The organism is Intestinimonas sp. UBA1698 (assembly GCF_002320075.1).
GTDB classification, from domain to species: domain Bacteria; phylum Bacillota; class Clostridia; order Oscillospirales; family Oscillospiraceae; genus Intestinimonas; species Intestinimonas massiliensis.
The window spans coordinates 60,820-116,464 of record NZ_DCJO01000013.1; the positions used below are offsets into that span (position 1 = coordinate 60,820).

The window sequence follows — 55,645 nt, forward strand, 5'->3', positions numbered from 1 at the left end:
TCTGTGGGGTCTGCCGGACACCGTTCAGGCGCTGCGGGAGCAGGGGAAGCTGAAGTAAAAAGACATGACACACCGGTAGGGCGGGGGCTTGCCCCCGCCATACCTATATATTCGCATAAGGAGCAATCAATATGAAACTTTGGGCAGGCCGGTTCCAGAAAGAGACCGATAGCTTAGTCAACGACTTCAATTCCTCCGTCTCTTTTGACGCGAGGATGTACCGGGAGGACATCGCCGGCTCCATCGCCCACGCCGCCATGCTGGGCAAGCAGGGCATCATCGAGGAGCATGAGGCGGAAAAGATCATCGACGGTCTGAAGGCCATCCTGGCCGACATCGACGCCGGCGGCGTGGAGTTCTCTGACGATAACGAGGACATCCACATGAACATTGAAGTCATGCTCACCAACCGTATCGGCGACACGGGCAAGCGCCTGCACACCGCCCGCAGCCGGAACGACCAGGTGGCCGTAGACTTCCGCCTCTATGTGAAAAAGCAGATCCCCGTCATCATCGGCATGATCCTGGACCTGGAGAAGGTGCTGCTCAAGAAGGCAGAGGCCAATCTGGAGACCGTGATGCCCGGCTATACCCACCTCCAGCGGGCCCAACCCACCACCTTTGCCCACTACATGATGGCCTACGCCAATATGCTCAAGCGGGACGTGACCCGATTTGAGGACTGCCTGGAGCGGATGGACGAGTGCCCCCTGGGGGCAGGCGCGCTGGCCACCTCCACCTATCCGGTGGACCGGTTCCAGACCGCCGGCGCCCTGGGCTTCCGGAAACCCGTGGACAACTCCATGGATGCGGTCTCCGACCGGGACTACGCCATCGAGTTCCTCTCCGCCTGCTCCCTGCTGATGATGCACCTGTCCCGGTTCTCCGAGGAGCTGATCCTCTGGTGCTCCTGGGAGTTCAAGTTCGTGGAGCTGGACGACGCCTACTCCACCGGCTCCTCCATCATGCCGCAGAAGAAAAACCCCGACGTAGCCGAGCTGGTCCGGGGCAAGACCGGGCGGGTCTACGGCTCTCTGATAACCCTGCTCACCGTGATGAAGGGTCTGCCTCTGGCCTACAACAAGGACATGCAGGAGGACAAGGAGTGCGTCTTTGACGCCATCGACACGGTGGAGATGTGCCTGCCGGTGTTCGCCGCCATGCTGGATACCCTCACCGTCCGGCCCAAGAACATGGCCCGGGCGGCGTCGGGCGGCTTCATCAACGCTACCGACTGCGCCGATTACCTGGTGCGCAAGGGCATGCCCTTCCGGGACGCCTATATGATCGTGGGCCGGCTGGTCAACATGTGCATCAAATCAGGGGATACCCTGGATACCCTGCCGCTGAAGGATTTCCAGTCGGTCTCCGGCGCCTTCGGCCCCGACGTGTACCAGGCCCTGGAGCTGAAAACCTGCGTGGGCGGCCGGAAGGTCTACGGCGGCCCGTCCCCTGAGTCGGTTAAAATGCAGATCGAGAACATTCAGAAGTTCGTGGACGCGCGGGCTTGAGCCCGCCGCCCAGCAGGACAAAGGAAGCGTGGTAGGATGAAACCGAAACTATACATTGACGGCCAGGAGGGCACCACCGGCCTGCAGATCTACGAGCGCCTGGGAGCCCGGGACGACATCGAGCTGCTGCGCATTGACCCGGACAAGCGCAAGGACACCGCCGAGCGCAAGCGTCTCCTGAACGCGGCCGATCTGGTGTTCCTGTGCCTGCCAGACGCCGCCGCCGTGGAGGCGGTGGCGCTCATCGAAAACGAGAACACCCGGGTGGTGGACGCCTCCACCGCCCACCGCACCGCCCCCGGCTGGGTCTACGGCTTCCCCGAGCTGCTGGCTGGCCAGCGGGAGCGGGTCCGGCACGCCAAACGGGTGGCCAACCCCGGCTGTCACGCCACCGGCTTTCTGTCTACCGCCGCCCCCCTGGTGGCCATGGGGGTCCTGCCCCCCGACTATCCGGTGGCCTGCTACTCTCTCACCGGCTACTCCGGCGGCGGCAGGAAGATGATTGCGGAATACGAGGCGGCGGACCGGGCTGCGTCCCTGGACGCCCCCAACATCTACGGCCTCAGCCTGAAGCACAAGCATCTGCCCGAGATGCAGAAGGTGGCGGGACTGAAGGTTCCCCCGGTCTTTTCCCCCATTCTGGGGGATATCTACCAGGGGATGGCCACCTCGGTGCTCCTGCACAACCGCCTGCTACGGGGAAACCCCACGGCGGAGGACCTCTGCGACATGCTCTCGGCCTACTACGAGGGGCAGAAACTGGTAAGCGTGGCCCCCTTCGGCGGTACGACGCCCCGGCTGTCGGCCAATGCCCTGGCCGGGTCCGACCGGCTGGAGATCACGGTGTGCGGCCACGAGGAGCAGACCATGCTGACCGCCCGCTTCGACAATCTGGGCAAGGGGGCCTCCGGCGCCGCCGTGCAGAACATGAATCTGATGCTGGGGTTTGACGAGACCGCCGGATTGGCGGTAGAATGAAAGAAACCATCCGGAAAAAGGAGTGCTGACCAATGAAAATGATTCCTGGCGGCGTGACCGCACCCAGGGGCTTTCAGGCCTCCGGCATCCACTGCGGGGTCAAGAAGGGCAAGGGCGACGGCAACCAGCCCCCCAAGAGCGGACGGCCCGAGGTGCTGGACCAGAAAAAGGACCTGGCCCTCATCGTCTCGGAAAAGGAGTGCGCCGCCGCCGCCATGTATACCCTCAACCGGGTGAAGGCGGCCCCCCTGTATGTGACCATGGACCACCTGGAAAACGGCGTGGCCCAGGGCATCATCGCCAATTCGGGCAACGCCAACGCCTGCTGCCCCATGAGCCATGAGAACGCCGAGGAGATGTGCGCTCTGGCCGCCGCCGCCACCGGGCTGAAGGCCGCCGACTTCGTGGTGGCATCCACCGGCGTGATCGGCCAAACCCTGAACATCGCCGCCATTGCCCAGGGCGTCCCCGCCGCCGCTGCCGCCCTGTCCCGCAGCGGCTCCGGCGACGCGGCCAACGCCATCATGACCACCGACACGGTGAAAAAGGAGCTGGCCGTCACCGTGGCCATCGGAGGACAGAAGGTGACCATCGGCGCCATCGCCAAGGGCTCCGGTATGATCCACCCCAACATGGGCACCATGCTGTGCTTCCTCACCACCGACTGCGCCATTACCCAGGAAATGCTCCAGGATGCCCTCCATGATATCGTGCCCCGCACCTTCAACCGGGTCACCGTGGACGGGGACACCTCCACCAACGATATGTGCGTCATCCTGGCCAATGGCATGGCGGAAAATCCCCTCATCGAGTGGAAGGACGACAACTACACCGTGTTTTCCAAGGCCCTTAGCGAGATCTGTACCGAGCTGGCCCGCAGCATCGCCGCCGACGGTGAAGGGGCCTCTCGTCTGGTGACCTGTACGGTAATGGATGCCCGCAGCGAGGAGAGCGCCGAGCGCCTGGCCAAGGCGGTGGTGGGCTCCTCCCTGGTGAAGGCCGCCATGTTCGGCGCCGACGCCAACTGGGGCCGGGTCCTGTGCGCCATGGGTTACTCCAAGGCCCCCTTCCGCCCTGAGTTCGTGGATGTCACCTTCCGCTCCGTGGTAGGCGAGGTGACCGTCTGCCGGCAAGGGGCGGGCCTGGATTTCGACGAAGATCAGGCCAAGAGCATCCTCAGTCAGGACGAGGTGGTCATCGAGGTGGACCTCCACGAGGGGGAGCACCAGGCCACCTGCTGGGGCTGCGACCTGACCTATGAATATGTGAAAATCAACGGTGATTACCGCACCTGATCCCACTGTCAGACAAAGGAGTCCTGTTACATGTCCAGTTCCCACGTGGAGCGCGCCCAGGTGCTGGCCGAGGCGCTGCCCTATATCCAGAAATACTACGGCAAGACCATCGTGGTCAAATACGGCGGCAACGCCATGATCTCGGAGGAGCTGCGCCGGGCCGTCATCAGCGACATTATCCTGCTCCACCTGGTGGGCATCCGGGTGGTGGTGGTCCACGGCGGCGGCCCCGAGATCACCGATATGCTCAAGCGCCTGGGCAAGCCGTCCGAATTCGTGGACGGCCTGCGCTACACGGACCAGGAGACCATGGATGTGGTGCAGCAGGTGCTGTGCGGCAAGGTGAACAAGGATCTGGTGGCCACCCTCAACCGCATGGGGGGCCGGGCCCTGGGCCTGTGCGGCATGGACGCCGGGCTGTTCCAGGCCAGGAAGCTGGATGAGAAATACGGTCTGGTGGGCGAGGTGGTCCAGGTAGACCCCGCCGTCGTCAACGACGCCCTGGCGGTGGGCTACATCCCCGTGGTCTCTACCGTGGCCCAGGGAGTGGACGGGGAGACCGCCTACAACATCAACGCCGACACCGCCGCCGCCAAGCTGGCGGTAGCCCTCCACGCTGAGAAGCTGATCCTGCTCACCGACGTGCGGGGCCTGCTCCGGGACCCCAAGGATGAGGACACCCTCATCCCCGAGGTGGGGCTGTCCCAGGTCCCCGGCCTGGTGAAGGACGGGGTGATCCAGGGGGGGATGATCCCCAAGGTGGACTGCTGCGTGGAGGCCGTGCGCTCCGGCGTGAAGAACACCATTATCCTGGACGGGCGCATCCCCCACTCCATTCTGATCGAGCTGCTGTCCGATTCCGGCATCGGCACCATGCTGCTGTGAGGTGAAACCATGGATTTTCAGGAACTCAAGGCTCTGGACGACCAGTATGTGATGCATACCTACGGCCGCTTCCCGGTGGATGTGGACCACGGGGAGAACGCCACCTTGTACGACGCCCTGGGCCGGAGCTACATCGACTTTTCCAGCGGCATCGGGGTCAACTCCATCGGCTGCGCCCATCCCAGGTGGACGGAGGCCATCATGGAGCAGGCCATGAAGCTGGGGCATATCTCCAATCTGTTCTACACCGAGCCCTGCGCCCGGCTGGCCAAGGTGCTGTGCCAGCGCGCGGGCATGTCCAACGTGTTTTTCGGCAACTCCGGCGCGGAGGGCAACGAGGGGCTCATCAAGCTGGCCCGGAAGTACAGCTTTGACAAGTACGGCAAGGGCCGGGGCACCGTTCTGACCCTAAAGCAGTCCTTCCACGGCCGGACGCTGAACACCTTGGCCGCCACCGGCCAGGAGGTGTTCCACAACTATTTCTTCCCCTTCCCCGACGGCTTCCGCTACGCCGCCCCCACCATGGATGGGGTGAGCGAGGTGGCGGGACATGACGTGTGCGCCGTCCTGCTGGAGCTGGTCCAGGGGGAGAGCGGCGTCTACCCGCTGGACCAGGGTTTTGTCCACGATCTGGCGGTGCTGTGCGCCGAGCGGGATTGGCTGCTGCTCATCGACGAGGTCCAGACCGGCATTGGCCGCACCGGCACCCTGTTCTGCTACCAGCAGTACGGCATCCTGCCCGACGCGGTGTCTTTTGCCAAGGGGATCGCCGGGGGCCTGCCCATGGGCGGCTTCCTGGCCAGCGACAAGTGCCGGGACGTGCTGGGGCCGGGCACCCACGGCTCCACCTTCGGGGGCAATCCGGTGTGCGCCGCGGCGGCCCTGGCGGTGCTGGACGTGCTGGACGAGGATACCATCTCCGCCGCTACCGAAAAGGGCCGGTATATCCGCAATGCTATCGCGTCCATGGCCCTGCCCTGTCTGGGGGCCACCCGCGGCCTGGGCCTGATGATCGGTGTGGAGGTCAAGGGGGACAAGACCAACAAGGAGCTGGCCGCCAAGCTCATCGAAAACGGCCTGCTGGTGCTCACCGCCGGCCCCGCCCTGCGCTTCCTGCCCCCGCTGACCATCACCCAGGCGGAGATGGACAAGGGACTGGAGATTTTGGAAAAGACCCTGAAAGAGGTGTGAGAAATGAAGAAGGATTTGCTCAAGCTGCTGGACCTGACCCGGGAGGACATCACCAAGATCCTCAACGTGGCCGACCAGATGAAGTACAACCAGAAGCATGGCCTGACCCACAACTATCTCCAGGGCAAGACTCTGGCCATGATCTTTGAAAAAAACTCCACCCGGACCCGGGTGTCCTTCGAGGTGGGGATGTACCAGCTCGGCGGCCACGCCCTGTTCCTCTCCGGCAAGGAGAGCCAGATCGGCCGGGGCGAGCCCATCGAGGACACCGCCCGGGTGCTCTCCCGCTACTGCGACGGCATCATGATCCGCACCTACGGCCAGGACGAGGTGGAGGAGCTGGCCAAGTATGCCTCCATCCCCGTCATCAACGGCCTGACCGACTTTGCACACCCCTGCCAGGTGCTGGCCGACCTGATGACCATCCGGGAAAAGATGACCCGGCTGGAGGGGCTGAAGCTGTGCTTTATCGGGGACGGCAATAACATGGCAAACTCTCTGATCGTGGGCGGCCTGAAGTGCGGTATGGACGTGTCCGTGGCCTGTCCTGCGGGCTATGATCCCGACCCCCGGGTGCTGGACTTTGCCAAGACCGTCACCGGCGCCGGGTTTGCCCTGTGCCGCGACCCGAAGCAGGCCGCCAAAGACGCCGACGTGATCATCACCGACGTATGGGCCTCCATGGGCCAGGAGGGGGAGAAGGCCAAGCGGGAGGCCGCCTTCGGCGGCGTCTATCAGGTCAACGAAGCGCTGATGGCCGTGGCCCACCCCGGCGCCATGGTGCAGCACTGTCTGCCCGCCCACCGGGGGGAGGAGATCACGGCGGAGGTGTTCGAGGCCCACGCCGGGGAGATCTTCGACGAGGCGGAGAACCGGCTCCACGCCCAGAAGGCGGTCATGTTCCTGCTGATGGGAGAGAAAAACTGACTTTCACAGACAAGAAAAAGAGCTGGAAGGCGATGCCTTCCAGCTCTTTTTGACGACAATTCAGCCGGCCAGATACTTTTTCACCAGCTCCTGAAGCAGCTCGTCCCGGTCCAGCTTGCGGATGAGGGAGCGTGCGTTGTTGTAGTTGGTGATATAGGTGGGGTCCTCGGAGAGGATGTAACCGACGATCTGGTTGATGGGGTTATAGCCCTTCTCCTGAAGCGAGTTGTAAACCGAGGTCAAAATGGCCTTGATTTCGTCGCCACGGTCCTGATTCAAGCTGAACTTTCTGGTGAAGTCCAATTGTTCCTGCATGTCGGAAACACCTCCCTGTGCCGTTTTCCCTATTGTAACTGAATTTGCCGGTGGTGTAAAGAGGCCGCACACAAAATTTATGAAGAATTAAGATGCCCATTTTGGGACGAAATATTCCTCCAGCCGTGCGGCAGCCTGCCTCAGCGCAGCGTCGCGCCCAGCTCGGTTTGCAGCAGCGCCAAGATGCTCTTGACGTCCTCGTCCGCCTCGGCGGCGGTGAGGCTGCGCTCGTCGGAACGGAGGGTCAGGTTGAAGGCCACGCTCTTTTTGTCCTCGGGGATGCCGGGGCCGGTGTAGATGTCGAACAGAGCCACGTCCTTCAGCAGGCCCTTGGCCCCCCGGCGGATGCAGTCGGCCAGCTCGCCCACGGGGACGTCCTTGCCGCAGACCACCGCGATATCCCGGGCCACCGCAGGGAACTTGGGCAGAGGCTGATAGACGGGCAGGGGGCCCATACTCCGGTAGAGAGCGCCGAAGGCGAGCTCGGCGGCGTAGAGCGGGCAGTCCACGCCATAGTTGGCGGCCACATGGGGGTGGATCTGCCCCAGCACGCCCAGCAGCGTGCTGCCGCTGTAAACCTTCGCGCAGCGGCCGGGGTGGTAGGAGGGGTTCTCCTTCTCGGCCGCGAAGCGGACGCTGGGAATGCGCAGCCCGGCCAGCACGGCCTCCACCGCCCCCTTCAGGGCAAAGAAGTCCATGTCGGCGCCGTAGGCGCCCAGCGAGAGGACCTTGGGCTCGTCGGCCATGCCGGAGCCGTCGTTTTTGGCGAAGTAGGTCCTGCCCAGCTCGTAGAGCTTGGCGGACTTGTTGCGGAAGTTGTAGTTCCGGGCCAGGATCTCCAGCATGGAGGGCAGGGTGGTGGTGCGCATGATGGAGGTGTCCTCTCCCAGGGGGTTCAGGATGCGCATGGAGGTGCGCAGGGGGGAATCGGCGGGCAGGTCGATCTTATCGTAATACGCGGGGCTGATGAAGGAATAGGTGATGATTTCATCGTACCCGGCCGTGCGGCACAGCAGCCCGGCGGTGCGCTCGGCCTGCTGCTCCGGGGTGTAGCCGCCCCGGACGGTGGCCCCCCGCATGAGGGTGTTGGGGATCTTGTTGTAGCCGTAGAACCGGGCCACCTCCTCCGCGATGTCGGAGTAGTGCTCCACGTCGCTGCGCCAGGAGGGGACCAGGATGGTGTCTCCCTCCAGGCCGAAGCCCAGGGACAGCAGGATGCGGCGCATCTCCGCCTCGGACACGTCGGTGCCCAGCAGGGCGTTGATCTTCTCCGGCTCCAGCTTTACGGTGACGGGGGCGGCGTCCCTGGCGATCACGTCCAGCACGCCGTCCACCACCTCGCCGGCTTCCAGCAGCTCCACCAGCTCACAGGCCCGCTGGACGGCCTTCATGGTGTTCATGGGGTCCAGACCTTTTTCATACCGGGAGGAGGCGTCGGTGCGCATCCCCAGGGCGGTGGCGGTGCGGCGGACGGAGGCGCCGTTGAAGTTGGCCGACTCAAACAGGACCATGGCGGTGTCGCCCACGATCTCGGAGTTGGCGCCGCCCATGACGCCGGCCACACATACCGGCCGGTGCTCGTCGCAGATGCACAGCATGGATGTGGTCAGGGCGTGGTCCTTGCCGTCCAGGGTCTGGATGGCCTCCCCCTCCCGGGCGGTGCGGACGACGATGTGCCCGCCTTCCACACAGGAGAAGTCAAAGGCGTGCATAGGCTGGCCATACTCCAGCATGACGTAGTTGGTGATGTCCACGATGTTGTTGATGGGCCGCACGCCGGAGTTGCGCAGCCGCTCCCGCATCCAGGCGGGGGAGGGCTTGATCTTTACATTTTTCACCATGCGGGCGGTGTACCGGGGACAGAGGTCCCCGTCCTCAATGTCAATATCCACCAGCTCGGCGATGGAGCCGCCGCAGCCCTTGATTTCGGGGGTATGGAGCTTCAGCTCCTTGCCGAAGGTGGCGGCAGCCTCCCGGGCCAGGCCGATGACGGACAGGCAGTCGGGACGGTTGGGGGTGATCTCGAACTCCACCACGTGGTCGTCGTAGCCGATGACGGCGGCCATGTCGTCGCCGGGCTGCACGCCCTGCTCGTGGAGGACCCAGATACCGTCCTCGATGCAGTGGGGGAATTCCTTCTGGTCGGCGTGGAGGTCGGCCAGGGTGCAGATGTGGCCCTTGGCGGTGTCATAGGCCACCCAATCGCCCGCGTGGATGTTCTGGCAGCCGGTTACGGCCTCCGCCTCACCGTCGCCGGTGTTGAGGCGGACGGTATAGGTAAAGCCGTCGCCCTCGATGGCGGCGACCTGGGCGGCAATGACCTTGCCGAACATCTTGTGTCCGGGGGCCGCGTCCGCCGGGATGGAGGGCTTGGCCGGGTCCAGGGGCTTGTAGTCGTTCAGCAGGGCGGCGGCCCGGATGACGGCGTAGGGATAGTCGTGGGCGGCGGTGAGGTTGAGCTCCTTCAGGGAGCAGAGCATCCCATTGGAGGGCACCCCCCGCAGCTTGCCCTTTTCGATCTTGACCCCGCCGGGGAGCAGGGATTTGTGCCGGGCCACGGGGACCAGGTCACCCACGTGGATGTTCCACGCGCCGGTGACGATCTGGACGGGCTCGTCCTGGCCCACATCCAACTGGCAGACCCACATGTGGTCGGAATCGGGATGGCGGTCCATCCGGAGGATGCGGCCCGCCACCACGTTTTTCAGCTCCTGGCTCAGGTCCGCCACGGACTCCACCTTGGAGCCGGAGAGCGTCATAGCCTCGGAAAAGTCGTGGTCGTTTGCATCAATCGCAACAAATTCGTTCAGCCATTTACGGGACAACTGCATGGTTCAACACTCTCCTTTCACTTAAAACTGGCTGAGGAACCGGACATCGTTTTCAAAGATCAGGCGCATGTCGCTGATCTTGAACTGGCCCAGGGCCAGCCGCTCCAGACCGAAGCCGAAGGCGAAGCCGGAGTACACGTCGGGGTCCACGTTGCAGTTGCGCAGCACCTTGGGGTGGACCATGCCGGCGCCCAGCACCTCGATCCAGCCCTCGCCCTTACAGGTGGGGCAGCCCTTGCCGCCGCACTTGTGGCACTGGATGTCCACCTCACAGGAGGGCTCGGTGAAGGGGAAGTGATGGGGACGGAAGCGGGTCTGGGTGTCGGGGCCGTAGATCTGCCGGATGACGGTGTTCAGGGTGCCCTTCAGGTCGGCCATGGTGATGCCCTTGTCCACCACCAGACCCTCGATCTGGTGGAACATAGGGGAGTGGGTGGCGTCCACCTCGTCCTTGCGGTACACCCGGCCGGGGGAGATGATGCGGATGGGCAGCTCGCGGGTCTCCATGGCCCGGATCTGCATGGGGGAGGTCTGGCTCCGCAGCAGGACGGAGGAGTCCTCAGTCAGATAGAAGGTGTCGGTCCAGTCCCGGGAGGGGTGATCCTCCGGGGCGTTGAGCTTGGTGAAGTTATACTCGGCCTGTTCGATCTCGGGGCCGTCCAGAATATCGAAGCCCATGCCGATGAAAATGTCCTTGATCTCGTCCAGAACGGTATACATGGGGTGCTTGTGGCCCACCTCGACGGGTTTGCCGGGGATGGTGACGTCCAGAGTCTCCGCCTCCAGCCGGGCGTGGAGGGCGGCGGCCTCCAGCACCTTCTGCTGCCGGGCCAGGGCCTCGGTGAGGGCCTCGCGCACCTCGTTGGCCAGTTGACCCATGACGGGGCGCTCCTCGGCCGAGAGCCTGCCCATCTGCTTGAGCAGAGCGGTGAGCTCACCCTTTTTGCCCAGATACCGGACTCGCAGGGCCTCCAGGTCGGCCGCCGTCTTGGTCTCACTGAGGGCGGCGAGGGCCTCGCGCCGGATTTGTTCCAGTGTTTCCTTCATATTCGCAGCTCCTTTGCGTAAGATAAGCAACAAAAAATGCCCCCCATCCCCAAAGAGGGACGAAAGGCAAGCCTTCCGCGGTACCACCCGCATTTCCACGCCCCGGTCCCGGGCGCAGACACTTCAACCACCATAACGGATGGAACCCGTCCGCGTCTTTCCCCGCGGCCGCTCCCGGGCGAACCAAGCGCGTTCCTCATGGGGCGGCTTTCAGCCGGTGACCGTCCTTCTCTGCCTGACGAACTGTGCGCTATTTTCCCGTTCTCAGCGTTTCTATCCTGTATTTATACCACATCGGCCGGAAAATTGCAAGATGAAATTGAATGTTCATGGCTTGCGGCGGGACGTGTTCCGCATTATAATGGACGGGTACATTCTGAGAAGAAACGAGTGGATTCGGTGAAACAAAGGCGTGACCGGACGGAGCTGCTGCTCCGGGAGCCCAATTTGTACAAGGCCTTTCTGATTCTGGCTCTGCCGGTGTTCGGGGCCAACTTTATGAAGGCCTTCAACGAGCTGGTGGACACCTATTTCATCGGCCAGATCGCCAACTCCGTGGCCGCCCAGGCGGGCGTTTCGCTGTCCTGGCCCCTGCTGAATATCTTCGCCTCCTTCCAGGCGGGCTTCGGCGTGGCGGGGGTGGCGGTGGTCAGCCAGCTTTTGGGTGCCGGAGAGCGGGAGCGGGCCCGGGACAACGCCGGGGTGCTGCTCCTGGTGTCGGTGGTGCTGGGGGCCGTCCTCAACCTGCTGCTGTATCTGGCTGCGCCGGGGGTCATGGCCCTGATGGGAGCGTCCGGGGATGTGCTGGCGTGCAGCGTGTCCTATCTGCGGGTGCGCTCCTTTGAACTGACGTTTACCTTCATTTTTGCGGCATTCCAGGCCATCCGCCAGGCCCAGGGGGACACGGTGACCCCGGTGGTGCTCTCGGTGAGCGCCGTGATGCTCAACATCGTCCTCACCGCCGTCCATGTGCGCGTCCTGGGGCTGGGGGTGTTCGGCGCAGGCCTGGCCACCGCGGCGGGCAACGCCGTCATCGTGCCCGTCTGCCTGTATCTGCTGTTCGACCGGCGGCAGGCGCTCTTCCTGGACAGACGCCACCTGCGGCTGCAGTGGCCCCTGTTCCGGCGGCTCACCGCCGTGGCCGCCCCGGCGGCGGCCAACCAGGCCCTCAGCTCTCTGGGCTTTCTGGTGCTACAGGCCGTCATCCTCAGCTACGGCGACCACGTCACCGCCGCCTTCAGCATCGGCAACAAGGTGTCCAACCTGCTGCTCATGCCGGTGCTGGCCATGGGCTCGGTGCTGGCGGCCTACGTGGGGCAGAACATCGGCGCGGGCAACGGGGAGCGGGCCCGGCGGGCCTATCTGGTCAGCCGGAATGTGGGGCTGCTCGTCTCCATCGCCGGGAGCCTGCTGCTCTTCCCCCTGCGGGGGGTGCTGGTGACCGCCCTGGCCAACGACTCTGCCACCCAGGCCGCCGCTTGGGAGTATATGTTCTGGGTGCTGCTCACCCAGCCGCTCATGTCTCTGTTCCAAAACTATCTGGGTGTGTTCAACGGCTCCGGGAACACCCGGTTTTCCTTCCTCATGGCCACCGCACGGCTGTGGATCATCCGCCTGCCCCTCATCCTCCTGTTCAAGCTTTTTACCAACGTGGGCAGTACGGGCATCTGGTACGCCATGGTCCTCAGCAACTTTATCATCCTCATCGTGGGCGCCCTGCTGTTCCGCCGGGTGAGCTTCACCCCTATGGACGCGGTGCAGGCCGCCGCGGAGCCCACTTCATAAGGAGGCGCATGGTATGCAATGGATCTCCAGCGCACGGGAGATGCGGGAGCTGGACCGCTCCGCCATCGGGGAGCGGGGAATCCCCTCCACGCGGCTGATGGAGGCCGCCGCCCGGGCGGTGGCGGAAGAGGCGGCCGCTCTGGCAGGTGAGAATCGGAGGGCCGCCGTCTTCTGCGGCAGCGGCAACAACGGTGGCGACGGCGTGGCCGCCGCCCGGTTCCTGCTGGAGCGGGGAATTTCGGTCCGGTGCTTTCTGGTGGGAGGGCGGGACAAGCTCACCGCCGATACCGCGGAGATGGAGCGCCGCCTGGGGGCCGCCGGCGGCGTGCTGGAGGCCTTCGATCCCGCCGACCCGGAGCAGACGGCCTGGGCCATGGGGGCCGGGGTGCTGGTGGACGCCCTCTTCGGCATCGGCCTGACCCGACCGGTGACCGGGGCCTTCCGCACCGCCATCGAGCGGATGAACGCCAGCCCCGCCCCGACCCTGGCGGTGGACCTGCCCAGCGGGGTGGAGACCGACACCGGTGCGGTGCTGGGCGCCGCGGCAGAGGCGGCGGTCACCGTCACCTTCACGGCGGCCAAGCCGGGCCACTATCTGGGAGAGGGAGGCGCCCTCTGCGGTAGGCTGTCCGTGGTCTCCATCGGTATCCCGGAGGACCTGACCGCCGCCGTGCCCAAGCCGGTTTGGGCGATGGGCCCCGGGGACCTGCCCCTGCCCCGCCGGCGGCGGGACAGCCACAAGGGGGACTACGGCAGGGACTATATCCTGGCGGGCAGCCGGGGCTACACCGGCGCGCCGGTACTGGCGGCCCGAGGGGCGCTGCGGTCGGGGGCGGGTCTGGTCACCCTGGCGGTGCCGGAGGACATCTATCCCATCGTGGCCGTCAAGTGTGACGAAGTCATGCCCAAGCCCCTGCCCGCCGACGGGGAAGGGGGCCTCTCCGCCGGGGCTCTGGCCCAGGTGCGCACCGACCTGGCGGGGAAGAGCGCTGCCCTGGTGGGGCCCGGCCTGGGCCGCGGCGCGGGAGCCGCCGCTTTGACGGCGGCGGTGCTGGAGGGGGCGGCGTGCCCCGTGGTGCTGGACGCCGACGGTCTAAACGCCGTTTCCGGGCATATAGATAGGTTGGACGCCCGGGCGGGGACGGGCCGGCTGACCGTGCTCACCCCCCACGACGGGGAGTTTGCCCGCCTGACCGGGGCAATGCCCGGGGCGGACCGGCTGCGGACGGCCCGGGACTTTGCCGGGGCCCACGGCTGTATCCTGGTCCTGAAGGGGCACCGTACCATCACCGCCTTCCCGGACGGGAGGGCCTTCGTCAACACCACCGGCAACCCGGGCATGGCCAAGGGGGGCAGCGGGGACGCGCTGGCGGGGGTGATCCTGTCTCTGCTGGGCCAGGGGCTGGCGCCGGAGCAGGCGGTCCCGGCGGCGGTGCTGTACCATGGCCTGGCCGGGGACCTGGCGGCGGAGGAGCGGGGGGAGTACGGCATGACCCCCATGGATCTGGTGGAGAAGCTGCCCGCGGCCCTCAGACACTTTTAGAAGGGGAGGACGTAGCCCGTGCGCATGAAGAGACTGTGCGCACCAATGATGACCCTCTGCCTGCTGCTGGCCGCCTGCGGCGGCGGGAGCGGGGGCAGGGGAGACGAGGAGCTGGCCCTGGACATCCGAGCGGAGTACCTGGGCATGGCGACCTGCGCCGCCACGGCGGAGATCACCGCCGACTACGGCCAGCGGGTGTATGTGTTTACGCTGGAACTGCAGTATACGAAGGGCGGGGAGACGGTGCTGACCGTCACCGCGCCGGAGGACATCGCGGGAGTGACGGCCCGGCTCAAGGACGGCGCGGCCACCCTGGAATACGACGGGGCCAGCCTGGAGACGGGGGAGCTGGACGGCCAGGGGCTCTCCCCGGTGAGCGCCCTGCCGGCCCTACTGAACGCCGTCCAGACGGGCTTCATCGCCGAGGTGGGCCGGGAGGACCTGGATGAGACGGCCACCCTGCGGATCTGCTGCCGGGACCCGGAGCAGGCCCCGGGCGCCGGCGTGGAGACGGCGGTGTGGTTCGATTTGGATACCCACGGCCTGGTGCAGGGAGAGATCTCGGTGGACGGGGCCCGGGTGATCCTGTGCCGGTTTACCCAGTTTACCATGGAGCCGGCCACACAACAGGAAGGATAGACCGATATGAGTGACGCACAGATGAGAACGTGGGCGGAGATCGACCTGGGCCGCCTGAAGCACAACTACACCGCCCTGCGGGAGCAGCTCGCCCCGGGATGCCGATTCGTGGGTGTGGTGAAAGCCAACGCCTACGGCCACGGGGCGGTCCCCGTGGCCCAAAAGCTGGAGGAGTGGGGGGCGGACTACCTGGCGGTGGCCTGCCTGGAGGAGGCCGCCGAGCTGCGGCAGGCCGGGGTCCGCGCCCCCATCCTGATCCTGGGCGTCACCCTGCCCCGGTACGCCGGGGAGCTGCTGGCGTGGGACGCCGCCCAGGCGGTGGGGGACCTGGAGACCGGCCGGGCCCTGTCCGCCACGGCGGTGGCGGCGGGCCGAACGCTTACCATCCATGTGAAGGCGGACACTGGCATGTCCCGGCTGGGCTTCCTCTGTGACGAGGCCCATCTGGACCATGCCGCCGGGGAGATTGCCGCGCTGTGCGCCCTGCCGGGGCTGCGGGTGGAGGGCATCTTCACTCACTTCTCCGACGCCGACGGCTGCGAGGCATACACCATGCGCCAGTTCACCCGGTTCCTGGACCTGCTGGACAAGCTGTCCGCCCGGGGGGTGACCTTTGAAATCCGTCATTGCGCGGCCAGCGCCGCTATGTTAAACTATCCCTGTACCCATCTGGATATGGTCCGCCCCGGCATCGCCCTGTACGGCCACTATCCGGCCCCGGGCATGGAGTACACCTGCCCGCTCCTGCCGGTGATGACACTCAAGACCCGGGTGGCGGCGGTGCGGGACCTGCCCGCCGGGACCTGCGTCAGCTACGGCCGGACCGCCACCTTGGCGCGGGACAGCCGCCTGGCGGTGCTGCCGGTGGGCTACGGCGACGGCTATTTCCGCCTGTTTTCCAACGGCCAGCCGGTGGCCATCCGGGGGAAAAAGGCCCCGGTGGTGGGCCGGGTATGCATGGACCTGACCATGGTGGACGTTACCGACATCCCCGGCGTTATCCCCGGGGACGAGGCGGTGCTCTACGGTGACGCCGCCCCCGTGGAGGACGGAGCCGACCGGGCCGGAACCATCCAGTACGAGCTGCTCTGCGACGTGTCGCCCCGGGTACCCCGGGTCTATCTGGACTGAGGTGGCGGCCTCCGCGCTCCGCGCATAGAATGGCACGGGGGAGTCCCGCAGGAGCGGCGGCGGGGGCGAAAACTCTTCCTGATATTTGAAGGGATGTGTATAAATCCCGCCGCCCCGTGGGAGAATCATAGTGACCGCGTTACATAGGGCTTGCCCTCCCTGTGACGTTGGTGACTATCTTCCAGCGGAGTGTGAGCATGAGTGGACAACAGCGTGAAGCGCGGAGATATCTTTTATGCCGATCTGAGCCCGGTGGTGGGCAGCGAGCAGGGCGGGGTACGCCCGGTGCTCATCGTACAGAATGACACCGGGAACCGGCACAGTCCCACCGTCATCGCGGCAGCCATCACCTCACAGACCGGCAAGGCGAAGCTCCCCACCCACATCGAGCTGTCCGCCCGGAGCTATGGTCTGCCCAAGGACTCGGTGGTCCTGCTGGAGCAGATCCGGACCCTGGATAAGAAGCGGCTGCGCGAAAAAATGGGCAAGCTGGACGACAAGCTGATGCACCAGGTGGACTCGGCCATCGCGGTGAGCTTTGGGCTCCATCCGGAGCAGTTGATCTGAAGCGTGGGGGCCGCCCGAACGGCGGCCCTCCCCCTTTTTGACCTAGGAGGTTTTACGGATGAGAAAAAGCAGGACCAGACGTATTTTGGCGGCTGTGCTGGCGGTGGGAGCGGCGGCGGTGTTTCTGGGGGCGTCCCAGGGGACCCAGACCGACCCGCTGGTGACCATGAGCTACATAAACGAAGTGATGGCGCCCCAGATTCTCTCCGACGTAGATGCCAGACTGGACCAGCGGGAGCAGGCGCTGGTGGACCGGCTGGACGCCTCCATCGCCCGGTACGAGCGGGACATGGAGCAGAAGCTGTCCGGCTCGGCTGGGACGGGCACGGCGGGGACCTCCTCCGCCTTTACGGTGGTGAATGTGGCGGCGGGTCGGCAGCTCACCGGCGCCACCGGCTTCGAGTTCCTGCTGCGCTCCGGCTCGGCCACTGCGGTGGCGGCCTCGGCCCCGGGGCTCATCGATACCACCGGCGGCGGCACCCTGGCCTCCGGCGGGGCGGTGGAGCCCAACCACCTCTATCTCACCACGGCCGAAGGCAGGGGCCTGAAGGCCGTCACCGACCTCACCGTGCTGGTCCGGGGGAGCTATACCCTAACCTGAATGGAATGGAGCGGAAAAACACCCGGGACATCTGTCCCGGGTGTTTTGGCGTGTGGACCGTTCAGATTACGTAGTCGTTTCCCGGCTGGGTGGAGGCCGCCAGGTCGGCCAGCGTGATGCCGTCGAAGAAGTCCTGGATCAGGCCGTCCAGCTTCCGCCACATGGGCAGGGTGCGGCACTGGGCCATGCGGGGGCATTCGATGGGCTCCTGCTCCAGGCAGGCCACCGGTGCCAGACTGCCCTCCGTCAGACGCAGGATGCTGCCCACCGTATACTGCTCCGGTACTCTGGTCAGGCGGTATCCGCCCCCCTTGCCCCGCAGGCCGGTCAGGAACTTGTGCTTGACCAGGACCTTGAGGATGCTCTCCAGGTATTTTTCCGAGATATCCTGCCGCTCCGCGATCTCCTTCAGAGGGAGATAGCCCTCGGCCTGGTGCTCCGCCATGTCCACCATAACGCGCAGGGCATAGCGCCCCTTGGTCGAGATCATCATGTGGATCGCCCTCCCTTTCTTATATAAACCCATTATATAGCCGGGTAAATAGGAAATCAACGGGGCTGCTGCAAAAATTTTCGCTCCCCGGAACATACAGCAGGAGCCCCATGCGGGGCTCCTGTCACAGCGAGGATTATCCGGTTGTAAGCCACATTGGCAGGCGGGAAGGTCGCATACAGGCCATCAGGCAGAAAAAGACGCCCGCAGCCAGCAGGATGTCGCCCAGGCTGGCCAGACCGCCGAACAGCGGCAGGGGGCAGTAGAGGATGTCACCCAAAAACAACAGCCGGGTGGACGCGTCGGCGGCGCGGTACATGGGAATCTCCCCGGCCAGCAGGGCGGCCGCCCCCTGCTCGGAGAGCAGCGCCGCGGCCCGGGAGGCCACGGGCATCCTCCAGCCGTTGGCGGCGATGACCGCCAGATTGCATGCTCCGCCGGCCCCCACCAGGAGGCAGGTTTTTTTCAGATGCCGGTTTTGCCACAAAAAGAGGAAGATGAGCCCATAGGAGAGCAGCAGCGGCAGCCAGGCCCAGGCTTCAAAGGGCAGGGAGATACGGCCCGCCAGAGCGTTCATGGCCTGCTGGCAGGCGAAGGCTAGAACGGGCAGGGGGAGCAGCCGGAGGTCCGCCTCCTCGAAGCGGGAGAGCCGGCCGCCGGTGCACCAGCCCAGAAGCAGGGCGAGGATCACGGAGAGCATCAGCATCGGCGCGCCTCCTCAGACCTGGACGGCCGCGCCGGCTTCGGCCGCCGCTTCGCCGTCGGGAGCCAGTTCGCCGGCCTCGGCCATCTTGGCCACCACCTGGGCCACCTCGGGGTGAAACTGCTTGCCGGCCTCCGCCCGCAGAATGCGGGCGGCCTCCACAGGGGTGCGGCCTTTCCGGTAGGGGCGGTCGCTGGTGATGGCGTCGTAGGCGTCCGCCGCACCCAGAATGTAGGTCTCCAGCGGCAGATCGTCGCCGGAGGTGCCGTCGGGATAGCCCCGGCCGTCAAAAAACTCATGGTGGTGGAGCACCAGAGGGATGATGTCCTCATAGGTGTCCATGTTCTGGAGAATGGATACGCCGGTGGCGGGATGGCGCTGGATGACGGCCCGTTCCTCCGGGGTGAGCATGCCGGGCTTGCCCAGGATCGAGTCGGGTACGCCGATCTTGCCGATGTCGTGGAAGATGGCGGCGGTCTCCAGCCGGCGGACCCGGGCGCCGGACAGCCCCATTTTCTGGGCGATCCGGACGGAGTACAGGGATACCCGGGAGGAGTGGCCCTCGGTATAGGTATCCTTGGCCTCCAGCGCGGTGGCAAAGGCCCGGATGATGTTGTATTGCTGCTTCTGGGCGGAGAGATAGAGCCGGAAGGAGAACCGGGTCATCAGCAGCGGCAGGACAAAGAGGATGGCGGGCCAGAAGGTGGGCATAGACAGCAGCATGGCCAGAAAATAGCCCAGCGTGGCGCTGCACAGCAGACTGGGGACCATGCCGATGGCCATCTGACCGAAGGTGACGAAGAAGGCCGCCCGGTACTCCAGGTAGTAGAGAAAGGCCACGAACACAGCGTTGAGGCCCACGGCGCAGACGATATAGAGGATGCCGGGGGCCAGTACGGAGGGGAAGGTGATGGTGCCGGGCACGCCGCCCACGGCATGATAGACCACGCCCGCCGCCGCCATGGACAGATTCAGGTTGGCGGTGTTGAACAGGAGCTTGCTGGGGGCGGTGTTAAAAATATGATAAAAGCCCTTACCATCCTCGGTGGGTATGACCTCCAGAGGGGTGGTAAGGAAGATGATGGCCACAGCGGCCTCCGGCCCCAGCAGGAGGACCACGGCCAGAATGCTGATAAAGGACATATCAATGGTGCAGTCGTCCCGGACATAGAGGGGCAGACATCGGCAGAGGATGCACAGCACCGTCAGCACCACCAGCACCCCCAGCTCATGGGGGCTCCAGTTCTGCCTCTGACGGAAAAGCCAGGACCAGACCACATAGATACCGACGCCGATTCCGACGATGGAGAGCAGCGCCATATATCTTTTTGTAACCGGCTGCATAAAAACCTCCAATGATCGTGGGGACCGTGGGATCGACCGCGGTACGCGAGACAGAACGCGGGAGCTATGGAAGGGCGAAGGGGAAAGCGGGCAGCCGGCCGTCGCCGGCTGCCCGCACCTCAGAGCTTGGGCTTCAACGCTTTCAACGGATCTTGAAGAATGCGCCGCAGGTAGCCAGCATAGAAGCCAGCGCGGTGAGGGCCATCATGATCTTCGCCTTTTTCATCGAATACAGCCTCCTCGTGACAGTACTCTGCCATCCGCTAAGACAGGCTATATCCGCTTCGCTCAGTTGATGCGGGAGGTCAGGGAGTCTGGACCTCCTCGTGCTCCTCCGGAGAAGGAAGGGCGGACAGCCGCCGGTTGACGGCGTCCAAGGTGGCCAGCGCCACCGAGAAATTGGGGTCCTCCCCCTCGTAGCAGGCACCCAGCAGGGGCTCGGCCTTGCCGCCGCTTTTGAGGAGAAGCCCCACAAGCACGGCCTGGTGTTCCCCCATGGCCGTGCGCCGGACCTCGTCCAGAGAGAAGACGAAGCCGGGGGCCAGCAGTTGGTTCAGAGCCGACACGGTGGCCTGGGCGATGGCGCGCCACCGTCCGCCCACCGAAAGGTCGCAGCCGGCCCGACCCACATAGCGCTTCCCGTCCGCCAGCAGATGGACCGAGGCGCTGGCCCCCTCCCGGCTGGTGGAGAGCTCCAACTGCTCGCAGCGCAGGCGCCGGGAGGGACGGTGTACCGCCGAGCCCGGAATCTGGGCCACGCTGACGATCCGATGGTCCAGCTCCACTTGAAACTTGGCCAGCATAGCCGACTGCACGTCCCGGACAATCTGCTTGGGGCTGCGGGACTGGTCGGAGAGAATATGGACCTCGCGAACGGTCCCGTTCTCCAGAGTGAATTCGGCCCCCAGCACGCCGGGCAGACGGGTGACGAGGGCCTTCCAGGATTCCGTGGCAGTATTGCTGTGCGGTTCGCTCATGGGCTGGACTCCTTTCCCGCAGGAGATAGAATGGGAGGACCCACCGCGGCAGCGATGGGAGGAAAAATCAGGAGCTTTTTTCAATAGACTCTATTATACAGAATCCGACGGGGCAAAGCAAGGGAAAAGCAAATTAAGTTTCCATAATGAAGGAATTCCCAATGCAAATTTTGGGATTCCCCGCGCATTGGGGCCGGGGTGTGGCATAGAATAGCAGTGAAAGTGCCGGAGCGGGGAGAGGAGGGCGATGAATTGGAACAGCGGATCGCGCTGGCGGGGGGGCTTGGCAGCCTGACCCTGCGGGAGGAGGGGCCGCGGCTGTGGGCCCGGGCCGAGCTGCCGGACGATGGCCGGGGGCTCTACAAGGTCTGGCTGAGCGGGCGGAACGGACGGGCTTTGCTGGGTACGCTGGTGCCGGAGCCCGGCGGCCGGCTGGCAGCGGAGCGGACCTTTACAGCCGACGCCCTGCGCCGGCAGGGGACATGGCCGGTGACCGGCGGGACGGCGGAGCTCACCTTCTCCTTCCATAACGACGGGCCGCCCGCCGGCTGGAACTGGGAGCGGCCGAACGGAGAGGCCTTTCGGGACCGATGCATCCGTTCGGCGGCGGCGGGGCTGGACCGGGTTCTGGTCCGCCGGGAGGGGGAGCGGTGGACCATGGCGTGCCCCTTTGCCTTCGACCGGGAATTTCCCCTGCTGCCCCTGTTCTGCTTCTCCCGGCTCAAGCAGTGGGACGAGGGCCTGTTCTGCCTATTTTCCTTTGACGCCGATGGGGCTCCCCTCATGCCGGGGAAGTGAATAAATGCCAGCCGCCGTGGGATACTAGGACCGCAATCTCAAAAAGGAGTGTGATCCAAGATGGTCAATCTCACCGGCAAGGAGCTGTCCGCTCTGGAGGATCAGTTGGGCTTTGAAAAGGTCCTGTACTGTAAATACCAGGCGGCGGAGCAGGAGTGCACCGATCAGGAACTGAAATCCTGCTTCCAGCAGTATGCCCAGCAGCACAAGCAGAACTACGACTGCCTGCTGACCTATCTGAACTAAGGAGGAAACGCCCACATGAACGATCAGGAGCACGTCACAGACCTTATCTTCACGGAGAAGAAGATGTCCGCCAACTACGACACCTATGCTTCCGAATGCGTGAATACCAAGCTGCGGGACGATTTTCTGCGCATGCTCAATCAGGGCCACGTGACCCAGAGCGAGCTGTTCCAGAAGGCCCAGGCCAAGGGCTGGTATCAGGTGGAGCCCGCCCCCGCCAGCAAGGTCCAGCAGGCCCAGACCAAGTTCCAGAACCAGAAGCCCCAGTAAAAAAGCCACAAGAGGGCCGCGCAGTGCGCGGCCCTCTTGTCATAGAGCGGGGAACTGTGATAAACTGAGGAAAAACCGAGAGGGAGGGAACGAACCGGATGAAAAACCAAAAAGCCCGGATCGGCGTCTTGATCCTGCTGGCGGCGGCCGCGCTGCTGGCGGCGGTCTACTACTTTGCCCGGCCCCAGCCGATGGCCGGAGCCAAGACCGTCACTGTGGAGGTAATCCACGGGGACGGCAGCATCAGGACGGCGGAGCTCCACACCGACGAGACGTACCTGGGCCCCGCCCTGCTGTCCAGTGAGGAGCTGGGCGTGGAGGGAGAAAACGGGCCCTACGGCCTGTATATCCAGACGGTGGACGGGGAGACCGCCTCCGACGCCGACCGGACCTACTGGAGCCTGTCCAAGGACGGGGAGATCACCCTCAACGGGGCCGACCTGACCCCCATCGCCGACGGGGAGCGCTATGAGCTGACGCTGACCAAGGGGAGCTGGTGATGGAACGGGGGCGTCTGGGGGCCAGGGGCATTGTGGTGCTGGGGCTGCTGGGGGCCCTGCTGGTGGTCTTGCAGGTTGCCATGGCCCTGCTGCCCAACATCGAACCGGTGTCGCTGCTGGTGATGGTCTACACCGCGGTGCTGGGGCGGCGGGCCGCCTATCCCATCGCGGTGTTCGTGGTGCTGGAGGCCCTCATCTGGGGCGTCAGCACCTGGGTCCTGAGCTACCTGTACGTCTGGGCCGTGCTGGCCGTACTGGCCTGGCTGCTGCGGGGTATGGAATCCCGGGTGGGCTGGGCCGTCCTTTCCGGCGCCTTCGGCCTGGCCTTCGGAGCCCTGTGCGCTCTGGTGTACCTGCCCGTGGGGGGATGGCGGATGTTCGCCGCCACCTGGGTGGCGGGCATCCCCTTCGACCTGCTCCACGGGGCGGGGAACTTCGCCATCGCCCTGGTGCTGTTCCAGCCCTGCCGGAGGGTGCTGGCCACCCTTTGTGCCAAAGTGTTTCCCCCGTGAAAAATGGTCCGCGGCGCGCCGGAGGATACCCGGCGCGCCGCGGATGCTTTCATTTGCAGCAGCCGTCATAGCGGCTTTCGACAAAGGGCCAGTTGATGAGGCTGAACCAGGCGTCCACGTAATCCGCCCGGCGGTTTTGGTAGCCCAGATAGTAGGCGTGCTCCCACACGTCCACGCACAGAAGGGGGTACTGCCCCTTGGACAGGGGACAGTCCTGGTTGGCGGTCTGGACCACCGACACGCAGCGGGAGGAGTCGCAGACCAGCCAGGCGTAGCCCGAGCCGAACTGCCCCACGGCGGCGGCCTTCATCCGGGTTTTCCAGTCCTCGTAGGAGCCGAAGGCGGTGTCCATGGCCCGGGCCAGCGCGCCGGAGGGGCGGGAGCCGCTCCGGGGGGCCATGCAGTCGAAATACAGGTAGTGGTTGTATACCCCGCCGCCGTTGTTGCGCACGGGGATGCGCTTGTCCGCGGGCAGGGCGTCCAGGTTCTGGAGCAGCTCCTCCAGGGTCATGCGCTGGCACGGAGCGCAGTCGGCCAGGGCCTTGTTTAGATTGTCCACATAGGTCTGCAGATGCTTGTCGTGGTGGAAGTGGAGGGTGGTGTCGCTGATTTCGGGGCACAGGGCCTCATAGCTGTAGGGCAGGGGACGAAGGGTGAAGGGATACGGCATAGAGAGGGCTCCTTTCGAATGATTGTGTTTTGGCGTGGTTTGCGGTATACTGATATTCATATGATTTCTATTTTGCAGGAGAAAATACCATGACAGATTATTTTCATCTGGATGCTGCGCCCGACCATATCCGGGCCATCAGCAATCTGGGTCTGGCCCACCTGGGAGACGCGGTCTTTGAGGTGATGGTCCGCTCCTGGCTGTGCCTGCGCGGCAAGGCCACCTCCAAAGGCCTGCACCGGGCCACCGTCCACTTTGTGGCCGCTCCCGCCCAGGCCGCCATGGCGGAGAAGATCCTGCCGCTCCTGTCGGAGGAGGAGGGGGACGTCTTCCGCCGGGGGCGCAACGCCAGCCCCCACTCCATCCCCAAGGCGGCCAGCCGGGAGGAGTACCAGACCGCCACCGCCCTGGAGGCTTTGTTCGGCTGGCTGTACCTCCAGGGAAGGACGGAGCGGCTTAACGCGCTATTTTCGACCATGATGGGGGACTGAACATGCCTTTGGACGCGATCTGCCTGACGGCAGTGGTGGAAGAACTGAAAAAGACCCTGGTGGGGGGCAAGGTGGACAAAATCTACCAGCCCACCCGGGATGAGGTGATCCTCAACATCCGGGCGGGGGAGAACGTAAAGCTGCTCCTCGCCGGCAGCCCCACGGCCCCCCGGCTCCACCTGACCCGGCTGCCCCGGGAGAACCCGGCCCAGCCCCCCATGTTCTGTATGCTCCTGCGCAAGCATCTCACCGGCGGGCGCATTCTGGCCATCGAGCAGCCGGAGCTGGAGCGCATCGTCCTGCTCCGGCTGGAGGTCATCGACGAGCTGGGGGACCGGGTGCCCCGCACCCTAGTGCTGGAGGCCATGAGCCGCCGGGCCAACCTCATCCTATTGGACGCCGAGGGGCGCATCGTGGACTGCATGCGCCGGGTGGACGCCGACATGTCCGCCCAGCGGCAGGTGCTGCCCGGCCTGTTCTACCGGTTGCCGGAGCCCCGGCCCGGCCTGTCCCCCCTCATCGAGCGGGAGCTGGCCTTCCGGGGCGGGGTGGAGAGCGTGAAGGACCTGCCCCTGGAGAAGAAGCTGGAGCAGCTCTCACGGGCTGTGGGGGGAGCTTATGTTCCCACTCTGCTGGTGCGGGACGGCAAGGCCGCCGACTTCACCTTTCTGCCCATTTTACAGTACGGTCCGGGGACGGAGTCGAGGCCCTATCCCAGCTTTTCCGAGCTGCTGGAGGACTTTTACGCCACCCGGGAGACCGCCCAGCGCACCGGGCAGAAGGGGCAGGAGCTTTTGAAGGCGGTGGGCCGGATACGGGATCGCACCGCCCGCCGGGTGGGCCAGCAGGAGCTGGAGCTGGCGGCCACGAAGGACCGGGAGCGCAAGCGGGAGCTGGGGGACATCCTTACCTCCAACCTGTACGCGCTGGAGAAGGGAATGCGCACGGCCCGGCTGACGGACTACTACGACCCCGAGGGGCGGGAGGTGGACATCCCGCTGGACCCGCTTCTCACGCCCCAGCAGAACGCCGCCAAGTATTACAAGGAATACAACAAGGCCAAGACCGCCGAGCGGGTGCTCACGGAGCAGATCGAGAAGGGCCGGCGGGAGCTGGACTATCTGGACAGCGTACGGGAGGCTGTCAAGCTGGCCGAGGGGGAGCGGGACCTGCTGGAGATCCGGCAGGAGCTCACCGGCACCGGCTATCTCCGCAAGGGGAGCAAGGCCGGCCAGCGGAACCTGAAGGTGCAGACCCGGCCCATGGAGTTTCGGTCCTCGGCGGGGCTGCGGATTTCGGTGGGCAAGAACAACACCCAGAACGACGCCCTCACCACCAGGCAGGCGGGCAAGGGAGAGCTGTGGTTCCACACCCAGAAGATCCACGGCTCCCACGTCATCCTGTGGACGGACGGGCAGGAGCCTGACCTTCAGAGCGTCACCGAGGCCGCCCAACTGGCTGCCTGGTTTTCCCAGGGCCGGGAGGGCAAAAAGGTGCCGGTGGACTACACCCCGGTGAAATATGTGAAAAAGCCCGCCGGGGCCCGGCCGGGGATGGTGGTCTACACCACGTACCAGACGGCCTATGTGGACCCGGACGGGGAACTGGCCAGGAAGCTGCGGGTCAAATAAGAGGAGGAACGACTATGAAGTGGATCTGCTGGAGCTGCGGACGGGAAAATCCCTTTCGCCCTCTCAAGGCGGTGCAGGACAAGTGCCCCAAGTGCGGGGACGAACTCAGGACCGGCCGGGCGCCCCTGGCCACCACCACCAACATCGCCGGCTTTCTGCTGATGATCGGCGGCGTATTCTGGGGCATGGACCATCTGGTCCCCGCGCCTCTGAGCCTGCCCGTGTTTACCGTGCTGGCCGTCCTGTTCGCGGTGGCCGTAGGGGCCGGTATGGTGGCGGCGGGGCTGCATCTCTATAACCGGGCGGCCGAGGCCCGCCGGGAGGAGGCGAACCGATAGCATGGCGACCTATCACATCCTGGTGGTGGAGGACGATCCGGACATCAACCGCCTGCTGTGCCGCATTCTTACCGACGGGGGCTACGACGTGCGGCCCGCCTTCTCCGGCAGCGAGGCCGTGCTGTGGGCCGAGCAGTACGAGTACGACCTGGTGCTGCTGGATCTGATGCTCCCCGGTCTGACCGGCGAGGAGTTCATCGCCCAGATGCGGCGGAAAAAGACCATGCCCATCCTGGTCCTCTCCGCCAAGGCGGGATTGGAGGACCGGGTCAACGTCCTGCGGCTGGGGGCCGACGACTTCATCTCCAAGCCCTTCGACAACGCCGAGGTGCTGGCCCGTGTGGAGGCCCAGCTCCGCCGTTACCGGCAGTTCTCCGCCCCGGCGGAGGCGGGGGAGGTGCTCCGGCTGGGGGACCTGGTTCTGGACCGGGAGGCCGTCCGGGTGACGGCCGGGGGGAAGGACGTGGCCCTCACCGCCCGGGAGTTCGAGATCCTGGCGCTGCTGCTGTCCCACCCCAAAAAGGTCTACACCCGGGAGCAGCTCTATGAGAACGTCTGGGGCGGGGAGTACATGGGGGACGACAACACCGTCAACGTCCATATCTCCAACCTGCGCTCCAAGCTGGGAAAGGTCAGCGACCGGGAGTATATCAAAACGGTGTGGGGCATCGGGTTCAAAATGAACGAACTTTAAGGATTCTTCACCTTTGCTTTACGGGGATTTGTTGCTTCTTCGATAGAATGGCATCACAATCCAACAGAAAGGCTGATGCCACATGGCAGAATATGTACTGGTCACCCGGGCCCTGACCAAGCGGTACGGCGCCGCCGCGGCGGTGGACGGGGTAGACCTGGCCGTCGAGAAGGGCCAGATCTACGGCCTGGTGGGCCGCAACGGGGCGGGCAAAACCACCATTATTCGGATGCTCACCGCCCAGACCGTACCCACCACTGGGGAGATCGAGCTCTTCGGACAGACCACGGAGAAGGGGCTGGCCGCCGCCCGGGCCCGCACTGGGGCTATGGTGGAGACCCCCAGCTTTTACCCCTATCTGACCGCCCGGGAGAATCTGGAATACTACCGCCGCCAGCGGGGCATCCCCGGGGCGCAGTGCGTGGACCGGGCCCTGGAGCAGGTGGGGCTCCACGACGCGGGAAAAAAGAAGTTCAAGCAGTTTTCCCTGGGCATGAAGCAGCGGCTGGGGCTGGCCCTGGCCCTGATGAACCACCCGGACCTGCTGCTGCTGGACGAGCCCATCAACGGCCTGGACCCCGAGGGGATCGTGGAGTTTCGCAACATCCTGCTGGAGCTCAACCGCCAGCGGGAGACCACCATTCTCATCTCCAGCCACATCCTCTCTGAACTGAGCAACATCGCCACCCATTACGGCTTTCTGGACGGGGGCCGGATGCTGGAGCAGGTCTCCGCCGCCCGTCTGCGGGAAAAGTGCCGGGCGTGTCTCCAGCTCACCGTGGACGACGCCGCCCGGGCCGCCCTGGTGCTGGAGCAGGAGCTGGGCATCCGGGACTACGAGGTGCTGCCGGGGAACCTCCTGCGGCTCTATGACCGGCTGGACCGGCCCCAGACCGTCACCGCTGCCCTGATGGGGGCGGGGGTGGCCCTCATCGGGGCAGAGAATAAGAACGCCAACCTGGAGGACTACTTCCTGGGCCTGATCGGAGGTGTCCGCCATGGCTGACTACCTGAGTGCCGAGCTCTATAAGGTGGTACACCGGAAATACACCTGGATCGCCCTGGGACTGTTTCTGGGCTGTGTGGTGCTGCTGACCGCCCTGTGGTGGGCGACGAACTCCCACGGCGGCTTCGTCCCCCTGTCCGGGGCCCTGTATACCCTGGTGATGCTTCTGTCCGTGGGGCTTTACGCCCCCCTCATCACCACCGATCTGGTCTTTTCCGAGCAGTACAAGATCGGCACGCTGAAAAACGAGATCTCCTATGGCATCCCCAGAAGCCGCATCTATCTGGGCAAGCTGGTGCTGGAGATTGCCGTGGCGGTGCTGGCCTGCGCGCTGGCGGTGGGACTGTACCTGGCCCTGTGCGTGCCCACCCTGCCGCTGGAGGCGGACCCGGACGGCATGCTTATGGCGGAGACGGGCCGGATGTGGGAGCTGGTGGGCCGGTGCCTGCTGTCCGCCTTTCCCCTGTGGCTGGGAGCCCAGGGGGTGGCTCACCTGTGCTTTTTCCTGTTCCGCGGCGGCGTGGCGGCTCCCTTCGCCGCCGTCGGCGTGGTGGCCGGAATCCCGGGGCTGCTCAAGCTGCTGGGGCTGCTGCTGAACCCCCTGTTCCTGACGGCGCTCCGCCGCTTCACCCTGGTGGCCCCCATGGACAACTGGGACTACCCCATCTGGGAGTGCTGGCTCATCGGCCTGGGGTGGCTCGCCGCCAGCACTCTGCTGGGCCTGCTGCTGTTCCAACGCAGGGAGATCAACTGATGCCGAACCGGGGAGGCGGAGAAGATGCTCAACTACATCAGCGCGGAGCTCTATAAGGTCCGCCGCCGCAAGAGTACCTGGGCGCTGCTGGCTCTGCTCCTGGGGCTGGAGAGCCTCTACATCCTCCTGTTCGCCCACGGTGAGTGCTACGAGCTGCTGAACGCCTTCGTCACGACCCTGACTCTGGGCCTGCCTATGGCCATGCTGCTCTCCGCCCTGGTTTGCTCGGACATGGGCCGCAGCGGCACGCTGAAAAACGAGCTCTCCGCCGGCCTGCCCAGGAGCCGCATCTACCTGGGCAAGCTGCTCTCCGCCCTGATAGTGGCTCTGATCGCTCTGGCGCTGGTGGTGGGCCTGTGTCTGGCGGCAGGCGGGCTCCTGTTCCGCCATTCCGACCCGGCGCAGGACCGGGCGGCGCTGGCCGTCGTCGGCTACTGCCTGGCGGCGGCTTTGCCGCTGTGGGTGGGGGGGCTGGGCCTGGCCCAGATGCTGTTCTTCCTGGTGCCCAGTTCCGGCGCGGCGGAGAGCCTGTATTTCGTTTGGTTCGTCTTTCTGGACTGGATGGCCTCCCTCATCACCTGGAACGCCCAGGGGCCCCTGGCCCAGGCGGCCGCGGCCCTGCAGTCCCTGCTGCTGAGCTGGACCTTTGGTCAGCTTGAGGGCGTTTTGACCCGGGAGCTGCTGGCCCATAGCTGGCTGGTCGGCCTGGGGTGGCTGGCGGTCACCTCGTCGGTGGGCGTTTGGGTGTTCCGGCGGCGGGAACTGCGCTGAGAGAAAGGGGAGAGGACTTTGGTGATTGCGGCGGTGATTCTGGCGGCGCTGTGCGCCGTGCTGGGCCTGCGGCTCTACGCGCTGGAAAAGGATATCCGCTCCTGCGCCCGGCAGCTCCGGGAGGATGAGGGTGCCCGGGTGCGCATGGCCGCGCCCAACCGGGCGGCGGAGGACCTGCTCTCCGCCGTCAACCGCCTGCTGGAGCTGCGGGAGGCCGACGAGGCCGAGCACCGGCGGCAGGAGCACGCCATCCGGCAGCAGATCTCCAACATCTCCCACGACCTGCGCACGCCGCTGACCTCCATTCTGGGCTATCTCCAGCTCCTGGAGGGGGACAGCCTGACGGTGGAGGAGCGGCGGGAGTATCTGGGCATCGTCCGGGGCCGGGCTAAGGCCCTCCAGAGCCTCATCACCAGCTTTTACGACCTGTCCCGGCTGGAGGGGGGCGAATACCCCCTCTCCCGGGAGAAGGTGGACCTGTACCATGTGCTCAGTGAGCTGGTGGCCGAATTTTACAACGACTTCGAGCAGTCCGGCTTCGATATGACGGTGGAGCTGGCCCCGGGGCTGCCCGCCGTCACCGCCGATCCGGCGGGCGTGCTGCGGGTATTCACCAATCTGATCCGCAACGCCCTGGAGCACGGGCAGAAGCGGATGTCCATCCTCCTGTACCGGCAGGAGGAGACGGTGGTCTCCGCCTTTTCCAATGACGCGGCCGGGCTGACCCGGGAGGATGTGGAGCACGTCTTCGACCGCTTCTTTACCGCCGACAAGATGCGCACCGGCCAGTCCACCGGGCTGGGTCTGGCCATCGTCAAGGCTCTGGTCGGGCAGATGGGCCATCGGGTCACCGCGGCGCTGGACGGAGAGATGTTCACCGTGCAGGTGCGGTGGCGGATTTGAAAAACACCCCTGCGGCGCATCGGGTGGTGTCCGTAAAACAGTAAATCCTCCGTATGGTTACGACCATACGGAGGATTTACATGTCTGATCTTCAGGCTTGCTGACAGTCATAAAACGGGGGATAGCCGCCTTAGCGGTGCAAGGTGTGCGGTCACCTTGACGGCAGGAAGAGGCGAAATATTCTTGGTCATGCATGTTCTTTCTGCTGAGGTCGAATAAAGCGGCCGGGACGCACGATACTCCCGATAAGAGAGTATAGAAGTGCGCCTTTTAGTTCCTAAAGGGAATTCTTTGCTTAGTACTTTTTCATCAGCTTATTGAAAATGGCAATGTCTGCGATAACTTGAAACAGCAAATAGCTGCTGAGATAGAGCACGATCATACGAGCATGGCCTATGACCTCCAATGCCCCGAGGATACCGAAAACCAAAATAGAGAAACAAATGACCAGCAGCCCCAAGCTGTAAGTATATCTCCCGGCTCTATCTCTGATTATTGTTTTCAACTCGTCATGCTGTTCAATTCGTTCATTCTCCAAACGCTCCTCGTATCGTCCTTTATTCTTTGGGGAACTCCAATAGAAATATTTGCATATCATCATGATTCCGGGGAAGATACCTGCACCAGCAAATCCCCATAAAATGCTCTCTAACTTTGTTTCAAGCAATAGCGCAACGATCAAACAAGCTGCGCCGAAAAGCACATACAGTATCCCGGTTATGAAATTACCTTTTTTCATTTTCTGCACCTCTTTCATAGATGAAGATTTCTTCTATTCGTTTGCCGAAAAAATCTGAAATTGCAAAAGCTAACTCCAATGATGGATTATACTTCCCTGTTTCGATTGAACTAATGGTTTGTCTTGAGACACGGAGTATTTTTGCAAAATCATCTTGATTCAAACCTTGCTCCTTTCGTAACTGTTCAACTCTATTCTTCAAAAGACCATCTCCTTCGTGTAAAGCTTCCTTTACATCTCGTATGATAGCACAGCACGTGTCTATTGTCAAGTTTCCTTTACATTATTTCGCCAGTTCATCACAGAAAAGTGACAAATTATTTATATTCATATAAAGAGGAACGCCCAGAGCATTAGTCCGGGCGTTCCTCTCGGTATGCAGATAACTGCTTCTTTTACCTCATATTCCATTACTGTTTTATGACTGTCTGCCTATGCGCCGCAGGGGTGTTTTCGTTTACCAGCGGAACAGCCCGCCGGTCTCACGGGCGTCCAGGACCTCCAGCGCGCCGCAGAGCATCTCCGCGGCTTCGGCGCGGGTCAGGCCGCGGTTCAGGGAAAGGGAGCCAGTGGCGTCGGCGCGGATCACGCCTACCGTTTCCAGGTTGACCGCCGCCTGGTAGGCCCAGGCGGGGGTGGCGTCGGCGTCGGTAAAGAAGGTGGGGGTGGTCACGTCGGTGACCTGGAGCAGGCGGTTGAGCAGTACGGTGGCCTCCGCCTTGGTGATGGTGGCGTCGGGATGGAAGACCACGCCCTGGTCGCTGACGCTGCCCTGCACCACGCCGGACTTCAGGGCGGAGGAGACGTAGGGCTTGGCCCAGGTGGCGATGGAGGCGTCGTCGGCAAAGCCCGTGCGGGTGATGTCCTCCAAAGCCTCCAGGCCCACGGTGTGCATGGCCAGGGCAGTGAATTCATCCCGGCTGACGGGCAGGTCGGGCTGGAAGAAGTACTGCCCGCCCATGCACTCGCCGATGAGGATGCCCTCTTCGGCCAACCGGATGGCCGCCCGGTGGGCGGCGTGGCCGTCCAGGTCGGCGTAGGTCACCTTGGTGTTGGCTTTTTCAATTTTCACCTTGACGGTGGCGGGGGCGGAGGTGTTGCCCACGGCGTCCACGGCCACGTAGGTGAAGGTGTCCTTGCCGGTTTTGTTCTCATAGGGGGTGTAGACGAATGTGGCGGAGCCGTCCTCGGGCAGAGTGACGGAGCCCCGGGCGGGCTTGTCCGCCAGACGGAAGGTGAGGATGTCACCCTCCGGGTCCACGGCGGCGAACTGGGCGGTGACGGCCACGTTTTTATAAGTGGTCAGCTCCAGATTTTCCGCGATGGGGGAGCCGTTCTCTGCAGTGAGCAGATAGAGGTTCACCGTCGTGTCCGCCCCGGCGGAGCCGTCGGAGAACACGGGGGTGAAGGAGAAGGACGTGGTGGCCACGGTGGGGGTGGCCAGCGGGGTGAAGCGCAGGCCGGCCACGGCGCTCATACCCACCACGTCGCCCACCGCCAGCTCCACGTTCCCCATGGTCAGGATGCCGGCGTTGGCATCGGGCAGGGCGGTGAGCACGATGGAGTCCAGCTCCAGGTCGGTGTTCTCCACCAGGAAGTCGGCGGCCGAGAAGGTAAAGACCTCCTGCACGGTGCCGTTTTTGCCGAAGGTGGCCACCGCGGGCCCTTCCTCCTGGACGGTGGCGAGCAGTTGGGCAGAGGCGGGGATGGCGGTCAGGGCGGCCAGCACGGACGCCAGCGTCAAAAGGGTCATGCGGCGCAGGATCTGAGTTCGTTTCAAAGGGATGACCTCCTTGTACATTCGGGTCTTGTGATACCAGTACGGTGTGGTCTTATTCTTGACACATGCCAGACAAATATTCCAGCACAGCAGGAAAATTACAGGGACGCCGGATGACTCAGAGCGGACCGCGCCGGCGCCACCGCCCCAGCCGGAACCAAAGCAGGCCCAGCAGGGCCGAGGGAATGGGGGCCAGCATCTCGGCCCAGCACAGCCCGGAAAAGCCCAGCGCGCCGCCCAGCCACCAGGACAGGGCCAGGCGCATTACCACCGAGTGCAGCATGGCGTTGCCCATGGCCAGGCCCGCGGCTCCCACGCCGGTGGCCAGGGAGTCAAAGAGATACATGGCGGCGTAAAAGGCGAAGTTTACCGAGCAGCAGATGCGCAGATAGGTCACCCCCGCCGCCACCACGGCGGGATTCGGGTCAAAGAGGGCCACGATGGGCCCGGCAAAGAGCTGGACCAGCGCCACGGTGCCGGCGCACAGGGCCAAAGAGAGGTGCAGGCCCCAGCGGAGCGCCCCGGCGGCCCGGTCCGGGTCCCCGGCCCCCATGCACTGGCCGGCCATGGTGGTCACCGCCATCCCCACCGCCCAGCAGGGCATGGCGGCGAAGGTGTTCACCTTCAGCCCCACCCCCGCGGCGGCGGCCGCTGCGGTACCGTGGAGGTTGAACCATCCGGTGACCAGCAGATAGGACAGATTGACCACTGAGAGCTGTACGGCGGTGGGCAGGCCGATGCGCAGCAGGGCGATGGACAGGGCCCGGCCGGGGAGAAAGTGCCGGGGCTGGAGGCCGGAGAACAGGCCCCTGCGGAAGCAGAACCTTAAGGCGGCCAGGCAGGAGACCGCCTGGGAGCAAACGGTGGCCAGGGCGGCGCCTACGGTCCCGAGACCCAGCGCGCCCACCAGCAGCAGGTCCAGCGCGACGTTGACCGCGGTGGCCAGGGCCACGAAGAGGAGAGGGCTGACGGAATCCCCCAGGCCTCGCAGCACGCCGCACACGGCGTTGTAGCCCAGCACGAAAAAGGTGCCGCCGCAGATGACCAGCAGATAGCCGTGGGCCAGGGCCAGGGCCTCGCCGGGTACGTGCATGGCCCGCAGGATGGGCTCGCAGGTCAGCAGGCCTAGGGCGGTGACGGCCAGAGCGATCAGGCCGGAGAGGGTGAACAGGGCGCCGATGACCCGGCGGAGGCCCTCCGGGTCCCCGGCCCCCTGGCGCTGAGCCACCAGCACCGAGCCGCCGGTGGCTGCGCCGGAGCAGAGGGAGGTGATGACGTAGCAGAGCATGGCAGCACTGCTGACGGCAGCTAGGCCGGGGCTGCCCAGAAAGCGGCCCACCACCAGCATATCCACCAGTTGGTAGAGGGATTGGAGCACGTTGGCGAACAAAAGGGGCAGGGCAAAGCGGAACAGGCGCTTGGGCACGCTGCCCGTGGTGAGATCGGATGTCATATCGGGTTTCCTCGCTTTGTATCAGATTGGGCCGGGACCGGAAAAGCAAAAAGGCCGCGGACGAGCCATCGTCCGCGGCCAAAGTTTTCTCCCGTCCCGGCGGAGGGCGCATTCCACCCGACGCGGCCGAAAGCCGCGCCTGCTGTGCCCTACTCGCCGATGAAGAGAAAAAGCAGCTCCGAACAATGCTTCATCGTTTCCGTTGTCCGGAGCCAAGTCTGATACACAGCTTCATACCCAAGGGGTCCTTTCCCGAGCTGAGGTCATTATAGCCAAAGAAGCCGAAATTGTCAAATTGGGGGTGCCAAACCGGGATGGGTGCGGTATAATGGACAGGCGACATTGCATAAAGAGAGGTACTTATGAAACGACTGCTGACATTGCTGCTAGGGCTGCTGCTGGCCCTGTCCCTCGCCGGGTGCGGGACATCCCGCCCCCAGGCGTCCGCCTCCGCCGGGCCGGCAGGGGGTACGCTGGAGGTCCATTTCATCGACGTGGGCCAGGCCGACGCCGCCCTGCTCCTGTGCGGGGGGGAGACCATGCTCATCGACGGGGGCAACGTGGACGATTCCGACCTCATCGTGTCCTACCTGTCCGGCCAGGGGGTGGAGAGGCTGGACTATGTGGTGTGCACACACGCCCATGAGGACCATGTGGGCGGGCTGGCCGGGGCGCTGGCCGCCTACCCGGCGGGGATGGTATACAGCCCCGTGATCCAATACGATTCCCGGGCCTTCGGGAATTTTGACAAGTATGCCGAGCAGCAGGGGCTGGAGCTCACCATCCCGGAGCCCGGCGACGCCTGGACGCTGGGGGAGGCCGCTGTCACCGTGCTGGGCCCCCGGAAGGAGTACGAGCAGACCAATAACACCTCCATCGTCCTGCGGGTGGACTTTGGGGAGACCTCCTTCCTCTTTACCGGCGACATGGAGCGGGACGCCGAGGCCGACCTGCTGGATGCGGGCGCGGACCTGAAGGCCGACGTGCTCAAGGTGGGGCACCACGGCAGCAGCACCTCCACCAGCTATCCTTTTCTGCGGGAGGTCCTGCCGGAGTACGCCGTCATCTCCTGCGGGACGGGCAACAGCTATGGCCACCCCCACGACGAGACCATGAGCCGCCTGCGGGACGCCGACGTGACGGTCTACCGCACCGATCTGCAGGGGCACGTCGTCTGCACCAGCGACGGGACCGGCCTGACCTTTACCACCCAGAAGAACCAGGACGCGGACACCAATCCCGATGAAGCGGAGGGGGCGGGGACCTATATCGGGAACAAAAACTCCCAGGTGTTCCACCGCCCGGACTGCACCGGCCTGCCCGCCGCGCAGAACCAGGTGGTCTTCGACAGCCGGGCCGAGGCGGTGGCGGCAGGCTATACCCCCTGCGGGCGGTGTAAGCCGTGAAAAGAAAGACCGGGCGCGAGGGTTTCCCTCGCGCCCGGCCTTTGCAATCCCATTACAACTGACTGCGGTCCCGGAGCCAACTGGGCAGGGAGCGCATCTTGACGCCGGAGACGATGCCCATGCAGGCGAAGAGGGTGAGGATGGAGGAGCCGCCGTAGCTGAAGAAGGGCAGGGTCAGCCCCACCAGAGGAAAGATATAGAGGCAGGAGGCCACGTTGACGAAGGTCTGGATGAGGAGCATCCCGCCGTAGCCCATGGCCACATAGGCGCTCATAGGGCTGCTGGCGTGGCGGGCCACCCACAGGCAGCGCAGGATGATGGCGGTCAGCAGCAGCAGGACCAGAAGGCATCCCACGAGGCCCAGCTCCTCCCCGCAGACGGCAAAGATCTCGTCGGTATAGCGGGCGTTCAGGGCCTCCTCCGCCGTGCTCTGGGTCTGTGTGCCCTGGAGGTAGCCCTGCCCGGTGAGGCCGCCGCTGCCGATGGCCAGGATGCTGCGGCTCTGCTGCCAGCCCTTGCCCTGGGTCTGTTCCAGGTAGCTGGCAGGCTCGGTGACGCCCAGGATGTGGTCGATGACGACGGTAAAGCGCAAAGTGATGTACTGGGGCAGGTGGGGCCACACCAGCGCCAGCCCGCCCGCGGCGGCCCCGCCGCCCAGGAGGAACCACCGCTTTTTGACCCCGGCGGTCCAGGCCATGACCACGAACAGGAAGAGATAGACCAGCACCATACCGAAATCGCCCGAGACCACCGCGATGAGCCCGGCCATGAAAAGCGTGTGGCCGGCCAGCAGAAAGACCGGGCCGGGGCGGCTGATGCCCCACTCCTGATAGCGGGCGCACTGCCAGGCCAGCACGAGGATGAAGAAGATCTTGGCCACCTCGGCGGGCTGGATGTTCACCGGCAGGAAGGGAAAGTCCAGCCAACTGTTGTTGCCGGTCTCCTCCTTGCCCACGCCGAAGGGGGTGAGCAGCAGCAGGATGAGGAAGACGTTGAAGACCAGCATCCACTTCCAGGACCGCTCGGTGAACAGCTCGATATCCACGAAGGACATGACGGCGTAGGCCACCACTCCGAGGCAGATAGCCGCGAGCTGGATGGGGACGAACCGGGAGCCGGCCTCGCCCAGATAGCGGGTGGCGCTGTAGATCAGCACCACGCCGAACAGGGAGGCCGCCACGCACAGCCCCAGAAGCAGCAGGTCAGCCTTATGGAAAAATTCGCGCAGGGCGTCCCGGAACCACATGGACACGGCCCTCCTTTTGGTATTCAGCAGCAAACGCGGATATATTATTGTACCACCTTCCCGCCGGTTCGTAAACCGTTTTACAAAAGCGGAAAGCTGTGATATAATACCTCAGAATTTTGAACGGAAGGGGGCGGGCGCGTGGACTATCTCTCCAACAGCGTGGAGGAGACCGAAGCCCTGGGGGCGGAGCTGGCCGGCCGGCTGGAGCCGGGAGACGTGGTGGCCTTCACCGGGGACCTGGGGGCGGGCAAGACCGCCTTTGTCCGGGGTCTGGCCCGGGGCCTGGGCATCCCGGACCGGGTGACCAGCCCCACCTTTACCATCGTCAACGAGTACGAGGGGGGGCGTCTGCCCCTGTTCCACTTTGACATGTACCGCCTGGGTTCGGCCGACGAGCTGTATGACATCGGCTGGGAGGACTATCTGGCCCGGGGCGGGGTATGCGCCGTGGAGTGGAGCGAGATCGTCCGCGACGCCTTGGAGCCCGGCTGTATCCGGGTGGACCTGCGCCGCGGGGAGCGCGACGGGCAGCGGCGGATCACCGTCACAGAGGAGGAACCCACATGAAGATACTGGCGCTGGAGTCCTCCGCCGTGGCCTGCTCGGTGTGCCTGTGGGAGGATGGGCGGCTGCTGGCCCAGTCCTTCCAGAACAGCGGCCTGACCCATTCCCGCACCCTGATGTCTCTGTGCGGGGACCTGCTGAAAAACGGTGGGTACACCCTGGATGAGGTGGACGTGGTGGCCGTGGCGGCGGGACCGGGGTCCTTTACCGGCCTGCGCATCGGCGTGGCGGCGGCCAAGGGGCTGGCCTGGGCAGGGGACAAGCTCTGCGCCGGGGTGTCCACTCTGGAGGCCATGGCCTGGCCCCTGGCGCATCTGGAGGGGGCCGACCTCTGCGCCGTCATGGACGCCCGGCGGCAGCAGGTCTACAACGCCCTGTTCGAGGTGCGGGGCGGCGCGCTGCTGCGCCGGTGCCCCGACCGGGCCGTGAGCGTCGAACAACTGGCAGCCGAGCTGGAGGTGCGGAAAAAACCGCAGATTTTGGTTGGAGACGGGACGAAGCTGTGCTATAATGAGCTCACGAAGCGCGGTCTTCCTATGGAGCCCGCACCGCCTCACCTGGTGTTTCAGAGCGCCTGGGGGGTTGCCCTGGCGGCGGCGGAGCTGGCTGGCCGGGGCGGACTGGTGACGGCCGCCGGGCTGGAGCCGGTCTACCACCGGCTCTCCCAGGCGGAGCGGGAGCGGCTTGCGAGACAAGGAAAAGCTGAAAAATGTAAAGGGGACAACTGACATGGACGAAATGGTACACATTTTTGATCACCCGCTGATCCAGCATAAACTGGCCATCCTCCGGGATGAGTGCACCGGCGTAAAGGAGTTCCGGGAGATCGTCTCCGAGATCGCCTCCCTCATGTGCTACGAGGCGACCCGGGACCTGCCCACCGAGGAGGTCACCATCAAGACCCCCGTGGCCACCGGCAAATTTAAGACCCTGGCGGGCAAAAAGCTGGCCATTGTCCCCATCCTGCGGGCCGGACTGGGCATGGTGGACGGCATTCTCACCCTCATTCCCTCCGCCAAGGTGGGCCATATCGGTCTGTACCGGGACCCCGACACCCTGGAGCCTGTGGAATACTACTGCAAGATGCCCTCCGACATCGCCGAGCGGGACGTGATCGTCCTGGACCCCATGCTGGCCACCGGCGGCTCGGCCTCTGCGGCCATCCAGTTCATCAAGAACTATGAGGTCAAGCACATCAAGCTGATGAACATCATCGCCGCTCCCGAGGGTGTGGAGCGCATCCGCAAGGACCATCCCGACGTGGCCATCTATTGCGCCGCGCTGGACGAGAAGCTCAATGACCACGGCTACATCGTTCCCGGCCTGGGCGACGCCGGCGACCGCATCTTCGGCACGAAGTAAGCCGGTGCAGCCAGTCTATGAGACGCGGCGGCTGCGCCTGATGCCGGCCGGACCGGAGTTGGCCGGGGCGGCGGTGGATTACTATCGCCGGAACCGGACCTTTCTGGCCGCTTTCGAGCCGGCGCGGGAGGAGAGCTTCTTCACGCAGGAGGGGCAGCGCTCCCTGCTGACGGAAGAGGCGCGGCTGGCGGAGGAGGACCGTTCCTACCGCTTCTACCTCGCCCTGCGGGAGGCGCCGGAGCGGATTGTGGGCCTGGTGGGACTCAACAATCTGGTCCGGGGGGCCTTTCAGTCTTGTTTTCTGGGCTACAAGCTGGACGGCGGGCTGCTGCGCCGGGGCTATATGACCGAGGCGGTGGAGGAAGCCGTCCGCATCGCCTTCACCGTGCTGGGGCTCCACCGGATTGAGGCCAACATTATGCCCCGGAACGCGGCCTCCCTGGGCGTGGCCCGAAAGGCTGGCTTCCAGGAGGAGGGGCTGGCCGTCCGGTACCTGCGGATCAACGGGGTGTGGGAGGACCACATCCACATGGTCCGGCGCGACGAGTGAGCCCTCCATGCACCCCAAAGAGCGCCGGGCCGGAGCTTTGCCTCCGGCCCGGCGTTTGTTGCGGTTAGGATTGAGATTCTTTTCCGGCTGTGGTAAAATAAAAAATCAGGCGTACAATGGTAATATCTCTCTTGATAAAGGAGTTTCCTATGAAAATTGTTGTTTTGGCCGGGGGACTGAGCCCGGAGCGCAATGTCTCCCTCTCCTCCGGCACCATGATCGCCGAGGCCCTGCGGAGCCGGGGACACCGGGCGGCGCTGGTGGATCTGTACTTCGGTCTGGAGGACTACAATGGCCCAACAGAGGCCTATTTTGACGCGCCCCTGTCCGGCGCGGGCAGACGGGTACAGCGGGAGGCTCCCGATCTGGAGCAGGTGAAGGCTGCCCGGAAGTGGAAGGGCAAGAGCCAGTTCGGCCCCGGCGTGCTGGAGCTGTGCGCGTTGGCCGACGTGGTGTTCCTGGCCCTGCACGGCCAGTGCGGCGAGGACGGCCGGGTCCAGGCCGCCTTCGATCTGATGGGCATCCCCTATACCGGCGCGGGCTATCTGGGCTCCGCTTTGGCCATGGACAAGGACCTGACCAAGCGGCTCATCTCCGGCCTGGGGGTGGATACCCCCAAGTGGCGGACCGTTCGCTACACCGAGGCTGATGTGGACCGCCTGACCAGCACCACCCCGGCGCCCTGCGTGGTCAAGCCGGTGGACAGCGGTTCCTCCATCGGGGTCTCCATCGCCCACGACAAGAAGGAGCTCCACGCCGCCCTGCTGGAGGGCCTGCGCTTCGGCGGCCACTGCGTGCTGGAGCAGTACGTCCGGGGCCGGGAGGTCCAGGTGGGCGTCCTGGAGGACCGGGGCCTGCCCTCCATCGAGATCATCCCCAAGCAGGGCTTTTACGATTATGCCAACAAGTACCAGCCCGGCGCGGCGGTGGAGGTCTGTCCGGCCCCCATCCCGGCGGAGGTCGAGGAAAAGCTGCGCCAGGCCACCCTGACGGTCTACCACGCCCTGGGCCTGAGCGTTTACTCCCGGGCCGACTTCATTCTGGACGAGGGCGGCACGCCCTGGTTTTTGGAGATTAACACCCTGCCCGGCATGACCCCCACCAGCCTGCTGCCCCAGGAGGCCGCCGCCGTGGGCATCGGCTATCCGGAGCTGTGCGAGCGCATCATCACCGCCTCCCTGGAGGCCAGAAAACAGGGAAAGTAGGGACTGTTATGGAGCCCATTACCGTTCGAGAGATCGCTGAGGCCGTGGGAGGCAAGCTCCTGGGGACGTTCGACGACCTGGACCGGACCGTCACCCATGTGTTTACCGACAGCCGGGAGCCCGACCCCGGCGCGCTGTTCATCCCCCTGGTGGGGGAGCGGTTCGACGGACACGCCTTCATCCACGACGCCCTCACCGGCGGGGCGGCGGGCTGCTTCACCCAGCGGGAGCGGGAGACCTATCTGCCCGGCAAGTTCTACATCAAGGTGTCCTCCACCCAGAAGGCCCTGCGGGATCTGGCCCGGCATTACAAGCAGAAGTTCAAGATCCCCTTCGTAGGCGTCACCGGCAGCGTGGGCAAGACCACCACGAAGGACATGGTGGCCGCCGTGCTGGGGGAGAAGTTTAAGGTCCTCAAGACCGAGGGCAACTTCAACAACGAGGTGGGCCTCCCCCTGACCCTGCTGCGGCTCAATCGCCAGCATGAGCTCTGTGTGCTGGAGATGGGGATGAACCATTTTGGAGAGATCGAGTACCTCAGCGGCATCGTGGAGCCCGACGTGGCCCTCATCACCAACATCGGGGACGCCCACATCGAGAACCTGGGCTCGAGGGAGAACATCCTCAAGGCCAAATGCGAGATCTTCTCCCACATGAAGCCGGGGGGGCTGGCGGTGCTCAACGGAGACGACGCGCTGCTGACCACCCTGCGGGGCGGGCTGCCCTTCCAGACCGTGTTCTGCGGTACGGCGGAGGGCCTGGAATACCGGGCCAGCCAGGTATGGAGCGACGGGGAGCACAAGGTGGACTGCCGGGTGGACACCCCAGAGGGGGGCTTTCCGGTGGAGATCCCCGCTCTGGGCAACCACATGCTCTACCCCACCCTGATGGCCGCGGCGGTGGGACAGCACTTCGGCATGACCGGCGAGGAGATCGCCCGGGGCGTGCTCCGCTTCGCCCCCACCAAGATGCGCATGAACATCCTGCGCCGGGGGGACGGCATCACCATCCTGGACGACGCCTACAACGCCAATCCCCAGTCCATGCGGGCGGCGGTGGAGGTCCTGTCCAAGACCGGCGGGACCTATAAGATCGCCGTTTTGGGCGATATGTTCGAGCTGGGGCCCCTGGCCCCCACCCTCCACGCCGGTGTGGGCGCCTATCTGGGCAGGGCGGGCATCGACTGTTTGGTGGCCGTCGGCCCCCTGGCCCGGCACATCTATACTGCCGCCAAGGAGGCCCTGGTCCCCGGGGTATACTGGTTTGAGACGAAAGAGGAGGCCCGGGCCGCACTGCAGCAGGAGCTTCAGCCCCATACGACCGTGCTGGTCAAGGCCTCCCGTGGGATGGCGTTTGAAGAGATCGTGTCCTATCTGAAGAGCATTACGCCCGAGCCGTAGCGGCTCAGCCGAACCGCTCGGCGAGCTGCTCAGCAAAGGGCGGATGGATGACCCCCTTCTCGGTGATGATGCCGGTGAGCAGCCGGTGGGGCGTCACGTCGAAGGCGGGGTTATAGACCCCCACGCCCTCCGGCGCCGTCCGCACCCCGGCAAAGTGGGTGACCTCCGAGGCTTCCCGCTGTTCGATGGGGATGTGGCTGCCGTCGGGGATGGACAGGTCGATGGTGCTGGAAGGCAGCACCGAATAGAAGGGGATGCCGTGATAGTGGGCCAGCACCGCCACGCCGTAGGTGCCGATCTTATTGGCAAAGTCCCCGTTGGCCGCCATCCGGTCGCAGCCCAGGAGCACCAGGTCGATCTTCCCCTGGGCCATCAGGCTGGCGGCCATGTTGTCGGTGATGAGGGTGGCGGGGATGCCGTCCTTCACCAGCTCCCAGGCGGTGAGCCGGGCCCCCTGTAAAAGCGGCCGGGTCTCGTCACAGTAGACCATCTCCACCTTGCCCTGGGTAAAGGCCGAGCGCACCACCCCTAGGGCGGTGCCGTAGCCCCCGGTAGCGATGGCCCCGGCGTTGCAGTGGGTGAGGATGCGGGCCCCATGGGGGACGATCGCCGCCCCGGCCGCGCCGATGGCCCGGTTCATGGCCACGTCCTCCCGGTGGATGGCCTCGGCCTCCCGGATCAGGATGGGCAGGGCCTCTGCACCGCACCCCGCCGCCCCCAGGGCCAGGCCCATCCGGTCCAGGGCCCAGAACAGATTGACGGCGGTGGGGCGGCTGGCGGCCAGCTCCGCCGAGGCTGCCGCCATGCTCTTCTGGAATTCCTCCGGGTTTTGGCCCTTATATTCCATGGCGGCCAGGCACAGCGCATAGGCCGCCGCCACGCCGATGGCGGGCGCGCCCCGCACCACCAGACGGCGGATGGCGTCCGCCACCTTCCGGTAATCGGTATAGGTGTTCCAGACCTCCTCCACCGGGAGCCGGGTCTGGTCCAGCAGCGCAAGGGAATTCCCCTGCCAGCGAATGGCATCCATCGTAGAAACCCTCCAATCAAAGATATCGGTCTGTTGTTATCATACCACAACAGACGGCGGGAGTAAACGAATGATAGACATCTCCGTGTCAAGCCTCAGGAAAGAGTTTGAGGTTGGCAACAAAATATTGGACGGCCTCTCCTTCCAGGTGGACACCGGGGAGCGGGTGGGCCTTCTGGGCAAGAACGGGGCGGGCAAGACCACCCTGTTCAAGATCCTCACTGGGGAGCTGGACCACGACGGGGGCCAGGTCTCCATCGCCCCGGGCAAGCGGTTGGGCCTCATCTCTCAGATCCCCGTCTACCCGGCGGGCCACACCGTGGACATGGTGCTCCGCTCCGCCTTTGACCGGCTGGGGGACATGGAGCGCGAGATGGCGGGCCTCACCCGCCGCATGGAGGCCGGGGAGGACGACCCGGCCCTGCTGCGGCGCTACGACAACCTGGTGGCCGCCTTCGAGGCGGGAGGCGGCTACGACGTGGAGACCCCCCTCAACAAGGTGTGCAACGGTCTGCAGATCTCCCGGGACATGCGGGAGCAGCTTTTCTCCAGCCTGTCCGGCGGGGAGAAGACCCGGGTGAACCTGGGCCGTCTCATTTTGGAGGACACCGACATCCTCCTGCTGGACGAGCCCACCAACCACCTGGACCTGCGGGCCACCGAGTGGCTGGAGGACTACCTGGCCCGGTTCAAGGGCACCGTGCTGGCCATCTCCCACGACCGCTGGTTCCTGGACCGGGTGGTCACACGGGTCATTGAGCTGGTGGACGGAAAGGCGGAATTCTATTCCGGCAACTACAGCTTTTATGTGGAGGAGAAGGAGCGCCGCTACGAGGAGCGCAGAAAGCAGTATGAAAAGGAGCAGGCCAAGATCGAGCAGCTCCAGGAGGCGGCGGACAAGTTGCACCTGTGGGCCTTCATGGGGGCGGACAAGCTCCACAAGCGGGCCTTCTCCATGGAAAAGCGCATCGAGCGCCTGCGCCAGACCGACCGGCCCAGGAAGGAGCGGAAGCTGGACATCCGCTTTGGAGAGCGGGAGTTCCGGGGGGACGAGGTCCTGGTGGTGAAAGACCTCAGCAAGTCCTTCGATGGGCGGCGGCTCTTCTCGGACGTGAACCTGCTGGTGGAGGGGGGCGAGCGCATCGCCCTGCTGGGGGACAACGGCACGGGTAAGTCCACCCTTTTGAAGATCCTTCTGGGGGAGGAGGAGGCCGACACCGGCAAGGTCCGTATGGGCCCCACCGTCCGGCTGGGCTACCTGCCCCAAATCATCCATTTCGACCACCCGGAGCGCAGCCTGGTGGATACCATGCTCTACGACCTGGGCTGCTCCACCCAGGAGGCCCGGGACCGGCTGGCCGCCTTCAACTTCCGGGGAGAGGACGTGTTCAAGCCCGTCTCCGCCCTGTCCGGCGGGGAGCAGTCCCGGCTGCGGCTGTGTATGCTTATGGATGAGAAGATCAACCTGCTCATCCTGGACGAGCCCACCAACCATCTGGACCTCAGCTCCCGGGAGTGGATCGAGGAGGCGGTGGCCGACTACGGCGGCAACCTGCTCTTTGTCTCCCACGACCGCTACTTCATCCACCAGTTCGCCAACCGCATCTGGATGCTGGAGGACGGGCACATCACGGATTTCGTGGGCACCTTTGCCGAGTACAACGAGTTTCAGGAGCGGCGGACCAGGGGCCTGCCGCCCACCGCGCCGGTAAAGGAGGAGCCGCCGAAAAAGGAGAAGCCCAGGCGCACCGGCGGCACCAAGAATCTGGAAAAAGAGGTCAACGCCGCCGAGCGGGCCGTCACCAGGGCGGAGGAGCAGATGTACGACCTGACCTGTGAGATCGAAGAGGCCGCCAGCGACTATCTCCGGCTCACCGAGCTCTACGCCCGGCGGGATGCACTGGAGGACGAGATCGCCCACCTCTATGCGGTCTGGGAGGGCCTGGCGGCGGAGCTGGAGGAGGCGAAGGCGGAATGAGACGAAAAGGGGTATACCGTCCCTACGGCGGGCGGCGGAGGCGCTGGCTGCCCAGAGTGCTACTGTGCCTGCTCCTGGCCGGCGCTTTGGTATTCGGCGCTTTGGAGGCGCTGATCTTATCCGGCAGCCGGGACCAACTCCAGGGGGAACCACAGGTGATGGTGGTTTTTGGCTGCCAGGTGAAGCCCTGGGGACCGTCGGTGCTGCTGCAGGACCGACTGGACACCGCTCTGGCCTATCTGGAGGAGCATCCTGAGATGACGGTGGTGGTCACCGGCGGCCAGGGGGACGACGAGCCGGTCTCCGAGGCCCAATGCATGTACGACTACCTGACGGAGCACGGGGTGGACGGCTCCCGGATCGTAAAGGAAGACCGGTCCCGGAATACCTGGCAGAACATTAACTATACCCTGACGCTGTTTCAGGACGGGACAGTAGCGCCCGCAGAACAGATTCTGCTGGTGTCCAGCGGCTTCCACCTGACCCGCATCCGGATGCTATGGGAGCGGGTGTGGCCGGGGACCTATACCCTGTCCGTTCTGGCCGCGCCGGTGAGCCACGCGCCGTCGGCGGTGCAGATGTTTTTCCGGGAGCCGCTGGCCCTGGTGAAATCCTGGCTGCTGGACCGGCCGGGCTGAGGAGGAACGTATGTTAGAAGAGAAGCTGAAGGCCCTGGACCGGCAGTATGCCGAGCTGGAGGCCCGTCTGGCCGCGCCGGAGACCTACGACGACCCGACCCGGGTAGCCCGGCTCAACAAGGAGCAGCGGGATCTGGAGCCGGTGGTCACCGCCTACCGGACCTACGTCCGGCGGCAGAAGGACCTGGCCGACGCCCAGGCCCTGATGAGCGACCCGGACATGAAGGAGCTGGCTCAGGAGGAGTACCAGGCGGCCAAGGCTGACCTGGAGCGGCTGGTGGAGGAGATTCGGATTCTGCTGCTGCCCCGGGACCCCAACGACGCCAAGAACGTCATTGTGGAGATCCGGGCCGGGGTGGGCGGCGAGGAGGCCGCCCTCTTTGCCAACTCCCTCTATCGCATGTACTGCATGTACGCCGAATCCCGCCGCTGGCAGGTGGAGGTGGACAGCGTCAGTGAGACCGAGCTGGGCGGCGTGAAGGAGATCTGTTTCACCATCCAGGGGGACGGGGCCTACAGCCGCTTGAAATTCGAAAGCGGCGTCCACCGGGTCCAGCGGGTGCCCGAGACCGAGTCCGGCGGGCGCATTCACACCTCCACCGTCACGGTGGCGGTGCTGCCCGAGGTGGACGAGGTGGACTTTGCCCTCAACCCCGCCGACATCGAGATGCAGGTCTTCCGCTCCTCCGGCGCGGGGGGCCAGCACGTCAACAAGACCTCCTCCGCCGTGCGCCTGATCCACAAGCCCACCGGCACGGTGGTGGAGTGCCAGCAGGAGCGCAGCCAGTTCCAGAACCGGGACCGGGCCATGCAGATTCTGCGCTCCCGGCTCTATGAGGAGAAGGTGCGGGAGCAGGCCGATGCCGTCACCAGCCAGCGCCGCAGCCAGGTGGGCACCGGCATGCGCAACGAGCGCATCCGCACCTATAATTTTCCCCAGGGACGGCTCACCGACCACCGGGTGGGGCTGACCCTCTACCGGCTGGACAGCGTGATGAATGGAGACATTGACGAGATCATCGACGCCCTCATTACGGCGGATCAGGCGGAGCGCCTGAAGCACCAGGAACAGGGCGGTTAAGGAGGAAACACCCATGGAACTGCGGATTCACTTCCAGTCTCTGCCCACGGACATGACCCTGGAGAGCCTGAAGGCCGGGCTGGACGACATTCTGGAGGACGACGGCTGGCTCACCGGCTCCGGCGCGGACTACGTGGAGCTGGAGCTGGAGGACGAGCGCATGAACCCCAAATATGGCATCATGGCCGTCAAGAGCTACCTCCAGCGGGCCCGGTTCGCCCCGGACACCACCATCGAGCTGGCGGGCGTGCCCGTGGGCATCTACGAATAACGCGGAAATCAGGTGAACCGGATTGGAGACAAGGCGCTTCACGGCGGAGGAGATCGGACCCGCCGCCGACATCATACGCCGGGGCGGCCTGCTGGGAATCCCCACCGAGACGGTCTACGGCCTGGGGGCCAACGGCCTGGACCCGGCGGCGGTCCGGCGCATTTTTGAGGCCAAGGGCCGGCCACAGGACAACCCCCTCATCCTGCACGTCCCCGCGATGGATTGGCTGGAGCGGTACTGCAAACATATCCCGGCCGCCGCCTATACGCTTGCGGAGCGGTTCTGGCCGGGTCCGTTGACCATGATCCTGGAGCGGCGGGAGATGGTGCCCGACGTGACCACCGCCGGCCTGGAGACGGTGGGGATGCGCTGCCCCGACCACCCGGTGACCCGGGCCATCCTTACCGCGGCGGACCTGCCGGTGGCGGCCCCCTCGGGGAACACCTCGGGGCGGCCCAGCCCCACCAGCGCCGCCGATATGCTGGAGGATATGGACGGTAAAATCGACGGTATCGTAGACGGCGGGCCCTGCTCCGTGGGGGTGGAGTCCACCATCGTGGATCTGACCGTGACGCCGCCACGGCTTCTGCGCCCCGGCGGCGTCACCCTGGAGCAGCTCCGGGCGGCGCTGGGGGAGGTGGCGGTGGACCCGGCGGTGACCCGGCTCATGGGGGCGGGAGAGCAGCCCCGGGCTCCCGGCATGAAGTACCGCCACTACGCCCCCAAGGCCCCCGTCACGGTGGTGAAGGGGGAGCCCTCCGCCGGGGCGATCTTCATCGCCAGGCACGTCCGGGAGGGCGAGGGGATGATCTGCTTCGACGAGTACGCCCCTCTGTTTGAGGGACTGCCGGTGGAGCGGCTCGGCCCCGCGGCCGACAAGGCCGAGCAGGCGAGGAGGGTCTTTGACGCCCTGCGCCGCTTTGACCATACCGACGTGACCGGAATCTGGGCCCAGTGCCCCGACGACCACGGCATCGGTCTGGCCATCACCAACCGGCTCAACAAGGCGGCGGGCTTTCACATCATCGACCTGGACCGGGACGAGCCCACCGCCTCCGCCCCGATTTGCGGCAGGGCGCCGGATTATCGGGAGTGGGACGCCTTTCTGGACCGGGCGGCTGGGCGGGTCACACCCAACGCCCGCCCCCTGGCGGAGGTGATGGCGTGTCTGGAGCGGGACCGGGGCCTGACGCCCTATCAGCCCACGGCGGCCGAGCGGGTCCGCTTTCGGGGCCAGGTGCTGGAGTGGCTGAACCTGGACGGCCGCCCGGCGGACGCCCCCTTCCCGGAGATGGACCTGCGGTGCTGGCGGGTGCCGGGACAGCCCGAAGAGGGCAGACTTTGGCAGGATATGATCAGCGGCAAGGGCCTGGGAAGGGGTGCGGCCTGCCGGGGTCTGCTGGAGGAACTCGCCCTGCTGGAGGGTGTGACGGAAGAGGACATCCGAACCCGCAGCCCCCGCTTCCTCAACTATGCCTATATTTTGAAGCGCAGAGGTGCGATATGCTAGACAACGTCAGGCAAAAGGTTTATGATACGCTGGAGGCTGCCGGCATACCCTATCAGGTGTGGGAGCATCCGGCGGTGTTCACCATCGAGGAGATGGATGCGCTGCACCTGCCCCGGCCGGAGATCATCGCCAAGAATCTCTTCCTCCGGGACGCCAAGGGGAAGAAGTTTTTTCTGGCGGTGCTGCCAAAGGACAAAAAGGCGGATCTGAAGGCCCTGGGCGGCCGCCTGGGGGTCAGGCTAAGCTTTGCCTCTGAAGAGCGGCTGGAGGAGCATCTGGGTCTCACCAGGGGTTCCGTCACCCCCTTCGGCGTACTCAACGACGAGGCGCGGGCGGTGACGGTGCTGCTGGACGCCGGGCTGTGGGAGCTGCCCCTGGTGGGAGTCCACCCCAATGAAAACACCGCCACCGTGGTGCTCTCGCCCGACGATTTGGAGCGAGTGGTGCGGGAGCACGGCGGACCCGTGGAGCGGATCGAGCTGTAGCAAAGGAGAGGGGGACCTGCCATGTGGACTCTGGCTATGGCGCCGGGGCTGGTCGTTCGGCTGCGGGAGTCCTCCGGACAAACGGAGGCGTTTGTATGAAGATCCTCGGCATCACCGGCCCCACCGGGGCGGGCAAGACCACGGCGCTCAACGTGCTCACCAGCCTGGGAGCCTGCATCCTGGACGCGGACGCGGTGTATCACGACCTGCTGGAGCAGAGCCGTGCGCTGCGGGAGGCTTTGACCGGCCGATTTGGGGATATCTGCGATGAAACGGGCAAAATAGACCGCAAGAAGCTGGGCGGCGTGGTGTTCACCGACCCTGCGGCTTTGGCGGACCTGAACGGCATAACCCACCGCTTTATGGAGGCGGAGTTGGACCGCAGGCTGCGGGAGGCGGAGCAGGAGGGCCGTCCGGCGGCGGCCATCGACGCCATTGCCCTGCTGGAGAGCGGTTTCGGGACCAAGTGCGACGCCACCGTGGCGGTGGTGGCCCCGGCGGAGCTGCGGGTGCGGCGCATCATGGCCCGGGAGGGCATCCCGGAGGACTACGCCCGCAAGCGGGTGAACGCCCAGAAACCGGAGTCCTTCTTCCGGGAGAGCTGCGACTATGTACTGGAAAACAACGAGGACGACACGCCCGAGACCTTCGGGGCCCGGGCGCTGGCCCTTTTTCTCACCATATTAGAATGAAACTGGAGGGTTAACCCATGGAAGACAAGAAAAAGACCCCCGGCGAGCTGCGCCGGGAAGCCCTGTGCTGCAGCCCCAAGAACGGCTATGACCGTCTGACCCCCGCCGACGAGGCCGCCATGAAGGGCTACTGCGACGACTACAAGAAGTTCCTGGATAACGGCAAGACCGAACGCGAGGTGGTAGATACGGTGGTGGCCCTGGCCGAGAGCAAGGGCTTCCGGGCCTTTGTCCGCGGGATGGAGATCAAGCCCGGCGACAAGCTCTACCGGGTCAACCGGGGCAAGGCGATCATGCTGGCCGTGGTGGGGACCGCCTCCCTGGCCGAGGGCGTCAACATCGGCGCCGCCCACATCGACTCCCCCCGTCTGGACCTGAAGCAGAACCCTCTGTACGAGGACGCCGAGCTGGCCTTCCTCAAGACCCACTACTACGGCGGCATCCGCAAGTACCAGTGGGTGACCATCCCCCTGGAGCTCCACGGCGTCATCGCCCTCAAGGACGGCTCCAGCGTCAAGGTGGCTATCGGCGCCGGGGCAGGGGACCCCCTGTTTACCATCGACGACCTGCTGCCCCACCTGGGGGCGGAGCAGTCCAAAAAGCCCCTGGGCGAGGCCATCCCCGGCGAGAACCTCAACCTCCTGGTGGGCAGCCGTCCCTTCAAGGACGACGAGGGCGCCGAACGGGTGAAGCTGGCCGTTCTGGACCTCCTCAATCAGAAGTACGGCATCACGGAGACCGATTTTATTTCCGCCGAGCTGTGCGCTGTGCCGGCCTTCCACGCCTGCGACATCGGCTTCGACCGCTCTCTCATCGGAGCCTACGGCCACGATGACCGGGTGTGTGCCTACGCCTCCCTGGCCGCCCTGCTGGACTTGACGGGCGCCCCCCGCAGGACCGCCGTGTGCATGCTGGCCGACAAGGAGGAGATCGGCTCCGAGGGCGTGTCCGGCATGAAGTCCGCCGCCTTCGACACCTTTATGTCCGACCTGTGCGACAGCCAGCGGGTGATGCTTAAGACCTGCTATGAGAAGTCCTTCTGCCTGTCCGCCGATGTGACCGCCGCCTTCGACCCCAACTTCCCCGAGGTCTATGAAAAGCGCAACAGCGCCCGCATCAATTACGGCATGGGCCTGTGCAAGTACACCGGCGCCCGGGGCAAGTCCGGCGCGTCTGACGCCTCCGCAGAGGTGGTGGCCTATGCCAGACGGGTGCTGGACGACTACGGCGTGATGTGGCAGATGGCCGAGCTGGGCAAGGTGGACGCCGGCGGCGGCGGCACCGTGGCCTGCTATATGGCCGAGCGGGACATCGACACGCTGGACGCCGGCGTACCGGTGCTCAGTATGCACGCCCCCTTCGAGACGGTGTCCAAGCTGGACTGCTACATGACCTATAAGGGCATGAAGGCGGTCTATGAGGCGAAATAAATAAGACGATCCCAGCGGGAGGGGGGCGGCGGAAGCCGCTCCCCGTTTTTTCACTGTTTACAAAATATTTGTAGTTTTCCGGGGAAACATTTGATATCCTGGGAGCGTCTATAAAGACATACACCCGGCGAAAGGAGGGTCTGCATGGACCCCAAGGAGGACAAAGAGCGGGAGCAATCCCCTAAAAACCCCCTGTCCCGGCGGGACAGGGCCCTGCGCATCCTGCTGATCGTACTGGCGGCCCTGGCTGTCACCGCCGTGGCGGCTGTGGCCGTCTGGAACTTGGTGGTGGTCAAGCCCAGCGTGGCGCCCAAGCCCACCGCCCGGCCGGATACGCCTGTCGAGACCGACGGGGCGGACTATGAGGACCTGTGGATGCCCTATATCCCCGAGGGCGGGCGGAAGGACGATTTTTACACCTTTCTGATCGTGGGACGGGACACCGGCGGCGGCGGAAACACCGACACCATCCTGCTGGCGGCCTACGATCTGGCCAACCAGAAGCTGGCCGCCATGAGCCTGCTGCGGGACACCATGGTCAACGTATCCTGGGACATTAAGAAGATCAACTCGGTCTACAACGTCTATGGCGGCGGCGTAGACGGCATCGAGGCCCTCAAGCAGGAGGTGGGGCAGTTGGTGGGCTTCGTCCCCGACTTCCACGTGGTGGTGGAGTGGGAGGCCGTGGGCGAGCTGGTAGACGCCATCGGCGGCGTGACCTTCGACGTGCCGCTGGACATGAGCTACGACGACCCCACCCAGGACCTGCACATCCACGTGGACAAGGGGGAACAGAAGCTAGACGGCGACAAGGCCATGCAGCTTCTCCGCTGGCGCAAGAACAACAAGCTGGTCAACGGCCATGTGGTGAACTACGACGCCGAGGGCGGAGACGTCCGCCGCATCCAGATCCAGCAGGACTTTTTGAAGGCCACCCTCCAGCAGTGCCTGGAGAAGGTGCGGGACCTGCCCACCATTCTCCGGCTGGGCCGCATTTTTCTGGAGAATGTAGAGACCGATCTGCCGCTGAACAGCGTGGCCTACCTGGCCCAGAGCGCCGTACTGGGCGGGCTGTCCATGGAGGACGTGACCTTTTTGACGATGCCCTACCAGGGCGGGATGGTGTGGAGCCGCTCTCTCCGGGGGATGCAGGACTATGTGACCCCCAGGGCGGACGAACTGCTCAAGCTGGTCAACCAATATCTCAACCCCTATAACGCCGATCTGACCAGGGACAGTCTGGACGTCATGTCCATCCAGGCCGACGGCACCATCGCCTCCTCCACCGGTCGGTTGGCCGACACCAAGCACAACGCCCTGTGGCTGGAATATCAGGCGGCACAGAACGCACCCCCGGAGGAGACCGAGCCTCCGGCGCCGGAGGAGACGCCGCCGGAGGAAAGCGGCGGGCCGGAGACGCCGGAAGAGACGGCTCCGCCGGAGACGCCGGCACCCGGGGATACGTCCCCCACCGCCACGCTGCCCGTGGAGCCGGCGCCGACCGAGGCGCCGGCGGTCCAGACTCTTCCGGTGGAGTCCCGGCCGCTGCCCGACGGCATCCCCATTGCATAGAGCAGAATGAAGCAGCCGCCCGGCGCTCCGGGCGGCTGCTTTGCCGGAAGTTTGAGAATGGGCCGGGGGATTTCTGCGCATGCTAACCCAAAGCAACATGGGGAGGCAGTTTCATATGGCAGAGGAAAAGCGGGAGACTCTGGAGACCGGAAACGAGGACAACAGCAATCCGTCGGAGCGGCAGCAGCAGATCGTGGACATGGGGTCGGCTACCATCAAGACCGACAAGGGGACCATCCACACCCTGACCATCGTGGGGCAGATTGAGGGCCATCAGATCCTGCCCCCCACCAGCAAATCCACCAAATACGAGCACGTTATGCCCCTGTTGGCCGCGGTGGAGGAGAGCGACGATGTGGACGGCCTGCTGGTGCTGCTCAACACCGTGGGGGGCGACATCGAGGCGGGACTGGGCATCGCCGAGCTCATCTCCAGCATGTCCAAGCCTACCGTCTCCCTGGTCCTGGGGGGCGGGCACTCCATCGGCGTGCCCCTGGCGGTGTCGGCCAAGACCTCCTTCATCGCCCCGTCCGCCGCCATGACCATCCATCCGGTGCGGCTGTCCGGCACGGTGATCGGCGTGTCGCAGACTTTCCACTACTTTACCCGCATCCAGGACCGCATCACCTCCTTCGTCACCCGCAACAGCCACGTCGCCCGGGAGACCTTTACCAAGCTCATGCTCCAGACGGGGGAGCTGGCCGCCGACGTGGGCAGCGTCATCTACGGGGAAGAGGCGGTGAAGATCGGCCTCATCGACCATATCGGGGGGCTGGCGGATGCGCTGGAGTGTCTGCACGGCATGATGGAGGAGCGCAAGCGGGAAAAGACCCAATAGCGGAAGCGGCGGGGAGAGGCCCCGCCGCTTTGTTTTACATAAAACAATGGAAATATCATGCGGCTTGTGTTAATATAATATTCGTATCTTTCTGCGTATAGGAGGGCTTTTCTTGACCTATCTCTTTTCCGTCCTGATGGGGGTGCTGCAGGGGGTCGCCGAGTTCCTACCCATCTCCAGTTCCGGACATCTGGCCCTGTTCCAGCACTTTTTCGGCGTGGAGAACTACGAGGAGACCCAGATGTTTTTCACGGTGCTGCTCCATCTCGGCACGCTGATCTCCGTGTGCGTCTATTACTGGCGGGATGTCATCGACATGATCCGGGAGTTCTTCCTGGGCATCCGGGACCTGACCGTCCGGCGGGGCGGGGGCGCTCCGCCGCCCCCCACCCGGCGGCTGGTAATGATGATTATCGTGGCCACGCTGCCGCTGTTCGCCATCCTGCCGGTGAAGGGCCTGGTGGAGGACGCCATGAGCAACGTGACTTTTGTCTCCGTCGCCCTGCTGGCCACCGGCTTCATCCTCTTTTTCTCCGACCGGATGGCCAGGGGCCGCAAAAACGCCCGGAACGCCACCGTGGCGGACGCCCTGCTGGTGGGCTGCGCCCAGGCGGTGGGCACGCTGCCGGGCATCTCCCGGTCGGGCATCACCATCTCCGCCGGACTGCTCCGGGGCTTTGACCGCACCTTTGCCGTGCGCTTCTCCTTCCTCATGTCCCTGCCCGCCGTGCTGGGAGCCAACATCCTCAGCCTGAAGGACGCCCTGGAGGCGGGGGTCGACCTGGAGATGCTGCCCATCTACCTGGTGGGCATGGTGGTCTCCGGCGTGGTGGGCTATTTTGCCATCCGGCTGGTGAACTTGCTGGCCGACAAGGGCAAGTTCGGCAATTTCGCCTACTATTGCTGGGTGGTGGGCCTGGGCTCCCTCATCGCCAGCTTCGTGGTGAAGTAAGACTCCTGAAAGGATGGACCTACATGGCATCGACACAAAAGAAATCCACCGGAGGAAAGCGGACGGCCCCGTCCTCCTCCGGTAAGCGGGCCGGCGCTTCCGCATCCCGGAGCGGCGGGAGCCGGAAGGCCGCCCCGGCGCCCAAGCCCATCCGGCGGGAGGTGGGGGCGGGGGTGTGCATCCTTCTGGCCTTCCTCACTGCCCTGGGCTGCTTCCATGTGGACGCCTGGCTGATCGACCTATTCTGCAACCTGCTGCGGGGCCTGCTGGGCTACGGCTTTTGGGCCGTGCCCGTCATGCTGGCGGTCGCCGGAGGCATCCTGGCCTTCCACCGGGGCCGCCCGGTCCGGCTGCGGGTGTGGTGCGCCCTGCTGACCCCGGTGCTCTTCGGCTGCCTGCTCCACCTGTTCCTGGCCTCCGGCGAAGCCCTCGTCTGGGGCTGGTCCCTGTTCCCGGAGCTGTGGAAGAGCGGCGTGGCCATGACCAGCGGCGGCGCAGTCAGCGGCCTGCTGGCCCAGCTCTGCATCGCGGGCATCAGCAAATACGGGGCCGGCGCGGTTTTCATCGTGGGCACCGCCCTGCTGCTGCTGGCCGCCTTCAACCTGACGGTCGTGGATGTGGTGGACTACATCCGCAGCCGCCCCCACCCGGAATATGAGGAAGAGGAGCTCCCCGAGCCACCGCGCTCCCGCAGGACCCAGCGGCCGGAGCCCACCCCACAGGCCCAGTCCGCAGCCCGGCGGGCCGACATCGATATCCCGGTGGACGACGGGCCCCTGGCCGGGGAGGCCAGACCCCAGCCGGAGGAGGTCCTTACCCCCCGGAAGGAGCGGCTGTTCAACCGCAAGCCCTCGGTGCGCACTCCCGACCAGGTCCTCACTGGGGCGCGGCCCATGGAGGCCCCGCCTTCCGCGCCGGCGGCCCCGGCGGAGCCGGCCGTTTCTCCGGAAGTTCCGGACGCCTCCGCCCCCGTGCCGGCACCCTTTGCCCCGGCCCCCGCGGCCCCGGCGGCCCCGGTTCCCGACCCGACTCCCATGCCGGAGATCCAGCGGGAACCGGCTGTGGAGAAGGTGAAAAAGTCCGACGCCGCCCAGGCTGCCGCCGAGGTGGCTC

Annotated in this window: 58 protein-coding genes (1 of these 58 cut by a window edge); 44 read left to right on the top strand and 14 right to left on the bottom strand. The window is 65.0% G+C overall.

What is annotated here, in order from left to right:
• Positions 1-131 precede the first annotated feature (131 nt).
• The 6 genes from argH to argF are packed head-to-tail and all read left to right on the top strand — an operon-like array spanning position 132 to position 6,787.
• Positions 132-1,511, top strand: a complete 1,380-nt coding sequence (gene argH / locus B3H64_RS02875) for an argininosuccinate lyase (protein ID WP_050617833.1) — start codon at positions 132-134, stop codon at positions 1,509-1,511.
• A gap of 36 nt (positions 1,512-1,547) precedes the next feature.
• On the top strand, positions 1,548-2,489 hold the full coding sequence (gene argC / locus B3H64_RS02880) for an N-acetyl-gamma-glutamyl-phosphate reductase (protein WP_050617834.1): 942 nt from the start codon (positions 1,548-1,550) through the stop codon (positions 2,487-2,489).
• 32 nt (positions 2,490-2,521) lie between these two features.
• The gene (argJ, locus tag B3H64_RS02885; RefSeq protein ID WP_050617835.1) at positions 2,522-3,784 is read left to right on the top strand and encodes a bifunctional glutamate N-acetyltransferase/amino-acid acetyltransferase ArgJ; all 1,263 of its coding nucleotides are present in this window, start codon (positions 2,522-2,524) and stop codon (positions 3,782-3,784) included.
• A gap of 30 nt (positions 3,785-3,814) precedes the next feature.
• A complete protein-coding gene (argB, locus tag B3H64_RS02890; protein ID WP_050617836.1) occupies positions 3,815-4,669 on the top strand; it encodes an acetylglutamate kinase in 855 nt (284 codons plus the stop codon).
• Between the two features lie 9 nt (positions 4,670-4,678).
• Positions 4,679-5,860, top strand: coding sequence for an aminotransferase class III-fold pyridoxal phosphate-dependent enzyme (locus B3H64_RS02895; RefSeq protein ID WP_286732815.1), 1,182 nt, complete (start codon positions 4,679-4,681; stop codon positions 5,858-5,860).
• 3 nt (positions 5,861-5,863) lie between these two features.
• Positions 5,864-6,787, top strand: a complete 924-nt coding sequence (argF, locus tag B3H64_RS02900; RefSeq protein WP_050617838.1) for an ornithine carbamoyltransferase — start codon at positions 5,864-5,866, stop codon at positions 6,785-6,787.
• A 60-nt stretch (positions 6,788-6,847) separates the two neighbouring features.
• Here the strand turns inward: argF and B3H64_RS02905 are convergent, their stop codons facing one another.
• The 3 genes from B3H64_RS02905 to pheS form a co-directional block, all read right to left on the bottom strand.
• Positions 6,848-7,102, bottom strand: coding sequence for an IreB family regulatory phosphoprotein (locus B3H64_RS02905; protein WP_050617839.1), 255 nt, complete (start codon positions 7,100-7,102; stop codon positions 6,848-6,850).
• Positions 7,103-7,242: 140 nt separating this feature from the next.
• A complete protein-coding gene (gene pheT / locus B3H64_RS02910; RefSeq protein WP_050617840.1) occupies positions 7,243-9,933 on the bottom strand; it encodes a phenylalanine--tRNA ligase subunit beta in 2,691 nt (896 codons plus the stop codon).
• 21 nt (positions 9,934-9,954) lie between these two features.
• Positions 9,955-10,980, bottom strand: a complete 1,026-nt coding sequence (gene pheS, locus B3H64_RS02915) for a phenylalanine--tRNA ligase subunit alpha (protein ID WP_050617841.1) — start codon at positions 10,978-10,980, stop codon at positions 9,955-9,957.
• A 399-nt stretch (positions 10,981-11,379) separates the two neighbouring features.
• On the opposite strand from pheS, the gene B3H64_RS02920 reads away from it, so the two are divergent.
• The 6 genes from B3H64_RS02920 to B3H64_RS02945 all read left to right on the top strand — a co-directional run bounded on the left by B3H64_RS02920 (position 11,380) and on the right by B3H64_RS02945 (position 17,246).
• Positions 11,380-12,765: an MATE family efflux transporter gene (locus tag B3H64_RS02920; RefSeq protein ID WP_286732822.1), complete on the top strand. Its 1,386-nt coding sequence runs from the start codon at positions 11,380-11,382 to the stop codon at positions 12,763-12,765.
• 13 nt (positions 12,766-12,778) lie between these two features.
• The gene (locus B3H64_RS02925) at positions 12,779-14,308 is read left to right on the top strand and encodes a bifunctional ADP-dependent NAD(P)H-hydrate dehydratase/NAD(P)H-hydrate epimerase (RefSeq protein ID WP_050617842.1); all 1,530 of its coding nucleotides are present in this window, start codon (positions 12,779-12,781) and stop codon (positions 14,306-14,308) included.
• 24 nt (positions 14,309-14,332) lie between these two features.
• On the top strand, positions 14,333-14,947 hold the full coding sequence (locus B3H64_RS02930; protein WP_242853772.1) for a hypothetical protein: 615 nt from the start codon (positions 14,333-14,335) through the stop codon (positions 14,945-14,947).
• Between the two features lie 6 nt (positions 14,948-14,953).
• Positions 14,954-16,078 (top strand): alanine racemase, encoded by a 1,125-nt coding sequence (alr, locus tag B3H64_RS02935; RefSeq protein WP_286732826.1) that lies wholly within the window; start codon positions 14,954-14,956, stop codon positions 16,076-16,078.
• 201 nt (positions 16,079-16,279) lie between these two features.
• Positions 16,280-16,645, top strand: a complete 366-nt coding sequence (locus B3H64_RS02940) for a type II toxin-antitoxin system PemK/MazF family toxin (protein WP_050617845.1) — start codon at positions 16,280-16,282, stop codon at positions 16,643-16,645.
• A 58-nt stretch (positions 16,646-16,703) separates the two neighbouring features.
• On the top strand, positions 16,704-17,246 hold the full coding sequence (locus B3H64_RS02945; protein WP_286732829.1) for a hypothetical protein: 543 nt from the start codon (positions 16,704-16,706) through the stop codon (positions 17,244-17,246).
• 61 nt (positions 17,247-17,307) lie between these two features.
• On the opposite strand, the gene B3H64_RS02950 is transcribed toward B3H64_RS02945, so the two are convergent.
• The 4 genes from B3H64_RS02950 to B3H64_RS02965 all read right to left on the bottom strand — a co-directional run bounded on the left by B3H64_RS02950 (position 17,308) and on the right by B3H64_RS02965 (position 20,763).
• Positions 17,308-17,739 (bottom strand): RrF2 family transcriptional regulator, encoded by a 432-nt coding sequence (locus B3H64_RS02950; RefSeq protein WP_050617847.1) that lies wholly within the window; start codon positions 17,737-17,739, stop codon positions 17,308-17,310.
• A gap of 136 nt (positions 17,740-17,875) precedes the next feature.
• On the bottom strand, positions 17,876-18,445 hold the full coding sequence (locus B3H64_RS02955; protein ID WP_286732832.1) for a DUF5317 domain-containing protein: 570 nt from the start codon (positions 18,443-18,445) through the stop codon (positions 17,876-17,878).
• 12 nt (positions 18,446-18,457) lie between these two features.
• Positions 18,458-19,786, bottom strand: coding sequence for an HD-GYP domain-containing protein (locus B3H64_RS02960; RefSeq protein WP_286732835.1), 1,329 nt, complete (start codon positions 19,784-19,786; stop codon positions 18,458-18,460).
• A gap of 305 nt (positions 19,787-20,091) precedes the next feature.
• On the bottom strand, positions 20,092-20,763 hold the full coding sequence (locus B3H64_RS02965; protein ID WP_050617850.1) for a hypothetical protein: 672 nt from the start codon (positions 20,761-20,763) through the stop codon (positions 20,092-20,094).
• Between the two features lie 252 nt (positions 20,764-21,015).
• On the opposite strand from B3H64_RS02965, the gene B3H64_RS02970 reads away from it, so the two are divergent.
• The 5 genes from B3H64_RS02970 to B3H64_RS02990 all read left to right on the top strand — a co-directional run bounded on the left by B3H64_RS02970 (position 21,016) and on the right by B3H64_RS02990 (position 23,089).
• A complete protein-coding gene (locus B3H64_RS02970) occupies positions 21,016-21,561 on the top strand; it encodes a hypothetical protein (protein WP_050617851.1) in 546 nt (181 codons plus the stop codon).
• A 60-nt stretch (positions 21,562-21,621) separates the two neighbouring features.
• Positions 21,622-21,807 carry a hypothetical protein gene (locus B3H64_RS02975; protein ID WP_050617852.1) on the top strand — a complete coding sequence of 62 codons (186 nt, stop codon included), beginning with the start codon at positions 21,622-21,624 and terminating at the stop codon, positions 21,805-21,807.
• A gap of 15 nt (positions 21,808-21,822) precedes the next feature.
• Positions 21,823-22,077, top strand: coding sequence for a spore coat protein (locus tag B3H64_RS02980; protein ID WP_050617853.1), 255 nt, complete (start codon positions 21,823-21,825; stop codon positions 22,075-22,077).
• A 98-nt stretch (positions 22,078-22,175) separates the two neighbouring features.
• Positions 22,176-22,577 (top strand): DUF4430 domain-containing protein, encoded by a 402-nt coding sequence (locus tag B3H64_RS02985; RefSeq protein ID WP_050617854.1) that lies wholly within the window; start codon positions 22,176-22,178, stop codon positions 22,575-22,577.
• Positions 22,577-23,089: a hypothetical protein gene (locus B3H64_RS02990; RefSeq protein WP_050617855.1), complete on the top strand. Its 513-nt coding sequence runs from the start codon at positions 22,577-22,579 to the stop codon at positions 23,087-23,089. The genes B3H64_RS02985 and B3H64_RS02990 overlap by 1 nt, the downstream gene beginning before the upstream one ends.
• Before the next feature lie 49 nt (positions 23,090-23,138).
• On the opposite strand, the gene B3H64_RS02995 is transcribed toward B3H64_RS02990, so the two are convergent.
• On the bottom strand, positions 23,139-23,759 hold the full coding sequence (locus tag B3H64_RS02995; RefSeq protein ID WP_050617856.1) for a superoxide dismutase: 621 nt from the start codon (positions 23,757-23,759) through the stop codon (positions 23,139-23,141).
• Positions 23,760-23,848: 89 nt separating this feature from the next.
• Here B3H64_RS02995 and B3H64_RS03000 point away from each other — a divergent pair, with 89 nt between their 5' ends.
• From B3H64_RS03000 to B3H64_RS03035, 8 genes are all read left to right on the top strand, one after another.
• Positions 23,849-24,250, top strand: a complete 402-nt coding sequence (locus B3H64_RS03000; RefSeq protein WP_050617857.1) for a Mini-ribonuclease 3 — start codon at positions 23,849-23,851, stop codon at positions 24,248-24,250.
• 2 nt (positions 24,251-24,252) lie between these two features.
• Positions 24,253-25,881: an Rqc2 family fibronectin-binding protein gene (locus B3H64_RS03005; protein WP_050617858.1), complete on the top strand. Its 1,629-nt coding sequence runs from the start codon at positions 24,253-24,255 to the stop codon at positions 25,879-25,881.
• A gap of 14 nt (positions 25,882-25,895) precedes the next feature.
• Positions 25,896-26,219, top strand: coding sequence for a DUF983 domain-containing protein (locus B3H64_RS03010; protein WP_050617859.1), 324 nt, complete (start codon positions 25,896-25,898; stop codon positions 26,217-26,219).
• Position 26,220: 1 nt separating this feature from the next.
• Positions 26,221-26,913 (top strand): response regulator transcription factor, encoded by a 693-nt coding sequence (locus tag B3H64_RS03015; protein ID WP_050617860.1) that lies wholly within the window; start codon positions 26,221-26,223, stop codon positions 26,911-26,913.
• Between the two features lie 82 nt (positions 26,914-26,995).
• Entirely contained in the window at positions 26,996-27,919 is a 924-nt protein-coding gene (locus B3H64_RS03020) for an ABC transporter ATP-binding protein (RefSeq protein ID WP_050617861.1), read from the top strand.
• Positions 27,912-28,673, top strand: coding sequence for an ABC transporter permease subunit (locus B3H64_RS03025; RefSeq protein ID WP_050617862.1), 762 nt, complete (start codon positions 27,912-27,914; stop codon positions 28,671-28,673). Before B3H64_RS03020 ends, B3H64_RS03025 begins: the two co-directional genes overlap by 8 nt.
• Positions 28,674-28,697: 24 nt before the next feature.
• Positions 28,698-29,444 (top strand): ABC transporter permease, encoded by a 747-nt coding sequence (locus B3H64_RS03030; protein WP_050617863.1) that lies wholly within the window; start codon positions 28,698-28,700, stop codon positions 29,442-29,444.
• Between the two features lie 21 nt (positions 29,445-29,465).
• Positions 29,466-30,347, top strand: a complete 882-nt coding sequence (locus B3H64_RS03035; protein WP_242853773.1) for a sensor histidine kinase — start codon at positions 29,466-29,468, stop codon at positions 30,345-30,347.
• 295 nt (positions 30,348-30,642) lie between these two features.
• On the opposite strand, the gene B3H64_RS03040 is transcribed toward B3H64_RS03035, so the two are convergent.
• The 4 genes from B3H64_RS03040 to B3H64_RS03055 all read right to left on the bottom strand — a co-directional run bounded on the left by B3H64_RS03040 (position 30,643) and on the right by B3H64_RS03055 (position 34,319).
• Complete coding sequence (locus B3H64_RS03040) at positions 30,643-31,086, bottom strand: hypothetical protein (protein WP_050619553.1); 444 nt, start codon at positions 31,084-31,086, stop codon at positions 30,643-30,645.
• Positions 31,073-31,288, bottom strand: a complete 216-nt coding sequence (locus tag B3H64_RS03045; RefSeq protein WP_094762375.1) for a helix-turn-helix transcriptional regulator — start codon at positions 31,286-31,288, stop codon at positions 31,073-31,075. The genes B3H64_RS03040 and B3H64_RS03045 overlap by 14 nt, the downstream gene beginning before the upstream one ends.
• A 255-nt stretch (positions 31,289-31,543) precedes the next feature.
• Positions 31,544-32,866, bottom strand: coding sequence for an S-layer homology domain-containing protein (locus B3H64_RS03050; protein ID WP_286732852.1), 1,323 nt, complete (start codon positions 32,864-32,866; stop codon positions 31,544-31,546).
• A 118-nt stretch (positions 32,867-32,984) separates the two neighbouring features.
• Positions 32,985-34,319 carry an MATE family efflux transporter gene (locus B3H64_RS03055; protein WP_286732854.1) on the bottom strand — a complete coding sequence of 445 codons (1,335 nt, stop codon included), beginning with the start codon at positions 34,317-34,319 and terminating at the stop codon, positions 32,985-32,987.
• A 362-nt stretch (positions 34,320-34,681) separates the two neighbouring features.
• On the opposite strand from B3H64_RS03055, the gene B3H64_RS03060 reads away from it, so the two are divergent.
• Entirely contained in the window at positions 34,682-35,725 is a 1,044-nt protein-coding gene (locus tag B3H64_RS03060; protein ID WP_286732857.1) for an MBL fold metallo-hydrolase, read from the top strand.
• A gap of 52 nt (positions 35,726-35,777) precedes the next feature.
• On the opposite strand, the gene B3H64_RS03065 is transcribed toward B3H64_RS03060, so the two are convergent.
• On the bottom strand, positions 35,778-36,971 hold the full coding sequence (locus B3H64_RS03065; RefSeq protein WP_050617868.1) for an FtsW/RodA/SpoVE family cell cycle protein: 1,194 nt from the start codon (positions 36,969-36,971) through the stop codon (positions 35,778-35,780).
• Positions 36,972-37,112: 141 nt separating this feature from the next.
• Between B3H64_RS03065 and tsaE the strand changes: the two genes are divergently transcribed.
• From tsaE to B3H64_RS03095, 6 genes are all read left to right on the top strand, one after another.
• The gene (tsaE, locus tag B3H64_RS03070) at positions 37,113-37,541 is read left to right on the top strand and encodes a tRNA (adenosine(37)-N6)-threonylcarbamoyltransferase complex ATPase subunit type 1 TsaE (RefSeq protein WP_050617869.1); all 429 of its coding nucleotides are present in this window, start codon (positions 37,113-37,115) and stop codon (positions 37,539-37,541) included.
• A complete protein-coding gene (gene tsaB, locus B3H64_RS03075) occupies positions 37,538-38,266 on the top strand; it encodes a tRNA (adenosine(37)-N6)-threonylcarbamoyltransferase complex dimerization subunit type 1 TsaB (protein WP_286732861.1) in 729 nt (242 codons plus the stop codon). Before tsaE ends, tsaB begins: the two co-directional genes overlap by 4 nt.
• 1 nt (position 38,267) lies before the next feature.
• A complete protein-coding gene (gene upp / locus B3H64_RS03080) occupies positions 38,268-38,900 on the top strand; it encodes a uracil phosphoribosyltransferase (protein WP_050617871.1) in 633 nt (210 codons plus the stop codon).
• 4 nt (positions 38,901-38,904) lie between these two features.
• Positions 38,905-39,450, top strand: a complete 546-nt coding sequence (locus tag B3H64_RS03085) for a GNAT family N-acetyltransferase (protein WP_286732863.1) — start codon at positions 38,905-38,907, stop codon at positions 39,448-39,450.
• Between the two features lie 149 nt (positions 39,451-39,599).
• A complete protein-coding gene (locus B3H64_RS03090; RefSeq protein ID WP_238074741.1) occupies positions 39,600-40,655 on the top strand; it encodes a D-alanine--D-alanine ligase family protein in 1,056 nt (351 codons plus the stop codon).
• An 8-nt stretch (positions 40,656-40,663) separates the two neighbouring features.
• Positions 40,664-42,055, top strand: coding sequence for a UDP-N-acetylmuramoyl-tripeptide--D-alanyl-D-alanine ligase (locus tag B3H64_RS03095; RefSeq protein ID WP_278894877.1), 1,392 nt, complete (start codon positions 40,664-40,666; stop codon positions 42,053-42,055).
• A gap of 4 nt (positions 42,056-42,059) precedes the next feature.
• Here B3H64_RS03095 and mtnA read toward each other — a convergent pair whose 3' ends face one another.
• Complete coding sequence (mtnA, locus tag B3H64_RS03100) at positions 42,060-43,085, bottom strand: S-methyl-5-thioribose-1-phosphate isomerase (protein ID WP_050617875.1); 1,026 nt, start codon at positions 43,083-43,085, stop codon at positions 42,060-42,062.
• Between the two features lie 70 nt (positions 43,086-43,155).
• Between mtnA and B3H64_RS03105 the strand changes: the two genes are divergently transcribed.
• The 12 genes from B3H64_RS03105 to B3H64_RS03160 form a co-directional block, all read left to right on the top strand.
• Positions 43,156-45,063, top strand: coding sequence for an ABC-F family ATP-binding cassette domain-containing protein (locus tag B3H64_RS03105; protein WP_050617876.1), 1,908 nt, complete (start codon positions 43,156-43,158; stop codon positions 45,061-45,063).
• Entirely contained in the window at positions 45,060-45,701 is a 642-nt protein-coding gene (locus B3H64_RS03110) for a YdcF family protein (protein ID WP_050617877.1), read from the top strand. Before B3H64_RS03105 ends, B3H64_RS03110 begins: the two co-directional genes overlap by 4 nt.
• A 10-nt stretch (positions 45,702-45,711) precedes the next feature.
• Positions 45,712-46,782 (top strand): peptide chain release factor 1, encoded by a 1,071-nt coding sequence (prfA, locus tag B3H64_RS03115; protein WP_050617878.1) that lies wholly within the window; start codon positions 45,712-45,714, stop codon positions 46,780-46,782.
• A gap of 13 nt (positions 46,783-46,795) precedes the next feature.
• A complete protein-coding gene (locus B3H64_RS03120; RefSeq protein ID WP_050617879.1) occupies positions 46,796-47,053 on the top strand; it encodes a hypothetical protein in 258 nt (85 codons plus the stop codon).
• Positions 47,054-47,075: 22 nt separating this feature from the next.
• On the top strand, positions 47,076-48,563 hold the full coding sequence (locus B3H64_RS03125; protein ID WP_286732869.1) for an L-threonylcarbamoyladenylate synthase: 1,488 nt from the start codon (positions 47,076-47,078) through the stop codon (positions 48,561-48,563).
• Positions 48,557-49,048, top strand: a complete 492-nt coding sequence (locus B3H64_RS03130; RefSeq protein WP_050617880.1) for a prolyl-tRNA synthetase associated domain-containing protein — start codon at positions 48,557-48,559, stop codon at positions 49,046-49,048. The genes B3H64_RS03125 and B3H64_RS03130 overlap by 7 nt, the downstream gene beginning before the upstream one ends.
• A 95-nt stretch (positions 49,049-49,143) precedes the next feature.
• Complete coding sequence (gene coaE, locus B3H64_RS03135; RefSeq protein ID WP_050617881.1) at positions 49,144-49,740, top strand: dephospho-CoA kinase; 597 nt, start codon at positions 49,144-49,146, stop codon at positions 49,738-49,740.
• A 17-nt stretch (positions 49,741-49,757) separates the two neighbouring features.
• On the top strand, positions 49,758-51,170 hold the full coding sequence (locus B3H64_RS03140) for an aminopeptidase (protein ID WP_050617882.1): 1,413 nt from the start codon (positions 49,758-49,760) through the stop codon (positions 51,168-51,170).
• Between the two features lie 144 nt (positions 51,171-51,314).
• Positions 51,315-52,742, top strand: a complete 1,428-nt coding sequence (locus B3H64_RS03145; RefSeq protein WP_050617883.1) for an LCP family protein — start codon at positions 51,315-51,317, stop codon at positions 52,740-52,742.
• A gap of 115 nt (positions 52,743-52,857) precedes the next feature.
• Positions 52,858-53,580: a ClpP family protease gene (locus B3H64_RS03150; protein WP_050617884.1), complete on the top strand. Its 723-nt coding sequence runs from the start codon at positions 52,858-52,860 to the stop codon at positions 53,578-53,580.
• Positions 53,581-53,692: 112 nt separating this feature from the next.
• The gene (locus tag B3H64_RS03155; protein WP_050617885.1) at positions 53,693-54,532 is read left to right on the top strand and encodes an undecaprenyl-diphosphate phosphatase; all 840 of its coding nucleotides are present in this window, start codon (positions 53,693-53,695) and stop codon (positions 54,530-54,532) included.
• Between the two features lie 23 nt (positions 54,533-54,555).
• A protein-coding gene (locus B3H64_RS03160; RefSeq protein WP_286732872.1) for an FtsK/SpoIIIE family DNA translocase crosses the window boundary here: on the top strand, positions 54,556-55,645 show its 5' end (the start). 1,631 nt of this gene lie beyond the right edge of the window; only the first 1,090 of its 2,721 coding nucleotides appear in the window; it begins with the start codon at positions 54,556-54,558; its stop codon lies off the right edge, out of view.

Coding starts and splice junctions, on each gene's coding strand:
- argH (WP_050617833.1), top strand. CDS start 132: ATGAAACTTTGGGCAGGCCGGTTCCAGAAAGAGACCGATAGCTTAGTC.
- argC (WP_050617834.1), top strand. CDS start 1,548: ATGAAACCGAAACTATACATTGACGGCCAGGAGGGCACCACCGGCCTG.
- argJ (WP_050617835.1), top strand. CDS start 2,522: ATGAAAATGATTCCTGGCGGCGTGACCGCACCCAGGGGCTTTCAGGCC.
- argB (WP_050617836.1), top strand. CDS start 3,815: ATGTCCAGTTCCCACGTGGAGCGCGCCCAGGTGCTGGCCGAGGCGCTG.
- B3H64_RS02895 (WP_286732815.1), top strand. CDS start 4,679: ATGGATTTTCAGGAACTCAAGGCTCTGGACGACCAGTATGTGATGCAT.
- argF (WP_050617838.1), top strand. CDS start 5,864: ATGAAGAAGGATTTGCTCAAGCTGCTGGACCTGACCCGGGAGGACATC.
- B3H64_RS02905 (WP_050617839.1), bottom strand. CDS start 7,102: ATGCAGGAACAATTGGACTTCACCAGAAAGTTCAGCTTGAATCAGGAC.
- pheT (WP_050617840.1), bottom strand. CDS start 9,933: ATGCAGTTGTCCCGTAAATGGCTGAACGAATTTGTTGCGATTGATGCA.
- pheS (WP_050617841.1), bottom strand. CDS start 10,980: ATGAAGGAAACACTGGAACAAATCCGGCGCGAGGCCCTCGCCGCCCTC.
- B3H64_RS02925 (WP_050617842.1), top strand. CDS start 12,779: ATGCAATGGATCTCCAGCGCACGGGAGATGCGGGAGCTGGACCGCTCC.
- B3H64_RS02930 (WP_242853772.1), top strand. CDS start 14,333: ATGAAGAGACTGTGCGCACCAATGATGACCCTCTGCCTGCTGCTGGCC.
- alr (WP_286732826.1), top strand. CDS start 14,954: ATGAGTGACGCACAGATGAGAACGTGGGCGGAGATCGACCTGGGCCGC.
- B3H64_RS02945 (WP_286732829.1), top strand. CDS start 16,704: ATGAGAAAAAGCAGGACCAGACGTATTTTGGCGGCTGTGCTGGCGGTG.
- B3H64_RS02950 (WP_050617847.1), bottom strand. CDS start 17,739: ATGATGATCTCGACCAAGGGGCGCTATGCCCTGCGCGTTATGGTGGAC.
- B3H64_RS02955 (WP_286732832.1), bottom strand. CDS start 18,445: ATGCTGATGCTCTCCGTGATCCTCGCCCTGCTTCTGGGCTGGTGCACC.
- B3H64_RS02960 (WP_286732835.1), bottom strand. CDS start 19,786: ATGCAGCCGGTTACAAAAAGATATATGGCGCTGCTCTCCATCGTCGGA.
- B3H64_RS02965 (WP_050617850.1), bottom strand. CDS start 20,763: ATGAGCGAACCGCACAGCAATACTGCCACGGAATCCTGGAAGGCCCTC.
- B3H64_RS02975 (WP_050617852.1), top strand. CDS start 21,622: ATGGTCAATCTCACCGGCAAGGAGCTGTCCGCTCTGGAGGATCAGTTG.
- B3H64_RS02980 (WP_050617853.1), top strand. CDS start 21,823: ATGAACGATCAGGAGCACGTCACAGACCTTATCTTCACGGAGAAGAAG.
- B3H64_RS02985 (WP_050617854.1), top strand. CDS start 22,176: ATGAAAAACCAAAAAGCCCGGATCGGCGTCTTGATCCTGCTGGCGGCG.
- B3H64_RS02990 (WP_050617855.1), top strand. CDS start 22,577: ATGGAACGGGGGCGTCTGGGGGCCAGGGGCATTGTGGTGCTGGGGCTG.
- B3H64_RS02995 (WP_050617856.1), bottom strand. CDS start 23,759: ATGCCGTATCCCTTCACCCTTCGTCCCCTGCCCTACAGCTATGAGGCC.
- B3H64_RS03000 (WP_050617857.1), top strand. CDS start 23,849: ATGACAGATTATTTTCATCTGGATGCTGCGCCCGACCATATCCGGGCC.
- B3H64_RS03005 (WP_050617858.1), top strand. CDS start 24,253: ATGCCTTTGGACGCGATCTGCCTGACGGCAGTGGTGGAAGAACTGAAA.
- B3H64_RS03010 (WP_050617859.1), top strand. CDS start 25,896: ATGAAGTGGATCTGCTGGAGCTGCGGACGGGAAAATCCCTTTCGCCCT.
- B3H64_RS03015 (WP_050617860.1), top strand. CDS start 26,221: ATGGCGACCTATCACATCCTGGTGGTGGAGGACGATCCGGACATCAAC.
- B3H64_RS03020 (WP_050617861.1), top strand. CDS start 26,996: ATGGCAGAATATGTACTGGTCACCCGGGCCCTGACCAAGCGGTACGGC.
- B3H64_RS03025 (WP_050617862.1), top strand. CDS start 27,912: ATGGCTGACTACCTGAGTGCCGAGCTCTATAAGGTGGTACACCGGAAA.
- B3H64_RS03030 (WP_050617863.1), top strand. CDS start 28,698: ATGCTCAACTACATCAGCGCGGAGCTCTATAAGGTCCGCCGCCGCAAG.
- B3H64_RS03040 (WP_050619553.1), bottom strand. CDS start 31,086: ATGAAAAAAGGTAATTTCATAACCGGGATACTGTATGTGCTTTTCGGC.
- B3H64_RS03055 (WP_286732854.1), bottom strand. CDS start 34,319: ATGACATCCGATCTCACCACGGGCAGCGTGCCCAAGCGCCTGTTCCGC.
- B3H64_RS03060 (WP_286732857.1), top strand. CDS start 34,682: ATGAAACGACTGCTGACATTGCTGCTAGGGCTGCTGCTGGCCCTGTCC.
- B3H64_RS03065 (WP_050617868.1), bottom strand. CDS start 36,971: ATGTGGTTCCGGGACGCCCTGCGCGAATTTTTCCATAAGGCTGACCTG.
- tsaB (WP_286732861.1), top strand. CDS start 37,538: ATGAAGATACTGGCGCTGGAGTCCTCCGCCGTGGCCTGCTCGGTGTGC.
- upp (WP_050617871.1), top strand. CDS start 38,268: ATGGACGAAATGGTACACATTTTTGATCACCCGCTGATCCAGCATAAA.
- B3H64_RS03090 (WP_238074741.1), top strand. CDS start 39,600: ATGAAAATTGTTGTTTTGGCCGGGGGACTGAGCCCGGAGCGCAATGTC.
- B3H64_RS03095 (WP_278894877.1), top strand. CDS start 40,664: ATGGAGCCCATTACCGTTCGAGAGATCGCTGAGGCCGTGGGAGGCAAG.
- mtnA (WP_050617875.1), bottom strand. CDS start 43,085: ATGGATGCCATTCGCTGGCAGGGGAATTCCCTTGCGCTGCTGGACCAG.
- B3H64_RS03105 (WP_050617876.1), top strand. CDS start 43,156: ATGATAGACATCTCCGTGTCAAGCCTCAGGAAAGAGTTTGAGGTTGGC.
- B3H64_RS03110 (WP_050617877.1), top strand. CDS start 45,060: ATGAGACGAAAAGGGGTATACCGTCCCTACGGCGGGCGGCGGAGGCGC.
- prfA (WP_050617878.1), top strand. CDS start 45,712: ATGTTAGAAGAGAAGCTGAAGGCCCTGGACCGGCAGTATGCCGAGCTG.
- B3H64_RS03120 (WP_050617879.1), top strand. CDS start 46,796: ATGGAACTGCGGATTCACTTCCAGTCTCTGCCCACGGACATGACCCTG.
- B3H64_RS03130 (WP_050617880.1), top strand. CDS start 48,557: ATGCTAGACAACGTCAGGCAAAAGGTTTATGATACGCTGGAGGCTGCC.
- coaE (WP_050617881.1), top strand. CDS start 49,144: ATGAAGATCCTCGGCATCACCGGCCCCACCGGGGCGGGCAAGACCACG.
- B3H64_RS03140 (WP_050617882.1), top strand. CDS start 49,758: ATGGAAGACAAGAAAAAGACCCCCGGCGAGCTGCGCCGGGAAGCCCTG.
- B3H64_RS03145 (WP_050617883.1), top strand. CDS start 51,315: ATGGACCCCAAGGAGGACAAAGAGCGGGAGCAATCCCCTAAAAACCCC.
- B3H64_RS03150 (WP_050617884.1), top strand. CDS start 52,858: ATGGCAGAGGAAAAGCGGGAGACTCTGGAGACCGGAAACGAGGACAAC.